This window comes from Kordia sp. E (assembly GCF_056033805.1).
On the sequence record NZ_JBRASR010000002.1, the window covers coordinates 1,960,385 to 2,018,055 of the forward strand.

Genomic DNA, 57,671 nt, shown 5'->3' on the forward strand with positions numbered 1-57,671 from the left:
AGTTGCTTTTAAATATGTTGTCAATATCTTCATCATTGTAGATTTTCCAGCGCCGTTTGGACCTAAAAAACCAACAATCTCACCCTTTTTTACAGTAAATGAAACATTATGTAATGCTTTTTGTTCACCATAAACTTTTGTAATATTTTCTACAACTATAGACATATAAAGGAATTAGAAATTCAAAACTACATAAATTTTTATCAGTATTTCCTATGTTTAAATTAAATAAAAACAAAAAACACTACTCTTTATTGCTAAAAACGTTTTTCTTCAAAAAATATTGGAAAAGGATTTTGATTATAAAAATTAATCTATACTTTAGCTATAACAAAATGAAAAACAACATGTTTAGTGCAAACTATTTTTGGCAAGGTTATTTTTACTTCTTCTTTAGAAAGAAGCAGGAACTCCTTGTTGTATAGTTTATCTAAATAAACACAATATAAAAAAAGAAAGTTCCGAAATTCATCGGAACTTTTTTTTTGCGCAAAAACGAATGAAGAAAACAATCGCCATACAAGGAATTCAAGGTTCCAATCATCATAAAGTAGCACAAGCGTACTTCGGAAACGATGTACAGTTAGATGAATGCTTATCTTTTGATGCATTGGTAGACAGTTTATTACACGGGAAAAGCACATATGCAATTATGGCATTAGAAAATACAATTGCGGGTTCTATTATTCCAAATTACGCATTGATTGATGCCAACAATATTCATATTAATGGTGAATTTTACTTAAACATTCATCATCATTTAATGGCGTTGCCAAATCAAACAATTGAAGATATTACGGAAGTATGTTCGCATCCGATGGCATTATTACAGTGTAAAGAATTCTTCAAACAATATCCACATATCAAATTGGTAGAAGATGTAGATACGGCGGCTGTTGCACAAAAAATACAAGCAGAAACACAAAAAGGAGTTGCTGCAATTGCTACGAAAATGGCGGCTGATTTATTTGATTTGGAAATTCTTTCAGGAGAAATTCAAACCATTAAAACCAATGTAACACGTTTTGTAATTCTTCAAAAAGAAAAACCTGTAAATGGAATTGATCAAATTAACAAAGCATCTATACGTTTTGAACTCGATCACAAAAGAGGAAGTTTGGCAGCTGTGTTAAATGTTATGAGCGATTGCAAACTCAATCTTACAAAAATACAATCATTACCAATTATAGAAACACCTTGGAAATATGCTTTTTTCGTAGATGTAACTTTTGAAGATTATGAAAATTATGTAAAAGCAATTTCTATTTTAGAAATAATGACCACAAGTTTAAAAGTATTAGGAACCTATAAAAATAAACGCGACTAATGATTCCTGCAAAACGCATACATACTGTTGAAGAATATTACTTTTCCAAAAAACTACGTGAAGTACGCGGTTTGGTAGCCGCTGGGAAATCAATTATAAATCTTGGAATTGGAAGTCCAGATTTGCAGCCGCCAACTGTTGTAGTTGAAGCTTTAGAAGCGAGTTTACACGATGAAACTGCGCACAAATATCAAAGCTATCAAGGAATTCCAGCATTGCGAAATGCGATTGCTGATTTCTATCAGAATAATTATGGAGTTTCATTAAGTGCAGATACGGAAGTATTGCCATTAATGGGAAGTAAAGAAGGAATTATGCATATTTCTATGGCGTATTTGGATGAAGGTGATGAAGTTTTAATTGCAAATCCGAGTTATCCAACATATACATCTGTGACAAAATTGTTAGGCGCAATTCCAAAATATTACAATTTAGATGCTTCAAACAATTGGTTGCCAAATTTAGTGGAACTTGAAAAGCAAGATTTAACAAAAGTGAAACTCATGTGGGTAAATTATCCGCATATGCCAACAGGTACAAAAGCAACAAAGAGTTTCTTTGAAAAATTAATTGTCTTTGCAAAAAAGCATCAAATACTGATCATTAATGACAATCCATACAGTTTTATCTTGAATGATGAACCATTGAGTATTTTGTCAATTGATGGCGCAAAAGAAGTCGCTTTAGAACTCAATTCATTGAGTAAATCGTTTAACATGGCAGGTTGGCGTACAGGAATGGTGATGGGAAAAGCAGCACACATTCAACATGTATTAAAAGTAAAAAGCAACATGGATTCAGGAATGTTTTACGGAATTCAAAAAGGAGCAATCAAAGCACTGGAAAGTTCTAAAGAATGGTTTACGGAACTGAATAGTATTTATGAAAAACGACGTAAAGGTATTTGGGAATTAGCAACAAAATTAGGTTGTGCATTTGATACTGAAACTGCAGGAATGTTTGTTTGGGCAAAATTACCAGAAGATAATAAGCTAACGTCAGAACAATTTATAGATAAGTTGCTTTATGAAAAAGACGTATTTATAACACCAGGAAGCATTTTTGGAACACAAGGAGAAGGATACATTCGATTTTCATTATGTAATTCGGAAGAAAAAATAAAAGAAGTAATCAATAGAATCTGAGATGAAACAAAAAATTGAATCCATACAAGCATACATTAATGCATACAATGCGTTTGATATCTCAGGAATGTTGAAAGACTTACATGTGGATATTGTATTTGAAAATTATGCATCAGAAACATTGACGCATACAACACACGGTATTCAAGAATTTGAAATGCAAGCTAAAAAAGCTGTGGCATTATTTACATCTAGAACACAACAAATTACAGACATTATAAAAAATGAAAATGAAATCATTGTTAACATTAAATATCATGGCATACTGGCATTAGATGTATCTATAGATTTAAAAAAAGGAGAAGAAATAATACTAGAAGGCAAAAGTATCTTTCTTTTTCAAGATCAAAAAATAAGTAAAATAGTAGACATTAGTTAATCATGAACGTATACATCATAGGATTAGGACTCATCGGCGGAAGCATTGCGTTGGATATTCAAGAAAAATATCCAGAAGCTGTTTTATATGGAATTGACGCAAATGAAGTACACATTTCAGAAGCGCTGGAAAGAAAGTTAATTCATGAAAAAGCGACTATTGCTGATGTGAAAGATGCTGAAATTGTCATCATCGCAATTCCTGTGCATGTATCAATCAATGTAATTACAAACGTATTAGATCATGTAAATGATAAGGCATTGGTAATTGATGCAGGTTCAACGAAAGAAAAAATTTGCAAAAGTATTGCAGCACATCCAAAGCGAAGAAATTTTTTAGCGTCGCATCCAATTGCAGGAACTGAATTTTCAGGTCCAAAAGCAGCTATAAAAGGATTGTTCAATGGAAAAACGAATATCATTTGTGAAGTAGAAAAAACGGCATTCACATTACAGGAAAAAGCATTGGAGCTATTTAAAAACTTAGGAATGCGTATTCGATATATGGACCCAAAATCGCACGACAAACACATTGCATATGTGTCACATTTATCACATATCAGTTCGTTTATGTTGGGAAAAACGGTTATTGAAAAAGAAAAAAACGAACGTGATATCTTTGACTTAGCTGGTAGTGGATTTGCATCAACAGTACGTTTGGCAAAAAGTTCACCAAGTATGTGGGCGCCAATATTTGAGCAAAATAAAACAAATGTTATCGAAACATTGCAAGAGTATATTGCTAATTTAGAGGAGTTTAAAGAATTGATGATGCAAGATGACTTTGAAGGAATTTACAAAGAGATGGAAAACACAAACCATATAAAAAAGATATTAAACGGAATCATATAATAATAAATAATAATAATAAGGGAATAGTGTGTTCTCACCGAATACACAAAATAAAAACAGTAAAAAAACCATGGAAAACAAAAAAGAACTCAGAAACTGGTTGAATACTTTCGGATTAGAACATCCATTAGTAATCGCAGGACCATGTAGTGCAGAAACAGAAGATCAAGTACTCAAAATAGCACACGAACTCAAAAATACTGATGCAACGGTATTGCGTGCAGGAATATGGAAGCCACGAACGCGCCCAGGAAACTTTGAAGGTGTTGGCGCACTCGGATTGAAATGGTTGCAAAAAGCCAAAGAAGAAACAGGATTGCTTACAGCAACCGAAGTTGCAAATGCGACACACGTACGTTTAGCATTAGAACATGATATTGATATTTTGTGGATTGGCGCACGCTCAACTGTAAGTCCATTTATTGTACAAGAAATAGCAGATGCGTTAAATGGAACAGACAAAATTGTTTTAATAAAAAACCCTGTAAATCCAGATTTACCTTTATGGTTAGGCGCAGTTGAACGATTGTATTCAGCAAATATTAAAAAATTGGGAGTAATCCACAGAGGATTTTCAACCTATGAAAAAACGCGTTACAGAAACAATCCAGAATGGCAAATTCCGATTGAATTACAAAACCGTTTTCCAGATTTACCATTAATCCTTGATCCATCACATATTGCAGGGCGAAGAGATATTATTTTTGATATTTGTCAAACTGGGCTAGATTTAAATTTTGATGGTTTAATGGTAGAAACACATACTGATCCAGACAATGCTTGGAGTGATGCAAAACAGCAAATTACACCAGACAGACTTGTGGAGATTATGGAAGATCTAAAAATTAGAAAAGCCACAGATACAGAAGCAGAATACAGAAATTCCCTGAATACATTACGTACGCAAATTGATGTGGTCGATCATCAATTAATTGAAATGTTAGGAAAGCGTATGAAAGTTGCTGATAAAATTGGAGCATTAAAGAAAGAAAAAAATGTTGCTATTTTACAAACCAGACGTTGGAATGAAATCTTAGGAAAAATGATTCTAGAAGGTGAGCAAAATAAATTGAGCGAAGAATTTGTATTACGAATCTTCAAAGCAATTCACCAAGAATCCATTAATCACCAAGAAAAAATAATAAATAACTAAAATTATAAGCAAAGAAAAGCGAGCAGTTAGCTCGCTTTTTTTATACAACAATAACTGCCAAAAACTATGCGCAACCGCAATCTGTATTTGGAATTACGGATGCTGGAGAACATTTTAAAATGTCCATCGAGTTTGGATTTTGTTCGCTTCCGCCAGAATTATCTTCAGGATTTAATCCTCCTTTTATTGAAAGATTAGAAATTGATTTCTTGTGTAATGTTAAATTTTTCAACTTTTGTTTTTTCATAATTAATAGTATTTAAAAGTTATAGTTAAAATGGTTTATGAATACTTTCACAGTCAAACCCGCATGTCTCGTATATTATCGATTCCTGTCCACAAGTAGGAACTTCCGTAGGACAAGAATTTACACCATCTGACCAACAACCTATAAAATTTGAGTTGGGCACAGTAATACTCGGTCCAGTAAAAGTTGGATTTGTATCGATGCCTTCTCCGCCTCCAGTAAGGTTAGAAATTGATGCTTTGTTTAATGTTAAACTCTTTAAATTTCGTTTTTTCATAATATAAATTTTAATTATTTAATGTTAAAAAAAGTATATAGTAAGACTAACAATCTCCGTCTACTGAAGGACCATGCGGAACGCATCCCAAGGCAAGTGTATTAAGAGTTTCTTCAGAAGCACATTCAGTTCTTTTTTCACCCCAAGTTGGACATTGAATACAAGCACTTGGCCAAGAACCTCCTTTAAGTAATGTAGGATTGAAATTTGAAATCAATTTCTTGTTAAGATTTAAACTCCTTAAATTTCGTTTCTTCATAATATTCTAATTTTTAAATTAATAATGAATCAAAAGAAGGAAAAAGTTTCTGTCAAAAAGAGAAACACTATTGATGGTTTATAAACGCTCAATGAACACCATTGATAGTTTATGAAAACGCAATAAAAAAAGAGCGAATATTGTATATCGCTCTTTTTTTAATATGAAAAATGATGATGTCTATTCAGAATCAGGATCAATTTCTAAAGTTCCAGAAAACTGAAGTGAAAATGTTCGCCCATCGTCCGTAACACCAGAACCAATAATTGCATAAGTAGATTCCATTCTATTAATAACAACTGTTATATCTTGAGTTACTCTATAATAACCTTCTTGTGTGCTGAAATCATAAAAGAAATTACCAAGTGAAGGAGCAAAGTTATAGTCAATGAATAGGTCACAATAATAAATATCAAATAAATCACTTGCAGGGAAAGGCGCACTTGCATATTCACCATTACTTAGAAAATCATTTGTTTGATTAATGAATGAAAAACTAAAGATAGTTCCGTTTCCTCTAAAATATTCGGTAGTTCCAATATCTGTATTTTCTGTTAAGAATGTAATATCAAAAAAATAATCCTGCGTAGAAGGTCGAAGTTCTGTGTAGGAAACTGCTTTTGCGATTGGATATTCTACTCCATCAAAAATTAATTTGTTCGAAGTTTCGCTTGGAGTTATACTATCATTATCATCACTTTCGCAAGATGGAAAAATCAAGATGATTGCTAAAAAGTACATGATTAATCTTAAACTTTTTTTCATAAGTACCGTGTTTTAATGTTTAGCTTCAAAACTACTCAACTAAGAAGTTGTGTGTAAATAATCATATTGAGGATTTATAAAAACGCAACAAAAAGCTGGTTTTCCAGATGGAAATACTTTTACTATTAGTGTTACTGATATTGAAGAAGTTCAAAAAGATTAATGAGTAAGCAGACTTAGAGTTTACTGCCAAAAAGAACCAAATGATTACATTATATATGCATCCAGAAAATCAAAAGATAAACTAGTCAGAATTCAAATTCAAAACTAATTCAAAATCAAAAGGATAAAAAGATTTGCATGTATGTAGAAACCTTTTGTTTTTCTAAGAATAATCTTGATCTTTGCAGCAATGATAGGAATTGTTTATAAATCTACGGGAAGTTGGTATTTGGTGAAAACCGAAGAAGGAAAAGCGTATGAATGTAGGATAAAAGGGAAGTTCAGACTTAAAGGTATCAAAAGTACCAATCCTATTGCGGTTGGTGATAAAGTAAACTTTACATTAGAAACCAAAAACAACACTGAAACTGGAATCATTGATAAAATTTTTGAACGTAAAAACTACATCATTCGAAAATCTGTCAATCTTTCCAAGCAAACACATATTATTGCAGCTAATATTGATCAAGTATTCCTATTAATAACGGTTGACAATCCTCCAACGTTTCCAAGTTTCATAGATCGTTTCTTAGTCACTGCGGAAGCATATTCCATTCCGTGTGTATTAGTATTCAATAAAATTGATACTTATACAGAAATCGAACGTAGGGCAGAAGTGATGTATCTAAGAGATGTTTATGAAAATATTGGATACGAATGCATAGAGATTTCTGCTAAGGAAAATAAAAACATCGAAGCCATAAAAGATAGAATGAAAGGAACGGTAAGTATGTTTGCAGGACATTCAGGCGTTGGAAAATCTACGTTAGTAAATGCAATTGCTCCTGAATTGAATCTGAAAACCAAAGAAATTTCCGATCAACACAAACAAGGACAACATACTACGACGTTTGCCGAAATGTTCGATTTAGAATTTGGTGCAAAAATAATTGATACACCAGGAATCAAAGGTTTTGGAATTGTAGACATGGAGAAAGATGAAATAGACAATTACTTCCCTGAGTTTTTTGCTTTAAAAAGTGAATGTAAATTTAATAACTGTATCCACATTGAAGAACCAAAATGTGCTGTAAAAGATGCCGTTGATGAAGGCGAAATTGCTTGGTCGCGCTACAAAAGTTACTTGCAAATTATAGAAGGCGATGAAAATAATTATCGTGTAGACGAATTTAAAGAGCAATAATAATGAGAGCAGTAATTCAAAGAGTTTCTGAAGCAAGCGTTACAATTGATCAAAAAAAAGTAGCTGATATTGGTCATGGAGTACTCATTCTTCTAGGTATAGAATATGAAGATACACAAGAAGATATCAATTGGCTTTCTGCAAAAATTGCAAAACTCAGAATCTTTAATGATGAAAATGGAGTTATGAATACTTCGTTAATTGATACCAAAGGAGAAGCCATTGTAGTAAGTCAATTTACACTACACGCAAGTACAAAAAAAGGAAATCGTCCAGGATACATCAAAGCTGCAAAACCTGATATTTCAATTCCTTTATACGAAGCATTTGTAACACAATTGGAAAAAGACATACAAATAAAAGTACAAACGGGAGTCTTTGGAGCTGACATGAAAGTACGTTTATTAAACGACGGACCTGTCACAATTATCATTGATACGAAAAATAAAGAATAATAACGCTCATTAATTTTTTTTAACACTTGTTAATTTATTGTAGGTAAATTAATATCTTTTATTATATTCGTGTAGCCATTCCCCACTTTTACCGAAAAAACATAATACTGTATGCGCATAAAACTATTATACGTCTTCTTTTTAGTGTTCACGATTAACCTCGTACAATCACAAGAAAACCTCACAACTTATCTGACACTTTCGCCAGAACTTACAAAAAATGCTAATGCTGTTGTACGACATCATGAAATGAATATTGATGTAAAAGCAATTGACGATGTTGAAATGTCTAAAAAACGGATTGTAACCGTTTTAAACGAAAATGGCTTGAGTAAAATTAGAGCTGCCGTTTGGTATGATGACGACATTAAAGTCAAGAAAGCTGAAGTAAAAATATATGATAAGTTTGGGAAGCAAATCAAAAGAATTCGTGAAAAAGACTTCAAAGATGTAAGTGCTGTGCAAGGCGCAACGCTCTACTCAGATTCTCGCATAAAATATGCCGATTACACACCTATATCATATCCATTTACTGCGGTATTTACAAGTACAGTACAAACAAAAAACACAGCGCACTTTCCTAGTTTTGCTCCTGTAGAATATTATCTTGGAGTAGAAAAAAGTACGTACACTTTAAAGTATCCAGAATCATTTGCACTACACAAAAAAGAACTCAACTTAGAAGAATTTGGTGTTGTAACGAATGATGTTCCAGGGAAATTAACATATACAATTGAAAATATTCCAGGAATAAAATCTGAATCATTAAGTCCTTCTGAAACTGAAATAAAACCGAGAGCTTTTATAGTGCTCAATAAATTTAGTTATGACGGAATCAAAGCTGAAATTAACAATTGGAATGATTTCGGTGTTTGGATGTATAAAAACTTAATAGCAGGTCGAGCAAAAGTTGATGAAGGAACCAAAGCAAAAATTCAAAGCTTAATTGCTGACGTAACTTCTGATGTAGAAAAAGCAAAAATCATTTATGAATTCATGCAAAACAAAACGCGTTACATCAGTGTGCAAGTAGGAATTGGTGGTTTTCAGCCAATTACAGCAGCTGAAGTAGACAGAGTTAGTTATGGCGATTGTAAAGGATTATCAAACTATATGATGGCGTTGTTAAAAATTGCAGGCGTAGAATCATATTATACACATGTGCAAGCAGGAGATGAAATCGTAGGTTTTTATGATGATTTTGCTTCGTTAGCACAAGGAAATCATGTCATCTTAAACATTCCAAATGATGGAGATGATATTTGGTTAGAATGTACAAGTCAAAAAGCACCTTTTGGTTTTATTGGAGATTTTACAGACAACAGAAATGTATTGGTAATTACACCTGAAGGTGGAAAAATAAAACGTACCAAAAAATACGAAACTGAAGAAAATTTTCAAAAAACTATAGGTTCGTATACGCTAGATAATGACGGGAAAATCAATGTAGAAGTAACGGTTACAACTGAAGGAACTCAATATGCAAATCGATATCATGTAGCAGACCGATCAGAACTAGAAAAAGACAAATACTATAAAGGATATTGGCGAAATATCAATAACGTTTCCATTGATGAAATTAATCATGAAAATGATAAAGAGAACATTGTATTTACTGAAAAAGTAAAGTTCAATGCTGATGCATATGGTTTAAAAACTGGCGACAGAATCTTATTTGCGCCAAATGCTTTAAACAAATACCGTAATGTTCCTGATCGTTACAGAAAACGAAAATTTCCGCTTAAAATTGAAAGAGGTTTTTATGATGCAGATTCATATGAAATAAAACTACCAAGCGATTATAAAATAGAAGCAATTCCAGAAGATATTGTATTGGAAGACAAATTTGGAAGCTACTCTTATAGCATCACACAAAAAGATGATGAAACATTGGTATACGAAAGATCGATTAAAATAAAAGACGGACAATATCCAAAAGAAGAATATAAAAACTATCGAAAATTTATCAAAAAAATAGTAAAGTTTGATAATTCAAAAATAGTGCTTGTCAAAAAATAAAAAACGATTCATAATCCTAGTACAAAATCATATGAAATCATACATCTTAATTGCATTCACATTCCTTTCAATAGGTGTACATGCTCAAAATTTTAAATTCGGAAAAGTATCCAAAGAAGAAATTGCAGAAAAACAGCATCCATTGGAAGCAGATGCTAATGCTGCAATCTTATACAATAACAGAAAAACATTCTTTGATTTCAATAGAGATGATGGATGGCGTGTAATTACTGAAATAACACGACGCATAAAAATCTATAACAAAGATGGTGTCAATTGGGCAACACATAACGTTCATTTATATCAAGGAAATCGTGGAGATGATCAAATATCAGGAATTAAAGGATACACATACAATCTTATCGATGGAAAAATAGAGAAAACAAAACTAAAAGGTGACGGAATATTTGATACTGAAATCAATAAGTACTGGAATAAAAAAACGATGACATTTCCGAATATAAAAGATGGAAGTGTTATTGAATTTAAATATAGATTAGTAGATGCTGGTTGGACAATTCATGATGTAGAAATTCAATATGGAATTCCTGTAAATAAGACAGAAAACACTTTGAAAATTCCAAAATATTTCTACTACAAAAGAAATTCCAGAGGATATTTTCCTGCAAAATTTAATGAAAGTAAGAAAAATAAAAACATGAGTGTTCCATACAGGGCAAGAGCTGGTAATGGAATTGTTAGAACGCAGGCAAAAATGTTTACTGTAACATTCTATGAAAATGTATATGAAATCAATGCAGAAAATGTGCCTGCAGTAAAAGCAGAATCATACATCCATAACATAAAAAACTATGCAACAGCTATTGGTTTTGAATTGGCAAGTTTTGAAGCGTTTAACGGAGAAATAAAAAACTACAATACATCTTGGGGAAAAATAGTAGAACGTATCTACAAACTTCCAAGTTTTGGAAATGAACTTAGTAAAACACGTTATTTTAAAGATGATGTAGACGGATTACTTCAAAATGCGAAAAGCGAAGCAGAAAAAGTAGCCATCATATTTAATCACGTGAAAACGAAAGTAAAATGGAATGGTATATATGGTTTCACAACTGAAAAAGGTGTGAAAAAAGCATACAAAGAAGGAGCTGGAAATGTTGCAGATATCAATCTAATGCTGACAGCAATGTTACGATATGCAGGTGTAAATTCAAATCCTGTATTAGTAAGTACGCGTAGAAATGGAATTCCATTATTTCCAACATCAAAAGGATTCAATTATGTAATAAGCGCTGTAGAAATCAACAATGGACTTGTATTATTTGATGCAACAGAACCATATGCAGCACCAAATGTATTGCCTTCAAGAGCCATTAATTGGATTGGTAGAATTGTGCGTGAAGATGGATCTTCAGCAGAAGTAGATTTAGTACCTCAAAAACATTCAGTAAAACTAAGTATGTACAATTTCAAAATTGGAGCAGATGGAGTTGTAGAAGGAAAAGAACGATCTAGCTTTAGCAAAAACAAAGCATTAGCTTTCAGAAAGGAATATAGTAAAACAAATAAAGAGCAATATGTTGAAAAACTTGAGAACGACATAGAAGGTATTGAAATAGAAGAATACACGGTTAAAAACGAAAAAAATCTTGGGAAACCAGTTACGGAATCTTACAGTTTTACATTAGAAGATGGTGTGGAAATTATAGGAGACAAACTCTACTTTTCTCCATTACTATTCTTAGCAACTTCTGAAAACCCACTTAAAGCAGAAACACGTGAGTATCCTATAGATTTCAATCACTTATGGAATAATACGAATCGAATTACAATTGAAATTCCTGAAGGATACGAAATAGAATCAATTCCAGCACCTTTAGCAATGGGAATTGAAGATAACTTAGGAGAATTCAAATACATGATATCTCAAGATGGAAATCGAATCAATCTAAGTACTTCCATAAAAATGAACACACTAATTATTCCTTCTCCTTACTATGGAAACATTAAAGAATTCTATAAAATGGTAGTTGAAAAGGAAAAAGAAAAAATAGTATTGAAGAAAATATAAATTCCTTTACCACAAAAACAACCTCGATGAAACAAAGTATTTTATGCATATTGACATTAATATGTATCACATTCAGTCATGCTCAAGAATTTAAATTTGGTAAAATATCCAAAGCAGAATTAGAAGAAAAACAACATCCATTAGAAGCTGATGCGAACGCAGCAATGCTGTATAATAAAATGCATACAGAAATAAAATACATACAACGACAAGGATTCTTAGTTGAAACAACGGTTTACCGACGTATAAAAATCTATACTAAAGACGGATTTGATTGGGCAAATCATGAAGTGCGTATGTATAGACAAAACAGTACACGAGAAAAAATCAATGGACTCAAAGGGTATACATACAATCTTGTAGATGGAAAAATAAAAAAAACAAAACTTCGTAGTGACGGAATATTCAAAGAACATGTATCTGATAATATTGATGTAGAAAAAATAACGATGCCTAACATAAAAGAAGGATGCGTTATAGAATATGAATACAAATTCGTATCACCATTTTTAGGAAATATCAACGAATACAACTTTCAATATTCAATTCCACTAAACAAAATTGATGTTACTTTTGAAGCGCCGGTTTATCATACTTTCAAAAAACACTACAAAGGATATTATATGATAAAACCAGAAGAATCAGCGACTGGAAAACAAATAACATTGCGTTCTAAAACAAGAGCAGAAGGAGGTTTTAGTACTACAAAAACAGCTTTTTACGAAGATAAAATTGATGTTGAATACAATGTTACGAAATTCAAATTAAAAAATATTCCTGCATTAAAAGAAGAAAAATATGTGAGTAACATTAGCAATTATCGTAGTACGGTAAAATTTGAATTAACTCAGATAGCAATGCCAAATGAACCTGTAAAATACAATGCAAGATCGTGGGATGATATTGTAAGAACAATTTACAGAAGTGAAAACTTTGGAGAACAACTTGGTAAAAGTTCATACTTCAAAGATGATATTGATGCATTAATAGCTGATGAATCAAGCATGATGAAAAGAGCCGCTAAAATCTATAATTATGTTCAGAATAAAGTAAAATGGAATGGTAACTATGGTAAATATTCAGATGTAGGCGTTAAAAAGGCATACAAAGAAAAAACAGGAAATGTAGCAGATATGAATCTCATGTTAACAGCAATGTTACGCTATGCTGGCGTGGAAGCAAATCCTGTATTACTTAGTACAAGAAGACACGGAATTCATATGTTTCCAACACTAAATGGTTTCAACTATGTAATCACGGCAATCGAAATAGATAATGCAGTAATTCTTTTAGATGCAACCAATTACTACGGAGAACCAAACATATTACCAATGCGCGCGCTCAACTGGATTGGAAGGCTCATTCGTAAAGATGGAAGCTGGACAAGAATAAGTCTAATGCCGAAAAAAAGTGCTTTGGAAACGACTACAATGAACATAGCACTTGACGACACAGGAAACATAAAAGGAAAGCAACGAACGCAATTTACATCGCACAATGCACTTTCATTCAGAAATGGATATGCAAGGTCAGACGAAGATAATTACTTAGAGCGATTAGAAAACTCAATTAGTGATATTGAAATAGAAGAATACAACGTAAAAAATGTGCCCAACATTGGAAAGCCAATATTAGAGTCGTATGCGTTTTTAAAAGAAGCACAAGCAGAAATCATTGGAGACAAGCTTTACTTTTCACCATTATTCTATCTTGCAACAACAGAAAATCCGTTCAAAGCAGAAGAAAGAATTTATCCTGTTGATTTTGGATATCCGTGGAAACGAAAAATAATGATGAATATAAGTATACCAGAAGGGTATGAAATAGAATCATTACCAGAAGTAGCTACGGTTCGATTGCCAGATAATTTAGGTTCATACGCATTCAAAATTACCAAAACTCCAACCGGAATAAGTGTGGTAATGCTAAAAGAAATCAATTCAGCAGTAATTCCATCTGATAAATACGGGGCACTACGAGAACTCTACAGAATACTTGTTGAAAAAGAACAAGAAAAAGTAGTATTGAAGAAAATCTAAAAGCAGTAAAAAGTGAAAATGTTTCTGCGAAAAGGCATGAAATAATTCATTGAAAAACTATATTTTTACAAGTGACTTTATAAACATGTTTATAAAGTCACTTTTTTATTAAAACAAAACACAGTCTTATGGGCATCAAAGAAGCACAACTTCAGGTAGATACATGGATTAAAGAACATGGTGTTCGGTATTTTAACGAACTCACAAACATGGCGCAACTTACAGAAGAAGTTGGTGAAGTAGCACGAATCATTGCACGTCGTTATGGAGAACAAAGCGAAAAAGAAAGTGATAAAGACAAAGACTTAGGCGAAGAATTAGCAGATGTAGTTTTTGTAGTCTTATGTTTGGCAAATCAAACAGGAATCAACTTGCAAGAAGCATTTGATAAAAAAATGGACAAAAAAACGAAACGTGATCATGATCGTCATCACAACAACGAAAAATTAAAATAAATTACATTAAGAATAAAATAAGATGAACATAAAGCTTCAAAAATCATCACTTCATAAGCAATCCAACATTGCGATCACAGGTTCCAAAAGTGAATCAAATCGGTTATTACTACTACAAGCTTTATATCCTACGATTTCAATTGCAAACATTTCAAATTCAGATGATGCTACACTAATGCAAAAAGCATTAAAATCTTCTGACTCTATCAAAGATATATACCATGCAGGAACTGCAATGCGTTTCCTAACAGCATACTATGCAACACAAAATGGTCAGGAAATTACATTAACAGGTTCTTCGCGAATGCAAGAACGACCAATAAAAATATTGGTAGATGCTTTGCGACAACTAGGCGCAGACATTCAATACACAAACAACGAAGGATATCCACCTTTACAAATCAAAGGACAAAAACTACAAGGAAATCAAGTGACGTTGGCAGCCAATGTAAGTAGTCAGTATATCTCTGCATTATTACTAATTGCGCCAACATTAGAAAATGGTTTAACGCTTACGCTAGATGGGAAAATCACGTCGGTTCCGTATATCAAAATGACACTTTCTTTACTCGATGAATTAGGTGTGAAAACGAGTTTTGAAGAAAACACGATCAAAGTTGCACGATTTGAGGCAAATCAAGAAGTGAAAAATTTCACGGTAGAATCTGATTGGAGTTCGGCTTCGTATTTCTATAGTTTAATCGCGCTAAGCGAAATCGGAACAACAATTGAATTATCATCCTATAAACAAAACAGTTTGCAAGGAGATTCATGTTTGGCAGAAATCTATCAAGAATTTGGTGTAGAAACAATCTTTTCTGAAAACACAATTACACTTACTAAAAAGGAAGAAGCAACTCAGAAAACCATCAAGCTCGACTTGAAAAATGCACCAGACATTGCGCAAACAATTGCGGTTACAGCTTTTGGATTGCAACTGTCTTGTGAAATGATCGGATTGCACACATTAAAAATCAAAGAAACGGATCGATTAGTTGCACTTAAAACTGAATTGGAAAAACTTGGCGCTTCTGTAGATATTACAGACGAATCTTTACACTTACACAAAGCAACTTCAATCAACGAAGATATCTCTATAGAAACCTACAAAGATCATCGTATGGCAATGGCTTTTGCGCCGTTAGCTTTGCGTGTTCCGTTAGCAATAGAAAAAGCCAATGTAGTTTCAAAATCGTTTCCAGATTTTTGGAAAGATTTGGAAAAGATTGGGATTCTATTAAAAGAAAACTAAAAAAACTCCCTAAATACTTGACAACGCCTATCTTGAGATTGTATATTTGCGGTTCTTAAAAAAATAACTAAAAAGACTTATGGCAAAAAAGCTATCGCATTTCAGTTTTGATCTTCCCGAAGAATTATTATCTGAATACCCTTCTGAAAATAGAGATGAAGCACGTTTGATGGTGTTAGATCGTGAAAAACAAACAATTGAGCACAAACAATTCAAAGACTTGGTTGATTATTTTGACGAAGATGATGTAATGGTGTTGAACAATACGAAAGTATTTCCTGCAAGATTATTTGGAAACAAAGAAAAAACAGGAGCAAGAATCGAAGTCTTTTTATTAAGAGAATTAAACGAGGACCAACGTTTATGGGATGTTTTAGTTGATCCAGCACGTAAAATTAGAATTGGAAACAAATTATACTTTGGAGAAGATGAAAGTTTAGTAGCTGAAGTAATTGACAATACAACTTCAAGAGGTCGTACATTACGTTTCTTATATGACGGATCGTACGAAGAATTCAGAACGAAACTAAGCGAACTTGGACAAACGCCACTTCCAAAATACATCAAAAGAGATGTAGAGCCAGAAGATGAAGAGCGTTACCAAACAATATATGCAAAAGAAGAAGGAGCTGTTGCAGCACCAACTGCAGGTTTACACTTCTCAAAGCACTTATTAAAGCGTTTAGAGATTAAAGGAATTGAGTTCTCTGAAATTACACTTCACGTAGGTTTAGGAACATTCAACCCTGTAGAAGTAGAAGATTTATCAAAGCATAAAATGGATTCGGAAGAACTAAAAATCGAATCGCCAGCTGTAGTAACAGTAAACCATGCTAAGAAAACGAAGCGAAAAGTTTGTGCAGTTGGAACAACTGTAATGCGTGGATTAGAAAGTGCAGTTTCTTCTGACTTAACACTAAATGAATATGAAGGTTGGACAAATAAATTCATCTTTCCTCCATACGAATTCAGTATTGCAAACTGTATGATTACAAACTTCCATACGCCAAAATCTACATTATTAATGATGGTTTCAGCGTTTGCAGGTCATGACTTTATTTTAAGAGCTTATGAAGAAGCAATCAAAGATGGATACCAATTCTACTCATACGGAGATGCAATGTTAATTCTGTAAATAGAAAACACATATCAATACTATATAAAATCCTGTCTTTGGCAGGATTTTGTATTTTTGGTTTGTTCAGAATGATATAATAAAGCTTCCGCTAGATTTTACAATGGAGCTGCCAATTAGTAAACAGAAACCTGAAAACAAAACTTAATACATGCATACTTTTTCATTCAATCACATAGCACTTTCTGTTAAAGACGTAAACGTATCTGTTGAATTTTATCAAAAAGTACTTCAACTTGAAGAAATTGAGAATACTGCTTCAAATTCAAAAACAAGATGGTTGTCTCTCAATGAAGGAAAACAACTTCATTTAATTCCTCGCCCAAATTTTGAAATAAAAGTTAATAAAGCGGTTCATTTTGCTATGGCAACATCTGATATAGATTCATTTATAAAACATCTTAAGGAATTAAAAATTGATTATTCTGATTGGCTTGGTACAACAAACAAAGATTACATTCGAAAAGATGGAATAAAACAGGTGTATTTTCAAGATCCAAACGGATATTGGATTGAAATAAATGATGATATGTAATAAATTCATTTTGTTTTTTTGAATATTACTAGTATTCCATAAATGGTTATTTATACAGAATTCCTAACCAAAAATACATGTAAGCTTTTATTAGGTTTGTTTTTTGCTACATTTAATAACTTGAGTGTGCAACTCGTTATTAAACAAAGCGTTGTGCGTATTCTTGAAAAATCAAACATAATCATTACGTCATGAAAACAAGTATTCTACACGCATTCTTTTGTTTATTAATTACTAGCATTGCTTTCGCGCAAAGTGGAAATAAACAACTTCCAGTACTAAAAGTCAAAGCAAACAGTACAGTGTCGTATCAAGGCAATTTATCTGATGGAGAAAAAATTTCAGATTTATCATGGGCAGAAAATAGTAGTGTTGCATGTTTTCCTTCGATTCAGAACAAAAAATTCACAGGGAATCACATCTTGTATTCAACAACAATTCCGAAACGTTCTGAAATGTTTATCAAAATCATTCCAAAGAATAAAAAACAGAATCTTAGTCTGTATGCATATCAAGTTGGTTTAACGAATGAACAACTACCACCAAACCTAAATAGTTGTGTTACATGTGAAGCGGACTATAAATGGGATCGTAAATGGCGAGGAAAAACACAAGATCATACTAGAAAAGTTAGATTGAATGCTATTAATCGTCCATATAAAATAGTCATTGGTGTAGTAGGTGCAGAAGGTTTGACAGAAGCTGACTTTACTATAGAAATAAAACTAAATGGAGGAGAAGAAGTCATTCAGTCAACATCTAAAGTTGAAATCACTAAAATAGAGACAAAAGGTGCAGTCACAACAGTAAGTGGAAATCTTAAAACGGGTGGTTTTATCAATGATTTATCATGGGCTTCCAATAGTAGTGTTGCGTGTTTTCCTAGTATTCGAAATCAAAAGTTTTCTGGGAAACATGTTTTGTATTCAACAACGATACCGAAGCGTTCTGAAATGTTTATCAAAGTGATTCCAAAAAATAAAAAACAGAATTTTAGTTTGTATGCATACCAGGTTGGTTTAACCAATGAACAACTACCTCCAAACTTGAGTAGTTGTATTACTTGTGAAGCTGACCATAAATGGGATCGTAAATGGCGAGGAAAAACGCAAGATCATACACGGAAAGTTCGATTAAATGCTATTAGTCGTCCTTATAAAATAGTTATCGGTGTTGTGGGAGCAGAAGGTTTAACGGAAGGCGATTTTGAATTAGAAATTGAAATCAAAAAGTAAATAATGTATAGATGTGAGATCGTTTCTTGATAGAATGAATCTTAAATTTTAGATCTCAATGGATGAAAATAAAAATTGAGAATTACAATAAGGAATACATGATTCTTGCCTGAAGATAAAGGAACTAAAGTTTAAAACTACAAACTCACAAATTCTCACTATTTTTGCAGCATGCAAGCAGTGAAAAAAGACATACGCGCGTTAAGTAAAGAACAACTTCGAGATTTTTTCGTATCTGAAGGCGACAAAGCATTCAGAGGAAATCAAGTGTATGAATGGTTATGGCAAAAAGGCGCACATAAATTTGAAGACATGACTAATGTTTCCAAAGAAACACGTCAAATGTTAGAAGATAACTTTGTCATCAATCACATTCGTGTAGATAAAATGCAACGTAGTAATGATGGTACGATTAAAAATGCAGTACGCTTGCATGATGGATTGACTGTAGAATCGGTTTTAATTCCAACAAGTACGCGAACAACAGCTTGTGTGTCAAGTCAGGTCGGATGTAGTTTAGACTGTAAATTTTGCGCTACATCGCGATTAAAACGAATGCGAAATCTAAATCCTGACGAAATTTATGATCAAGTAATTGCTATTGATCAACAAAGTAGATTATATCAAAACAGGCCATTATCAAACATCGTATTCATGGGAATGGGCGAACCGTTAATGAACTATAATAATGTCATCAAAGCAATTGATAAAATTACATCAGATGAAGGTTTAGGAATGTCGCCAAAACGAATCACGGTTTCAACTTCTGGTGTTCCAAAAATGATCAAAAAAATGGCGGATGATGAAGTGAAATTCAAACTAGCTGTTTCCCTGCATTCTGCTATTGATGAAGTTCGAACAGAAATTATGCCGTTTAATGAGCACTTTCCATTGACGGATTTAAAAGAAGCGCTGGCATATTGGTATGACAAAACAAAAAATAAAATTACCTACGAATATGTAGTTTGGGACGGAATCAACGATCAGCAAAAAGATATCAATGCATTGGTGAAATTCTGTAAAGATGTACCAAGTAAAGTCAATTTGATAGAATACAATCCAATTGATGATGGACAATTTCAACAAGCTAGTGACAAAGCTATTGATCGTTATGTAGATTCTTTAGAGCAAAACGGAATTACGGTTACGGTAAGACGTTCTAGAGGAAAAGACATTGATGCTGCTTGTGGACAATTAGCTAATAAAGAATAATTTCCTCTGATGTCATTCTTGTATAGACAGAAATCTATTTAAATCTTTTCAATAAAAAAGCCTCTAAAGTAAAAACTTTAAAGGCTTTAATAAGCGATTTAATAAATCGTGTTTATTCTTTTATAATTTTGTAAGAACTAACGTTGTCACCAATAGTAACAATCATTATATAAGTTCCAGCTCTTAATGAAGAAATATCCATTTGCTTTGAAGCTAAAATATTTTCATTCATACGAATCACTTCTTGACCGAATAAGTTAGTGACTTTTAACGAGCTAATAGGCAACGTGCTTTCAAATTGTACCAATCCTTTTGTTGGATTTGGATAATATTTAAAATTAATTGAATTTACTTCTTCAACAGATAAAGGATCTGACTCGGTTGTAAAACTCCATATAGGAGAATTCATAGCGTCACCACCTACATTCTTAGCAACAATTTGCCAATAATATAATGTCGAATATTCCATTCCAGTAATATCTACTGTTGTATTTCCAAGTGTTCCAAGTAAAGCTAATGTAGCAGGTGAATCACCTAAATATACATCATACGCAGTAGCAGGATCTCCTGTAGTGGCAGCTTGCCAAGCAAAAGTGACAGAATTATCAGGAGTTCCATCTGTATTATCATCAGCAGGATCAACAAATACATTCATAGCCATGTCTGCAGGTGTTGGTGTATCTGCTGGGTTTGGAGCAGTTGCATTAGCAATCATATTTATATTATCTAAAATCCAACGGTCACCATCGTTTTGTTCTAAAACAAAAGCAACATAAATAGGTTGTCCAATATAGGCTGTTAAATCTACAGTATGTTGTGCTAATGGTCCACCAGACCAAACATCTAATTCTGTTTGTGTATCAATGATGGTAAAATCGGCATGTGTCGTTTGACTTGCGCCAGTAGAAACTCTTACTGTATACGTAGAACCATAATCTGTAGCGAAACTATCCGATTGATCGAATGAAAGGATAAAATTTGTAGCATCTACAGTAAATTGTGGAGTTACGAGCCAGTCTTCTGCATTTCCACCGACAACGGCTTCCCAAGTAACAAATGCTAAATTATTGGTAGTTCCATCATTTATTTGCCAGTTTTCAGTAGTTCCGAGGCCATTTGTTCCGACATAACTTGTCCATCCAGCAGGAATCATTGTGCTAGCTTCAAAGTCTTCTGATAATTGTGCATGTCCAAGTTGAAAAAACATGCAAATCAGAAAAAAAGTAATTTTTCTCATAAAAAAGGGTTTAAGTATTAGTATTCATAAAGTTATGAAAAAATATAGAACTCTAGCACATTGCCTTTATTTTTATTGTGAATATGGATATTTTTATAAATTATGTAAAGAAATATGGTGAAAATCTTTAATTCTCTATAAAGAAGTTAATAACAAAAACAATTGTATTCAATGCCAAAAACAGACGTAACTCCCAGAATTTATATTCAGAAAAGTGAAAATAAAACAAGGAGTTACATATAGAACTGCTTGAATCTTGTTAAAAACTATAAAATCATCAAATTAGTTAATATCTTTACAGTCGAATGAAAATAGTTGCGCAGATAAAACAGCCGATTGAAACAGAAATGGAACGCTTTGAAAAAAAGTTTTCCAATTCCATGACTTCCAAAGTTGCGTTATTCAACAGAATTACACACTACATTGTAAATAGAAAAGGAAAACAAATGCGTCCTATGTTTGTTTTTCTAGTATCTAAAATGGTTTCAGAAGGAATTGTAAACGAACGAACCTATCGTGGAGCTTCTGTTATAGAGCTTATTCATACAGCAACCTTAGTGCATGATGATGTTGTAGATGATTCCAATAGAAGAAGAGGTTTCTTCTCAATCAATGCATTGTGGAAAAATAAAATTGCAGTATTAGTTGGTGATTATTTATTGTCAAAAGGATTATTACTTTCCATTGATAACGAGGATTTTGACTTGTTGAAAATCATCTCAGTTGCAGTGCGTGAAATGAGTGAAGGCGAACTATTGCAAATAGAAAAAGCACGTCGACTCGATATTACAGAAGATATTTACTACAAAATCATTCGTCAAAAAACAGCAACTTTAATAGCTGCTTGTTGTGCTATGGGCGCACGTTCTGTAGATGCTTCTGATGAAGAAGTAGAACGCATGCGATTATTTGGTGAATACATTGGTATGGCATTTCAGATAAAAGATGATTTATTTGATTATGGCGATACGCAAATTGGAAAACCAACTGGAATTGATATTAAAGAGCAAAAAATGACACTTCCACTCATTTATGTTTTAAATCATTGTACGAAAGAAGAGAAAAAGTGGGTTATTAACTCTATAAAAAATCACAACAAAGACAAAAAAAGAGTTAAAGAAGTGATTGCTTTTGTGAAAAAAACTGGCGGATTAGAATATGCAACAAAGCAAATGAAATCATACCAGGAAAAAGCGATCAAGCTACTAGATACCTATCCTCAATCAATATATAAAGACTCATTAGAACTCATGGTTAATTATGTAATTGATAGAAAAAAATAATTTTTTTTCACTTGCAGACAACCATTTGTGTAAAAATTGCGTCTATGTCAATAGAAAGCAACCTGTATAGTGAAAGTTATTCAATTACATCTACAAGAAACAAAACTCATAAAGCGAGCCAAGCGGAATGATCGTAAAGCACAACAAGTGCTGTACACGCAATATGCTCCTAAAATGTTGAGTGTATGTAGATATTACATCGCAAATGTTCATGATGCAGAAGGAACTATGCTTTCTGGATTTTTCAAGGTATTTACAAACATCAAAACGTTTAAAAGTGAAGGAAGCTTTGAAGGCTGGATTCGAAGAATAATGATTCGAGAATCAATTTCTTTCCTTCGTAAAAAGAGTCCATTAATAGCTGTAGAAGAAATAGAAAGCTATACGGAAATTACGGAATGTGAAATGGACGTAAATGCTGGTGTTGCAGAAATTCAAAAAGCAATTGACGCATTACCACAAGGATATCGAATTGTATTCAATCTCTATGAAATAGAAGGATACAAGCATCAAGAAATTGCTGAAATGCTAAGTATTTCTGTAAGTACTTCAAAAACACAATTGTTTAAGGCGAAAAAAGCGCTGCAAACAAAATTACGATCAAAAAAAAACAGAACTAATGAAATCGCATAACATAAAAAATATATTAGAAGAACGTAGAATAGAAGTCTCAGAGAATTCTTGGGATCAACTAGCGAGTCAATTAGATGCAAACGATAAAAAAGCAAAACGTCGTAACATCTATCCGTATGCCGCATGTATTGCAGTATTAGTTGGTTTAATAACGTTTATGGTGAGTAAAAGTTTTGGTGAATCACAATCGCAAACAATTGTTGATACAGACGAAATAATTAAAACTCAAGACGAGATAAAAACACCAAAACCAGTGATCTTCAATGAAGAAATCAGTAATGATCAATTTAAGGATGCAATGGTTGTAAATGAAGAAATAACCTATCCAAAGCAGGTAATAACTGAAAAAGAAACATTTAAGAAGGAACAGTTAACACCAAATCAACAAAAAGAAAAGGTAACCGAGTTGCAAAAAGAAATTAAAAGTGCGGTTGTAATTCAGGAAACAAAAAAATTACCTAAAGAAATAGAAACAATCATAACAGAAAAAGAAATAGTTGTAAATAACGCCAATGAAGAATTAAAAGCATCAATTATGGCATTGTCAGCTATTGAGAAAGTTACGATTACAGATGCGGAAATTGATCAAATACTAAAAGAAGCACAACGATCACTTTCAGAATTAGATATAAAAAAAGAACAAGACCTAATGCGATTCGCGACTGCAGACGAATTGTTAAATGAAGTCGAGTACGAATTAGATAAATCATTCAAACAAAAAGTATTTGATCTCGTCAAGAAAAATGTGAAAAAAGGCAAAACCTTACTCGCTGATCGAAATTAATCACAAATAAGAACTTATTAATAAGTGAAGTAATTCACTAAAAAAAACGAACATGAAAACAATTACTATGTATTTATGCCTGACATTCCTATGCGTAAATTTTACGATGCAGGCACAACAAAAAGACTCTATTCAACTCAAAAAAGAACAGAATAAAAAGTATTTAGAAGGACGATTACAGTATATTGAAGCTGACGAAAAAAAACTCTTGAAATACGAAATTGAGCAAATCAATAAAAATTTAGAAAAAGGAAAGATTAGCCAAAAAGAAGCTGAAAAACAAAAAAAGAAAGCTGCACTATTAGCTGCTGCAAATATTGAATATCGCATGGCAAAAACCAAACGAGAAATGCTAACTGATTACTATATTCAAGAAAGCGGAAGTTTTATTCGTTTTGGAGAAGTCTTTGACACACGAAAAATTAGGAAAAGAGCGCCTAGATATGATAGACGAACTTATTTAGATATCGTAGCAGGATTTGGTTTTGGAAATGCAATACAAGATGGAAAAAGTTTGAGTGACTCTGATTATAAATTCAATCTTGTTGGTCATTCAGAAATTGGATTCACATTTCGATCTAGAGTTTTTAAAAATTCAAATATTTTACGTTTTAAATATGGACTTTCTTTTAATGTTCAAAGTTTACAACCTACAGGAAATAGATATTTTGTGCAAAATGGAAATCAAACCACATTAGAAGTGCACAATTTTAAACTCAAAAAATCTCAACTTCGAATTCCTAGCATTACAATCCCACTGTACTTCGAAATTGGACCATATAATAAAACGGTAAATGGAAAATATGTGAGATATAATACACGTAAAAAAGTGAAATTAGGACTTGGTGGATATGTTGGACTTAATTTGAAGCCGACACAAGTATTACGATACAAAGAATTTGGTTCAAATGTACATCAAAGTACACGTAGAAACTTTAATGTTAATACACTAACTTATGGTCTTGGAGCGTATGTAGGTTGGGATGATTTAGCACTATTTTGTAAATATGATCTATCCCCAATATTTAAAGGATCAAATTTAGAACAACGTAATGTGTCATTTGGTTTGCGATTAGACGTATTCTAAAATAAAACAAATAGTTGAAAATAAAAAAGGAGATACTGGTTAGGTATCTCCTTTTATTTTTAGGATTAAATTATCTAATATCAATAGGTATTGGACAATATCTAGATGGACAGAAATTTGATGGACAAAAATCTGATGGACAGCCATTAGATGGACATCCGTTAGATGGACAGAAATCTGACGGACAAAAATCTGATGGACAGAAATCTGAATCAGTCACAATAATAGGACCGTCAATTAAAATTCCTCCTCTAACCTGATTAGAACTTAAATTAGAAATTGCTTTTTTGTTCAAAGCTAGTTTGCGTAAACTCATTTTCTTTTTTTTCATGGTTTTGAATTTTAAAGTTAATGGATAGTGTTAATAAACGCTTTTTTAAATAGCTAAAAATAGCGTAATTGGTTAATAGTTAACTAAATATAAAAAAACATTAAGTAATTTTGGTAAGGTAAAACCGTATTTTTATATGTATTTAACTTATGAAAATGAAAGAAAAAGAATATTTAAAGTGAAGTTAAATAGTATTTAAGTGCATAATTCGTATAACTAAGCTGCAAAATAAACTGTTTGAAAAGACACTTTTCTTTTTTGCTCCAATATTGATGAAAACTTAGTATTTTTGGAGTTCATTCCTAAAAATCCCGAAACAATTGATTTCAAAATCAACCATAGATGCCGTTTTTGATGCTTCTCGTGTAGAAGAAGTTATTGGCGATTTTGTACAACTCAAAAAGTCGGGAAGTAACTTCAAAGGACTAAGCCCATTCTCAGACGAACGTACACCTTCGTTTATGGTGTCGCCTGTAAAACAAATCTGGAAAGATTTTAGTTCCGGTAAAGGTGGAAATGCAGTCGCTTTTTTAATGGAGCATGAGCATTTTACTTATCCTGAAGCAATAAAATATTTGGCTAACAAATATGGAATTGAAATTGAAGAAACTGAGCGTACAGATGAAGAAAAGGAACTAGCCAGCGAAAAAGAAAGTATGTATTTGGTTTCTGAATATGCCAAAAAATACCATCAAGACATTCTTTGGGAAGCGCCAAAAGGCAAAGCAATTGGACTTACTTACTTTAAAGAAAGAGGTTTCACGAAGGAAACTATCAAAAAATTTGGCTTAGGATATGCGTTAGATGAATGGGAAGCTTTTACAAAAAGTGCACTTAAAGAAGGATACAACCTAAACTATCTTGCAAAAACTGGGTTAACCATTGTAAAAGAAGAAAAACGTTTTGATCGTTTTAAAGGAAGAGTCATGTTTCCAATTCACAGTATGAGTGGACGCGTGCTTGGTTTTGGAGGACGAATCTTAACAAGCGATAAAAAAGCTGCCAAATATCTCAACTCACCTGAAAGTGATATCTACCATAAAAGTAAAGTTTTATACGGTTTATATTATGCGAAACAAGCAATCGCAAAAGAAGATAACTGTTACTTGGTTGAAGGATATACAGACGTAATTCAAATGCATCAAGCTGGAATTCATAATGTGGTTTCATCTTCTGGAACAGCTTTGACTTCTGAACAAATTCGATTAATAAGTCGTTTAACGAAAAATATAACGGTTCTATATGATGGAGATGCTGCCGGAATTCGTGCATCGCTTCGTGGAGTTGATTTAATCTTAGAACAAGGAATGAATGTGCGTGTGTGTACATTTCCTGATGGAGAAGATCCAGATAGTTTTGCCAAAAACAATGCATTAGAAGATGTGCTGGAATACTTTGAAAATAATGTAAAAGATTTTATTAGTTACAAGGCTTCCTTATTAATGGAAGTTGCCAAAAACGATCCGATTAAAAAGGCTGAAGTGATTAACGATATGATGTCGAGTATTTCAAAAGTATCAGATCGTATCAAGCAAGAATTATATCTGCGTGAAACGTCTCGTATCATGGATATTTCGGAAGAAGTATTATTTACAACGTTAGCGCAATTGCTAAACAAAGATATAAAAGAAGCGAACAAAAAAAACAAGCAAGAAAAAAAGGCATTTGAAGTTATCAAAACGGAGAAAAAAGCCGAAGCTGTAGATGTTCAATATGTGTTAGAACGAAAGCTAATCGAAATATTGTTGTTGTACGGAAATACTGAAACCACTTTTGAAGATCTAATTCTCAAAGAAAATGATGAAGGAGAATTAAAAATGGTACGCGAATTATATGAAGCTCGTGTTTTTGAAAAACTATATCTCGATTTACAACAAGATGAAATTGATCTTGCAAATGAAAAATTCAAAGCAATCTATTACAAAGCAATAGAAAAACTAAATGAAACTGGCGTATTAGAGATAGACACATTTATTAACGAAATTGAACCAGAAATTGCAAGTGAAGTTACAGACATTCTCATGCGAGAAGAGCGTTACGAATTGCACAAATGGGAAACGCAAAACATCTTTGTGAAATCAAAAGAAGAAACGATTGCACAATTGACGAGTGAAACCATATTGAGTTTGCGTTGCTTCTTAATCAATCTTAAAATTGAAGAGCTTAAACAAAGCCTACAAGAAGATACTGCAATAGAACAATTGCAAAATGTATTAGAGGAAATTAAAGACTACATTTTTCTCAAAAAATCACTTTCTGAACAACTCAAAAGAGTGTTATAATCCTTGGCTATTTATAAAAAAGTAATGTTTTTTTTGACTACTTGCTTTAACTGATTGTACTCAAAAAGTGTTCAGCAAAACGAAAAAAGTTATGGCAGAAAGAAAAACAATAGATGTCAATAAATTAACGGATCAGGACAAACAATTTCTGAATCAATTTCAAAAGAGAAGAACACTCTTCAATCAATACCTTATTGATAATAAAATTCAAAAACATACCTGTCCAGGATGTGGTTATCCAACATTGGAAGAGCGAGGTGAATATGAAATATGTGAAATTTGTAATTGGGAAGATGACGGACAAGATGATAAAGAGGCAAATCAAATATTGGGTGGGCCAAATTATGGATTAACATTAACGGAAAATAGAATTAACATTTGTAGAACACTAAATACTATTGCTGATAGCTTAAACGGGACAATTAATAATAATCCAGATGAAGTAATGAAAGTGTTTCCTGCTCATGATAAACGGATGAATTCACTTGATGAAGAAAAATTAATGAATGCTTTAAGGAGTGATCCAATTTGGGGAAAATGGAATGAATTAAGTAAAGTGATTTTAACTGATTTGATAAAAAAATGATGATAAATATACACTCTAAAAAGAACGTATAAATATCATCATAAAAATCTTTTCACTGTTATAAAGAAATAATTTCTTTATCTGCAATTACAGTAATTCTAATGCTTTTGCCTGTTGTAATAGATCAACTAGGTTGTCTACGTTCAACTTACGCATTAGGCGAGCTTTGTACGTGCTCACAGTTTTTTCGTTTAGGTTTAATTCTTCAGCAACATGTTTGTTACGTTTACCAGAAGCTAAAAGTTTTAACACTTCTACTTCTCTTGTAGACAAACGTCTAAAGAACCTACGGGGTTTGTTTGTGCTTTCGTCAAATGCTAGGCGTTGCGCTAATTCGTTGCTGATATAGATGCCTCCATTTGCAACTTTGATAATCGCGTCCTTAATAACATTTGTAGCGACAGATTTGGATAAGTAACCAGATGCTCCAGCTCTCAGTGTGCTTACTGCGTAAACATCTTCTGAATGTGAGCTAAACATAATTACTTTAACCTCGGCGAAGTCTTTTTTAAGTCTTCTTAAAGCAGTAATACCATTGACTTCAGGGATGTCCATCTCTAATAAAACAACATCTACATGTTCTTGACTAATGAAGTCAAAAAGCTCAGAAGTAGTAGAAGCTTTACCTACTACGTCAATCTCTGTAGAGTTCTTAAATAAAGATTTTACTCCTTTTCGAACAATGGGATGATTGTCTGCAATTAATACTTTAACCATAATTTAGTTTTTAAAGTTATTATTAAATCAGACCATCACATAAAGAAAGGTTCGTCATTTCATGCTAACACAAAATCGAATCAATTTTTATTTCAGGTTTAGGGGGTCTGTAGCAACAAATTTAAACAAATTTTTATAAAAACGACCAAAAAAGAAGATTTTTTATGTCAGATTTTGCGGTATTTCACAGACTGGAATTGGCGTCATTTTATGGCTGTTTGCAGAATTAAATCGCTTGTAAATACTGAAAACTTCTTGTTGCCTTCCTGAGAAATCTTTTACAGTTTTTCCAGCCGCTTGCATATGCATCGCCCATTCAAGTTCATCGTAGTTTGCTCCAATCTGATCTTCATCACTTCGTGTGTCACCAAACAAACCATCGGAAGGTGCGGCTTTCATAATAGATTCAGGGACTTCTAGTTCATTTCCAAGCATATAGACTTCGCTTTTCATTAAGTCAGCAATTGGGCTTAAATCAACACCGCCATCACCATATTTTGTGTAAAAACCTACGCCAAAATCTTCAACTTTGTTCCCAGTTCCTGCAACCAAACGTCCTAATAATCCTGCGTAATAATACAAAGTTGTCATTCGTAAACGTGCCCTTGTATTCGCTAACGCCATGTCAACCGTTGCTTGTTTTCCATCTAAAGAAACTTCTGTTTTAAACTCTTCAAAAACTGGTGTCAAATCTACACGGACATCACTTACATTTTCAAAACGGTTTTTCAGCTGTTTAATATGTTCTTGTGCACGATTTACATGACTCTGAGCTTGATGAATTGGCATCTCTATGCATAAGGTTGGTAAACCTGTTTTGGCACATAAAGTTGAAGTTACTGCAGAATCAATTCCTCCAGAAACTCCTACAACAAATCCTTTTACGTTTGCATTTGTAGCATAATCTTTCAACCAAGTAACAATATGTTCAATAACCTTATCAGTTTTCATGTGTTTCAATTTTTTTACAATATAAAAAAAGTAAATTTGCAAGCAAAAATAGCTGTAGAATAAAATTTATAAAAAACGATTACGTTAGCCTTATTATAATTCTTAATGATAACTATGAAAAAATTACTCGTATTGTGTTTGTTGATTATGGTTGGATGTGCCAAAGAGAATCCATTAGAAAAAGAAATTTTAGCAATTCCGATGGATTTGAATATCAGTCGATTTGATCAAGTGTTTTTAAATGCAACACCTTCCGATTTGCCAAAACTAAAAGAAGCGTATCCAATGTTTTTTCCAGCTTCAATTCCCGATTCTACCTGGGTTTTTACAATGCGCGATCCTTTACAGAAAGAATTAAAACAAGAAATTGATGCTGAATTCACTGATTTTGCACCAGTTCAGCTAGATGTTAAAGCTGTTTTACAACATATAGAATATTATTTTCCTGAATACAATACGCCAAAAGTTTTTACGGTAACGACAGAAGATTATCGTAAAAAAGTGATTCTGTATAAAGGGATGATTCTAATTGCGTTAAATACATATTTAGGAGCTGATCATAAATATTACGAAGGAATTCAACAGTTTATTGTTCAGAATTTTGAAAAAGAAATGATTCCTGTAGACATCGCAAATGAATTCGCGTACGCGCAAATTGCTTCAACACGCCGTGATCGTAGCTTTTTAGGTAAAATAATATTTCATGGAAAGGCACAATACATAAAATCATTATTAGTGCCAAATGCTTCAAAAGCAATGCAATTTGGGTACACAAATGAACAAGTAGAATGGGCAAAAGAAAATGAAGCGCAAATTTGGACCTACTTTATTGAAAAAGAATTATTGTTTAGTACAGATAATAAGTTAGACAGTAGATTCATAAATATGGCGCCTTTTTCTAAATTTTATTTAGAGTTAGATAATGATTCTCCAGGTGGAGTTGGTTGCTATATTGGCTATCAAATTGTAGCAGCATATATGAAAAATAATGATGTATCTTTGCAGGAATTAGTAGAGAAATCAGCAGAAGAAATTTACAATAACTCAAAGTACAAACCAAAAAAATAATGGCGAATAAAACCAAGTCAGAAATCAAAATTGCAGTAAGCGTTGATGAAAATAATGTACCAGAAGAAATCAACTGGACAGCGAAAGATGGCGGTGTTAATAATGAAGCTACAAAAGCAGTAATGTTATCCGTTTGGGATCATAAAGCGCAGGAAAGTTTGCGTATCGATTTATGGACAAAAGATATGCCTGTTGATGAAATGAAAGTATTTTATCATCAAACATTAGTGTCAATGGCGCGTACATTTGAACGTGCTACAAATGATGAAAAAATGAGTGCAACAATGCTAGATTTTTGCGATTATTTCGCAGAAAAATTAGAGATTGTTAAGAAGTAAGCTTTCGCTTAAAAATACTCAGAAACAATACAAATTGAGGTTTTAGTCTTTCTCTAAAATCTCAATTTTTGTTTTAATAGAACCGCGTTCTTCCAGTCGGATAATTTTCAATAAAAACCGAATCAGAAAACCTGGATTAATAATAATCTGCGCTTTTTTGGTGACTTTTTCATCTCTTTCGGCAATCAATTGTGGCCAATTAGTTTCGGGTGAATCTGCTAAGGAAGTTGCGTATTTCCATGCGCCATCTCTGGCAAGTTTCATGCTGAAATCGATTAAAATAGTATCGAATTTTTCCGTCACTTTGATGATCTTTGCTAAAGTTCTCCAAATCAAGGATAATTCTTTTTCTACATCATGCACCAATTCGCTCAAAATCACATTAATCTTATCAAAATCACCTTTTAAGTTCTGAATATTTTTTCCTTTCATCACTTCGGCAGCAGCAATTCCTAAATCTAAATTAATATGAGCATTCATACCCAATAACAAATGTTGCAGTACTATAAACCAATAATTATCAGCTTCATCAAACGCAGCTAACCATGATGCGCTTGGAGCAACATCATTTTTGAAATCTGTATATGCTTGTAAATATCTATTGGCAAAAATGACATCCAAACGTTCCATGCGTGGATTATCATCAAAAAAATCTTTCTCAATACCTTCTTTTACTTTGCAGGTTACTTTTTGGTACAAAGCAGCAAAATATCCCATAGTACTTGGAATTTCTTTATTCTCTTCAATAATCTGATCTAAAAAAGAAATAACTTCGTCAATGGTAGTTGCTTGCATGGTTTTGAGTTTTGGTTAGCTAAAAATATAAAACTTATGTTAAAGTTAAGAAGGAAACTGATATAATTACGACGTAATAGACGGGAAAATAAATCTCAATTTGTCATTCCGCATTTGTTGCGGAATCCAGTTTTAAGCAGAATAGATTCCAGCCTGAGCAGGAATGACAATAATAAGTAACATGATTTTATGTGTTTTTTCTTAACTATTAAGAAAACGAACATCATACATAAAAAAGTTATTCAAAATAAAACGTAATGAAAAAACTTATCTTCATATACAATGCAAAATCAGGCAAAATAAATAGTTTGCTCGATATTGCACATAAGCTAATCAGTCCAAAAACATATCAATGTAAACTATGTTCTATAACGCACAATACATTCTCTGAAAATGAAAAATGGAAACGATTTCGTGAAACAACAATGCTTCCACTAGAATTTTTGCACAGCGATGAATTTGAAGCAAACTACAATCCGATAGAGACAAAATATCCAGTAATTCTGCTAGAAAAAAATCAAAAAATAAGTGAATGGATTCCAAAAAGTGAAATCGAAAAAATAGAAACTACAGAAGAATTAATTGAGTTAATAAAAAAGAAAACTAAGAGTTTTTCAAATCTTGATTAATTTGTTGAATGTAATTTAAAACTTCATCACGTCCAATAGCTTTCGATGAAGACGTCACAAAATGTTGAGGCATTTCTTCCCAAACATCTTCCAGTAACTTTTCGCGATACGCATTTACATGTTTATCAATTTGTGAAGGACGTAATTTGTCTGCTTTGGTGAAAATAATGCAAAAAGGAATCTGGTTTTCACCTAACCACTGCATAAATTCTAAATCTACTTTTTGTGGTTCATGACGAATATCTACCAACACAAAACCACAAACTAATTGCGGTCGTTTGCCAAAATATTCCGTAATAAATTTTTGAAAAACACGTTTTGAACTTTTAGAAACACGTGCGTATCCATAGCCTGGTAAATCGACTAAAAACCATTCGTCATTAATCTTAAAATGATTAATTAGCTGTGTCTTTCCAGGTCTTCCAGATGTTTTAGCTAAACTCTTACGTTGTGTCAACATATTAATTAATGAAGACTTCCCAACATTAGATCGGCCAATAAAAGCATACTCAGGAATTTTATTTTTAGGGCATTTTGCTACGTCAGAATTACTCATGACGAATTCGGCAGACTTTATTTTCATAACGACTAAAAGTTTCGTTTAGCTAACCAATCTTGTAAATGTTCATTGAACTCTTCTGGATGTTCCATCATTGGTGCATGTCCACACTTATCAATCCAGTATAAATCTGAATCTGGAAGTAATTCATGAAACTCTTCCGCTACATTTGGTGGTGTAACAGTATCATCTTTTCCCCAAATAATTCCAGTTGGAATGTTCATTTTAGGTAAATCTTTCCCCATGTTATGGCGAATAGCACTTTTAGCAATAGCTAATGTTTTAATAAGTCTACTTCGGTCATTTACAGTTGCAAAAACTTCATCTACAATCTCTTTTGTAGCTACAGCTGGATCGTAAAAAACATCTTCACTTTTCTTCTTAATAAACTCATAATCACCACGTTTTGGATATCCATCGCCCATGGCGCTTTCATATAGTCCAGAACTTCCAGTAATCACCAAACCTTTAACCAATTCAGGATACAATTTTGTAGCTAGTAATCCAATATGACCACCAAGTGAATTTCCAAGTAAAATAACCTTATCAAGGTTTTTGTGAAGTACAAAATCTCTGACATATTTCGCGAAATTTTTCACGTTTGTCTTCAGAAGCGGCATTGTATAAATAGGCAATTCAGGAATTAAAATCTTATATCCTTTTGCTGAAAAGCTTTCAGTTACAGCTTCAAAATTGCTCAATCCGCCCATTAAGCCATGTAAAATAACGATAGGTGTTCCTTCTCCCAATTCGAGATAATTGAATTTACCTTCCTTTTTAAAGCTTTCTTTCATTAACGGCTATCAGTTTTTAACAAGAGACAAATATAGGCATTTCGTAATTACTAGAGTGCTTTTTTTTAAATGTCTCAAAACATGGCAAAAATAACAGAAAGTAGCGAGCTTTTTAAGTGTTTTTACCACAGATCAAGGAGTTGATTTTCAGTTCAGTTATCTCTTTTTTGAGTATAAAAACGAAAAATTTATTAACAATGTGGTAAAAAGTGGTAAAATGTGGTAAAATTTTCAATATATTTGAATCTTAAAGTGTATAAACCACATTCAGGAGTGATAAATCTAATCGGAACATACGAATGCAAAGTAGATGCCAAAGGGCGAATGCTTGTGCCAGCTGCTATAAAAAAGCAGTTGTCTCCTGTGTTACAACAAGGTTTTGTGGTAAAGCGAAGCTTGTTTGAATCGTGCTTAGAATTATATCCGATGGATGAATGGCACGCGGCAATGAAGGATGTAAATAAGTTAAATCGCTTCAAGAAAAAGAACAATGATTTTATTAGAAAATTCACGGCAGGTGTGAAAATCATTGAAATTGATGCAGCCGGACGTTTGTTAATTCCGAAAGATTTAATCGGAATCGCAGGAATCAAAAGGGAAATTGTAGTATCGTCGGCAATCAATATCATAGAGATTTGGGACAAAGAAAAATATGAAGAAGCGATCAATGATTCAGCAGATAATATCGCAGATTTAGCAGAAGAAGTAATGGGAAATGACGATGCAGATGGAATATCATAATCCAGTTTTACTAAAAGAAACGGTTGACGGACTCAACATCAAAGAAGATGGAGTTTATGTAGATGTAACTTTTGGAGGCGGCGGACACTCAAAAGAAATTTTGAGTCGATTAGGGGAAAATGGAAAATTATATGCTTTTGATCAAGATCAAGATGCGTTAGAAAATGTAATTGATGATCCACGTTTTCAATTGATCAGTCAAAATTTTAGACACCTGAAAAAGTTTTTGCGGTTTTACGGTGTGAAAAAAGTGGATGGAATCTTAGGAGATTTTGGAGTTTCATCACATCAATTTGATGTTGCAGAAAGAGGATTTTCATTACGGTTTGAAGCAGACTTGGATATGCGAATGGATCAAGAAAGTGATATTTCAGCATATCATATCATTAATGAATACGGAGAAAAACAATTGCTTTCAATTCTATCATTATATGGTGAAGTTAGAAACTCAAAAACAATTGCGGCTCGAATTGTAGAAGCGAGAGCGGAAGCACCGATAAAAACAACAGAAGAATTAAGAGTTGCTTTAAAGCGATTTTTACCAAATCATAGAGAGCATAAAATATTAGCGCAAATCTATCAGGCAATTCGCATAGAAGTCAATCAAGAAATAGAAGTCTTAAAAGAATTTCTATTGCAAACACAGGAAATGTTAGATGAAGGTGGGAGAATAAGTTTAATCAGTTATCACTCATTGGAAGATCGCTTAGTAAAACGATTCATACGAAATGGATTATTTGAAGGTGAACCTGAAAAAGATTTTTACGGAAGAGTAGAAGTTCCATTCAAAAAAGTTGGAAAACTCATCATTCCATCAAAAGAAGAAATAAAAATAAATAATAGAGCACGAAGCGCAAAACTAAGGATTGCAGAACGTCTATAGTATATGAAAAAAAATATCTATGACATACTAAAAGGTAGGTTTCTCATCAATGATGATGCGATAAAAAACTGGCGGTTCATTGTGTTTGCTTCGTTCTTAGCTTTAATCATGATTGCAAGTTCGCATTGGGCAGACAAAAAAGTTCATGAAATAGCAAGGCTAAATGATGAAGTAAAAGAATTGAAAAGTGAATTTGTAGATGCACGGACAACATTGCAACAATTAAAACTTGAATCCTACATCACTGAAAAAGTAGCCGTAAAAGGAATAGCGCCTTCTGAAAATCCGCCAAAGAAAATTAGAGTAAAGTCACAACAACAATAACAAATGCCAGTAACCGACAAAAACATATTAAATCGTTTATATTTTATCGCAGGAGGTATGTTTCTCTTTGCGATAGCGGTTGTTGTGCAATTGGTAAACATTCAATTTGTAGACGGTAGTAAATACAAAGAAATGGCGCAAGAGCAAACCATTAGAAATGCAAAGATAGCTCCTAGTCGTGGAAATGTATATGCTGACGATGGAAGTTTGTTGGCAACTTCTGTTCCTAAATATGATATCTTCTTTGATGCGGTTACAGTAAAAGAAAAAGTATTTGTTGAAAATGTAAAACCGTTGGCAGATTCGTTAGCTAAAATGTTTGACAAGTCGTCTTCTCATTATGAAAAAACATTGCGTAAAGCGCGAAAAAACAAAAGTAGATACTTCCGAATTGCTCGAAAACTAAGTTATGCAGAATACATTCGAATCAAGCAATTTCCAATATTTAGGCTTGGCGCGAATAAAGGCGGTTTTATTGATAAAGTAAAAACGGTTCGTGAACATCCAATTGGAAGAATCGCAGAGCGTACAGTTGGGTACGAACGAAAAGATGATAAAGGTCATTACACACGTGTTGGACTTGAAGGTGCTTTCGGTGAATACTTACGCGGAAAAGAGGGAAGACGTTTAGAGCAAAAAATAGGAAAAGGACAATGGAAACCAGTTTCAGGAGATAATGAATTAGAACCAAAAGATGGTTTTGATATCATTTCTACTGTAAATGTGAATATCCAAGATATTGCGCATCATGCTTTATTAGAGCAACTAGAAAAATACAAAGCTGATCATGGTTGTGTTGTTGTAATGGAAGTAGCAACAGGAGAAATAAAAGCAATTTCAAACTTAGGAAGAAACCAAGCGGGTAAATACTACGAACGTCTCAATTATGCAGTTGGAGAATCGCATGAGCCAGGTTCTACATTCAAATTAATGGCAATGGTTGCTGCATTGGAAGACAAGGTGATTGATAGTAACTATGTTGTTGATACAGGAAACGGGAAGTTGAAATTCTATGATAAAACGGTTCGTGATTCTAATAATAGAGGTTATGGGAAAATCTCAGCTTCTGAAGCGTTTGAAGTTTCATCAAACACTGGAGTAGTAAAAATAATAACTGATTTCTACGGGAAAAATCCAGAAAAATTTGTGGACAGACTCTATAATATGGGGTTAAACGATAAGCTCGATTTGCCAATTACAGGAGAAGGCGCACCAATCATTCCACATCCAAATGATAAAAATTGGAGTGGTATTTCATTGCCTTGGATGGCTTTTGGTTATGGAGTTTCATTAACGCCATTGCAAACACTAACATTTTATAACGCCATTGCAAATAATGGAGAAATGGTACGTCCACGATTTGTAAAAGCAGTTCGTGAAAACTGGTATGCAAGCGAAACAACATTTGAAAAAGAAATCATCAATCCTTCAATTTGTTCCAAAACAACGGTTGAAAAAGTGAAAAGGATGATGCAAAATGTAGTAGAGAAAAAACACGGAACAGGAAATGGGTTGTATTCTCCTGATTTTTCTATGGCAGGAAAAACAGGAACATGTCAGAAGAACTATATTATAAAAGATAACAAAGAATACATTTCTACATTCTCAGGGTTTTTTCCTGTAGAAAATCCTAAATACTCATGTATCGTAGTAATTCATGAGCCAGACAGGAAAATAGGATATTATGGCGCAGATGTTTCAGGTCCAGTTTTCAAAAAAATCGCACACAAAATTTACACAGATACACCAATATTTGATCAAGTTGAAAATATTGATGAAGTGCATGGTGTAGTAGAAAAAAACTTTGAAGATTATCTTGAGAAATCAAGAAAATACGAAACAATCATACCTAATGTAGTAGGAATGCCAGCAATGGATGCAATTCCATTACTAGAAAACTTAGGATTGCGTGTTCAAATTAACGGAAAAGGAAAAGTAACCAAGCAATCATTAGAAGCTGGGAAAAAAATAGGATCACAAAAACGAATTGTACTAGAGTTATCGTGAATATACTAAAAGACATATTATACAAAGTGCAGATCGAAGCCGTTACTGGCGATACGACAATATCTGTGCGTGAATTAGTTTTTGATTCTCGTAAAGTGCAAGCAAAAGATGTGTTTGTAGCGATAAGAGGATATGAAGTTGACGGACATAGTTATATCAATTCGGCTATAAAATCAGGTGCGATAGCAGTGATTTGTGAAGAAATTCCAGAAGATATTGTGGACGGAATTACCTATGTGCAAGTTGATAATGGAAATAGCGCATTAGCGATAATGGCATCAAATTATTACGGAAATCCTTCTGAAAATTTACAGTTGATTGGTGTTACGGGAACAAACGGAAAAACAACGATTGCAACCTTGTTATATCAACTATTCAAAAAAGCAGGTTACAAAGTTGGATTGTTGTCTACGGTGAAAATTTTAGTAGATGATAAAGAATACAAAGCAACACATACAACGCCCGATTCTTTAACGATCAATTCCTATTTGCAGGAAATGAATCATGAAGGAGTAGAATACTGTTTTATGGAAGTTTCGTCACACGGAATTCATCAAAAAAGAACTGCAGGACTTACGTTTCAAGGTGGAATATTTACAAACCTATCACACGATCATTTAGACTATCATGATACGTTTGCAGAATATAGAGATGTCAAAAAGAAATTCTTTGATGAATTGCCAAAAGAAGCATTTGCATTAGTCAATATTGATGATAAAAATGGTTTGGTGATGATGCAAAATACCAAAGCCAAGAAATATACATACGCGTTAAAAACGTATGCAGACTATCGTGCGCAAATCTTAGAAAACAGATTGGCAGGATTGCTTTTGAAAATTAATGATAATGAAGTTTGGGCAAAACTAATTGGAAGTTTTAATGCATACAATATATTGTCAATTTACGCTACAGCGGAATTATTAGGGTTAGAAGAAATAGAAATATTACGCTTAATAAGTGAACTTGAAAGTGTAAGTGGGCGATTTGAATACTTCATCACAAAAAATAAAATCACAGCAATAGTTGATTATGCGCATACGCCAGATGCTTTAAAAAATGTGTTAGAAACGATCAATAACATTCGCACAGGAAACGAACAACTAATTACGGTTGTTGGTTGTGGCGGTGATCGTGATGTGACAAAGCGTCCAAAAATGGGGAATATCGCGTCAACGCTAAGTACGAAAGCAATATTTACATCAGACAATCCACGAAGTGAAGATCCAATAGAAATCATTGAAGCGATTGAAAAAGGCGTAGAACCGCAAAACTATAAAAAAACACTTTCGATTACAGATCGTAAACAAGCGATAAAAACGGCATGTCAAATGTCTAACGAAAATGACATCATTCTCATTGCAGGAAAAGGACATGAAACGTATCAAGAAGTAAACGGAAAACGAGCTGATTTTGACGATTACAAAATAGCAAAAGAAATATTAGACAATCTAAACGAATAAAGAGCCACAATAAAAGAATATGTTATACTACTTATTTGAATATCTCGAAAAGCAATACCAGTTTCCTGGAGCATCCTTATTTGGGTACTTAAGTTTCAGGGCGGCGATGGCTGTAATTCTTTCGTTGTTAATCTCTACGATTTACGGAAAAAGAATTATAGCATATTTACGCACAAAACAAATTGGAGAAACTGTTCGAGACTTAGGTTTAGCAGGTCAAAAAGAAAAAGCAGGAACACCAACAATGGGTGGAGTGATCATCATTTTGGCAACATTACTTCCAGTGTTATTATTTGCGAAACTTGAAAACATATACATCATATTATTAATTGTAACGACAATTTGGATGGGAATCATCGGGTTTATAGATGATTACATCAAAAAGTTTAGAAATGATAAAGATGGACTCAAAGGGAAATTCAAAGTTTTAGGACAAGTTGGATTGGGAATCATTGTAGGAGCAACGTTATTTTTTAATAATGATGTAACCATTCGTGAAGAGTTACCCGTAAGTGAACAACAAGAAATAGTTGTAAATGGCAAAGTGCAGACGAAGAAATTTGGAGAAGAAAAACGTTCGACAAAAACGACAATTCCATTCGTAAAAGACAATGAGATTGATTACGCAAAATTAATCACTTGGATGAATCCAGATTATGCAAAATATGCGTGGCTGATTTTCATTCCAATCGTAATAATTATCATTACGGGAGTTTCCAATGGTGCAAATCTCACCGACGGAATTGACGGACTTGCCGCAGGAACTTCGGTCATCATTGTACTTACGCTAGGAATATTTGCGTGGATTTCAGGAAATCTGATTTTCTCCGAATATCTCAATGTGATGTACATTCCAAGAGCTGGAGAAATCACGATATACATTGCTGCATTTGTCGGAGCATTAATTGGATTTCTTTGGTATAATACATATCCAGCACAAGTATTTATGGGTGATACAGGAAGTTTAACGATTGGAGGAATCATTGCGGTTATTGCAATTGCAATTCGTAAAGAATGGTTAATCCCAATCCTTTGTGGAATTTTCGTAGCAGAAAATCTATCAGTGATCATGCAAGTAGGTTACTTTAAATATACACGAAAGAAATTTGGAGAAGGAAAAAGAATATTTCTAATGTCACCATTACATCATCACTATCAAAAACTAGGATATCACGAAAGTAAAATTGTAACCCGATTCTGGATTGTCGGAATCCTATTAGCAATTCTAACGATTGTAACACTAAAGTTGAGATAAAATTAGTTGTGGGTTTTGAGTGAGAAAAACAAATTCACAAAAAACAAGCAAACGAATAAACATAAATAAGTAGTGTCAAAACAACGATTAGTCATATTAGGAGGAGGAGAAAGTGGTGTAGGAACTGCAATCTTGGGAAAGCGAAAAGGCTATGAAGTATTTGTTTCTGATAAAGGAAGAATCAAAGCGCATTACAAAAACGTTCTGAATCAGATTGAAATTGAATGGGAAGAGCAACAGCATACGGAAGCTAAAATTCTAAATGCAGATGTTGTAATGAAAAGTCCTGGAATTCCAGATACGGTTCCATTGGTAAAAGAATTGGTTGCTAACGGAGTTGCTGTGATTTCTGAAATAGAATTTGCTGCTAAATACACGGAAGCAACTATTATCGGAATTACCGGAAGTAATGGAAAAACAACCACAACAATGTTGACGAATCATGTATTAAAGCAAGGTGAACTCAATGTCGGAATGGCTGGAAACATTGGAGACAGTTTTGCAAAACAAGTTGCAGAAAAAGATTTTGATTCTTATGTGTTAGAATTAAGCAGTTTTCAGCTCGATGGAATTGTGGAATTCAAACCACATATTGCCATCATTACAAACATTACACCTGATCATTTAGATCGATATGAATACAAGTTTGAAAACTATATCGCTTCCAAATTCAGAATTGCAATGAATCAAACATCGGATGATTATCTAATTTATGATGCAGACGATGAAGTCATTGTAAACTGGTTAAAAAAACATCCTGTTCAATCAATATTAATACCATTTTCATTAGAGAAAAAATTTGAAAATGGCGCATACATAGAAGATAAAAATATAATACTAACGATACAAAATAAGACAATAACTATGCCGACGGACTCGCTAGCACTAGAAGGTAAACACAACGTAAAAAATGCAATGGCTGCATCAGCAGTTGCGCAACTATTAAACATCAGAAAACAAACCATACGTGAAAGTATGTCAGGATTTCAAGGTGTTGAACATCGTTTGGAGAAAGTATTAAAAATTCAAAACGTTCAATACATCAATGATTCCAAAGCTACAAACATCAATGCAACATATTATGCATTGGAAAGCATGACAACACAAACGGTTTGGATTGTTGGAGGCGTGGATAAAGGAAACGATTATTCAGATTTGTTGCCGTTAGTACATGAAAAAGTAAAAGCAATTATCTGTTTAGGAGTTGACAACTCAAAAATTATTGAATCATTTGGAAGAGTTGCAGACTTAATGGTTGAAACAACTTCAATGAATGAAGCGGTAAAAATGGCGCATAAAATTGCTGATAAAGGAGATAATGTGTTGCTGTCTCCAGCGTGTGCAAGTTTTGATTTATTCGAAAACTATGAAGACAGAGGGAGACAATTTAAAGCAGCTATAAGAAGTTTGTAAAAAGGAATAATATATGTTGAATACCATCTTTAAAAATATAAAAGGAGATAAAGCGCTTTGGGCAGTAGTTGCCTTGCTGGCGCTATTCTCGTTTTTACCTGTATACAGCGCAAGTAGTAACTTGGCGTATCTATACGGAGATGGTAACACATTGAAGTTTCTCATCAAGCATGCGTCACATTTATTCTTAGGTTTTGCAATCATCTATGGTGTGCATAAAATGCCATATCATTATTTTAAAGGATTGTCGATTATAATGATTCCAATTGTGCTAATCTTTCTAGTATATACACTAGCACAAGGAAATACAATTGGAGGTGCAAATGCAAGTCGTTGGATGCGAATTCCTTTTGTTGGAATACGATTTCAAACATCAACATTAGCGAGTGTTGTATTGATGATTTATGTAGCCAGATATTTATCAAGAATCAAAGACAAGGTAGTTACATTTAAAGAAACAATTTTACCATTATGGGTACCCGTTTTTTTAGTAGTTGGTTTAATATTGCCAGCTAACTTTTCTACATCAGGAATCATCTTTTCAATGGTAGTGATGCTATGTTTTTTAGGAGGTTATCCTTGGAAATACTTACTAGGAATTATTGGAGTTGGTTTATTGAGCTTGACGATGTTTATTCTAGCAGCAAAAGCATTTCCAAACGCTTTTCCAAATAGGGTTGATACATGGGTAAAAAGAATTGAAAATTTTAGTAGTGGCGAAAAATCAGAAGCAAACTATCAAATAGAACGTGCAAAAATTGCAATTGCAAGTGGTGGCGTTGTTGGAGTTGGAGCAGGGAAAAGTGTTATGAAAAACTTACTGCCACAAAGTTCTTCAGATTTTATATATGCAATCATTGTGGAAGAATATGGTCTAATTGGAGCTTTATCGTTGCTCTTTTTATACATGTTATTACTTTTTCGGATTGTGATTGTGGCGCACAAGGCAGATACCATATTTGGTAAATTACTAGCCATTGGTGTCGGATTGCCAATTGTATTTCAAGCATTAATAAACATGGCAGTTGCGGTAGAACTATTTCCGGTAACGGGACAAACGTTGCCTTTAATAAGTAGTGGAGGAACATCAATTTGGATGACGTGTTTGGCAATAGGAGTTGTGTTAAGTGTAAGTGCGAAACGCGAAGAAATACTAGAGCAAAAAGAAAAAGAAGAAAACCCATTAGCAATTCTAAGTGAAGCGCTCTAGGTAGAAATAGTCATGAGTATTGAGGTATTAGTATTGAGAAGAAAGTTGATAAGTTTAAAAGTTTATGTTTCTATATAACTTTTAAATCAACAAATAATAAAAGAGTGATCAAAACAACAAACATTGAGTAAGCAAAAACAATCATATAAAATCATACTATCCGGAGGTGGAACAGGAGGACATATTTATCCTGCGATTGCAATTGCGAACGAATTAAAAAAGCGTTACCCAGCATCTGAATTTCTATTTGTAGGTGCAGAAGACCGAATGGAAATGGAAAAAGTACCACAAGCAGGTTACAAAATAGAAGGTTTGTGGATTTCAGGATTGCAACGAAAATTAACGCTTAAAAATATGATGTTTCCTTTCAAACTAATAAGTAGTTTGTGGAAATCACGAAAAATAGTAAAAAAATTCAAACCAGATGTCGTAATCGGAACTGGTGGATTTGCAAGTGGTCCATTGCTAAAAGTTGCTTCGTGTAAAAAAGTACCTGCGGTAATTCAGGAACAAAATTCCTATGCCGGAATCACAAACAAGTTACTTGGAAAGCAAGTGCAAAAAATATGTGTTGCATATGATCATATGGAGCGATTCTTCCCGAAAGGGAAACTCATCAAAACAGGAAATCCTGTGCGACAAGATTTATTAGAAATAAAAAGTAAAAGAACAGAAGGGAAAACATTCTTTCAATTACAAGAAGGTGTAAAAACAATCTTAATTATTGGTGGAAGTTTAGGTGCAAGAAGAATCAATCAACTCATAGAAAAAGAACTTGATTTTTTCGCAGCACAAAATGTACAATTGATATGGCAATGCGGAAAGTTCTATTACGATGAATATAAAAAACACAATGAGTTGGCGCATGTACAAGTGCATCAATTTGTAAACAAAATGGACATGGCATATGCTGCGGCAGATGTGATCATTTCACGTGCAGGCGCAAGTTCAGTTTCGGAATTATGTATTGTGGGGAAACCAGTAATATTCATTCCATCGCCAAATGTTGCAGAAGATCATCAAACTAAAAATGCGTTGGCAATAACTGAAAAAAATGCAGGAATCTTAATTCGAGAAAAAGACTTAGATACGCAATTTGAAACAACATTTGAAGCATTAATACAATCAGAAAAAAAGCAAACTGATTTAGGAGAGAAAATAAAAGAATTGGCATTGCCAGACGCGACTGAGAGAATCGTAGACGAAGTAGAAAAATTATTGAATAAATAAAAAGTGAATTTAAAAAATATACATAACGTTTATTTTGTAGGCATTGGCGGAATCGGCATGTCTGCCTTGGCACGCTATTTTAAATTCAATAATAAAAATGTAGCGGGTTACGACAAAACCAAAACTGAAATTACGAACGGTTTGGAAGCGCTTGGAATTAAAGTTTCTACAAAAGATGCTGTAGCTGAAATTCCAGAAACGTATCTCAATAAAGAAAATACGATTATCATTTATACGCCAGCTGTTCCAAATTTGCATACGGAATTAACTTATTTCCGTGAAAACGATTTCAGCATATACAAAAGAGCGGAAGTACTTGGTTTAATTACAAAAGATACTTTCTGTCTTGGTGTAGCGGGAACACATGGGAAAACCACAACTTCTAGCATATTAGGGCATTTATTAGCAGAGTCAGAAGTTGATGTGACGGCTTTTTTAGGCGGAATTGCAGAAAACTATAATTCTAACCTAATTCTAAAAGGAAACGAAATTACGGTGGTAGAAGCAGATGAGTTTGATCGTTCGTTTTTACAGCTTTCGCCAGATATTGCTTGTATTACATCAACTGATGCAGATCATTTGGATATCTATGGTGAAAAAGAAGCATTGCTCGATTCGTTTATTGAATTTACAAAACGAATAAAACCTAACGGAAAACTATTTGTACAAGAAGATATTCAATTAGCTGGAATCAAATACGGATTCAAAGAAACATCAGACTATCATATAAAAAACATACGGATTAAAGATGGTGCGTATGTTTTTGACATTGTAACGCCTACAACAATTGTAGAAGATATACAATTTCATTTGCCCGGACGACACAACTTGTTAAACGGTCTAGTAGCTTTCGCGATGGCGGATACAATAGGAACCCCAACCGACCGCCTCGCTAAAGCTTTGAAAAGTTTCAAAGGTGTACAACGAAGATTTTCATATCAAATCAAAACGGATAATTTTGCATTCATAGATGACTATGCGCATCATCCAACGGAAATAAATGCATTGCATCAGGCAGTTCGCGAAATGTATCCGGCTAAAAAAGTTACGGCAATATTTCAACCGCATCTATTTAGTAGAACGAAAGACTTTGCAGATGAATTTGCAGAAAGCTTAGCACAGTTTGATGAAATTATTCTCTTAGACATTTATCCTGCAAGGGAAAAGCCAATGGAAGGAATTACATCAAGTTGGTTACTGAGTAAAATAAATAACGATCAAAAACAATTAATCAAAAAAGAAAACTTGATTGATCATATTGCTAACATTAATACCGAAGTTTTACTAACGGTTGGTGCTGGTGATATAGGAGCAGAAGTAGAAAAAATAAAAAATATATTAACAGTTGAAACGAACATTAAGAAATTTAAAAATTAATTCATGATGAAAATATTTAAAATTCTTAATGAGAGAACGAAGTGGTTACACACGTTCTCAATTTTATAATTAATATTTAGTTTAAAATAATAAAATTTAAACGTGTGAAAATTAATTGGAACCTCATAAAAGGAATTGCAATCGTTGCAGTATTGATATTTTTGTATGCTTTTTCGGCGAACAGAAACGCAACGCGTGTGGTTGGAAATCCAGTCATAAAATTCTTGGATGGAGAGCAATATTTCATCACACGTTCGATGGTTAATAAATTGTTAATACAAAATAGCGATAGTGTTACGAACATAAGAAAAGATCAGTTAGATTTGGATGTTCTAGAAGAACGTTTACGAACGAACGAAATGATTCAAGATGCAGAAGTGTATCTATCTGTAAATGGGACTCTTGGTGCAAAAATAAAACAGCGAACACCAATTGCGCGTATCGCAAACAAAGACTCTTTTTATATAGATTCTGAAGGGAAGGCGATGCCTTTGTCTACAGTTTCTGCTGCTCGTGTTCCATTTGTGGAAGGAAAAGTGGATAAAAAAGCGTTAAAAAATGTATATACGTTAGCAAAATATATTGCTGAAGATGATTTTTTGAAAAAGAATATCATCACCATTGTGCAAAATGAAAATTTTACATTCAATCTAAAATTAAGAGCGAATGATTTCGTTGTGTTATTTGGGAAAATTGAAAACATAGAAAAGAAGGTGAGTAATTTGAAAGCGTTTTATAAAAAAGCTGTAAAGGATAAAACGTTGAATGATTATACGAAAGTTGATTTAAAATTTACCAATCAAGTAGTGTGCACCAAAAAATAAGTCATGGAAAACAATAACATCGCAGTAGGATTAGACATAGGAACCACGAAAATCGTGGCAATGATTGGGCGAAAAAATGAATACGGGAAGCTCGAAATTCTTGGATTAGGAAAATCTAAGAGTCTTGGGGTGCATCGTGGTGTCGTAAACAATATTACACAAACAATTCAATCCATACAGCAAGCAGTACAGGAAGCAGAAAGTGTGTCTGATTTGAAAATAACGGAAGTTGTTGTTGGAATTGCAGGACAGCATATTCGTAGCTTACAACATAGTGATTATATCACGCGTACCAATGCTGATGAAGTAATAGATGAAGAAGATATTGATTTACTAATCAATCAAGTATATAAGTTAGTAATGCTTCCTGGTGAAGAAATCATTCATGTGCTTCCGCAAGAATATAAAGTAGACGGTCAGGCCGAAATAAAAGAGCCAATCGGAATGTATGGTGGACGACTAGAAGCAAATTTTCATGTGGTTGTTGGACAAGTATCATCGATCAGAAATATAGGAAGATGTGTGAAAAGTTCAGGATTAGGCTTAGCCGGAATCACTTTAGAACCTTTAGCATCAGCGAATGCAGTACTAAGTCAAGAAGAAAAAGAAGCAGGAGTTGCTTTAATTGATATTGGAGGTGGAACAACAGATTTAGCCATTTTCAAAGATGGAATCATTCGCCATACGGCAGTAATTCCATTTGGAGGAAATGTCATCACAGAAGATATCAAAGAAGGTTGCTCTATCATAGAAAAGCAAGCAGAATTACTTAAAATGAAATTTGGATCTGCTTGGCCAGGAGAAAATAAAGACAATGAAATTGTGTCAATTCCTGGATTACGAGGAAGAGAACCAAAAGAGATTACATTAAAAAATCTCTCAAAAATCATTCATGCACGTGTTGTTGAAATCATAGAACAAGCGTACTTAGAAATTAAAAACTACGGACATGAAGAACAAAAGAAAAAACTAATTGCTGGAATAGTGCTTACAGGTGGTGGAAGTCAGTTGAATCACTTAAAACAATTAGTAGAATACATTACAGGAATGGATACCCGAATCGGTTATCCAAACGAACATTTGGCAGGAGATTCAGATGCAGAAATGGCAAGTCCATTATACGCAACAGCTGTCGGATTAGTAATGAATGCAGTAGAAAACCAATCAAAAGTCGTTGTTGAAGAGGAAGTTGTGGAACAACCTACAGAAACAATTTCAGGCGAAGAATCGTCTATCGAAAATAACGCAGAACATACCAATAACAGTGCTCCAATACAATCGGAACCAAAAAAAGAACGAAAATCGATCTTTGAAAAATGGGCCGATAAGTTGAAAGATTTTTTAGATAACGCAGAATAATAAAAAACAAGTTAAAGAATTATGAGTAGCAACACAGAATTCGGAAACATTTCATTTGATTTGCCAAAAAACCAATCAAATGTAATTAAAGTGATCGGTGTAGGCGGTGGCGGAAGTAATGCCATCAACCACATGTTCCAACAAGGAATAAAAGGAGTAGATTTTGTCATCTGTAATACAGATTCACAAGCTTTACAAAACAGTACAGTGCCTAATAAAATTCAATTAGGAGTTTCACTGACGGAAGGATTGGGCGCAGGCGCAAATCCAGAAGTTGGAGAAAAAGCGGCATTGGAAAGTATAGAAGACATTAGTACTATGCTAGATACCAATACAAAAATGGTATTCATCACGGCTGGAATGGGCGGAGGAACAGGAACTGGAGCAGCGCCAGTAATTGCAAAACTTGCCAAAGACAAAGACATATTAACAGTTGGTATTGTAACGATTCCTTTTAAGTTTGAAGGGAAAATGCGAAATACACAAGCGCGTATTGGAGTTGAAAAACTACGTTCGCATGTAGATTCGTTAATCGTGATCAATAATGACAAACTAAGAGAAGTATACGGAAACTTAGGTTTCAAAGCAGGATTCTCTAAAGCAGATGAAGTACTTTCTACTGCTTCTAGAGGAATTGCAGAAGTAATAACACATCACTATACTCAAAATATTGATTTACGTGATGCGAAAACAGTATTGTCTAACAGTGGAACAGCAATTATGGGATCTGCAAATGCTTCTGGTGCAAACCGAGCAAATGAAGCAATCATGAAAGCGCTAGATTCTCCATTGTTAAATGACAACAAAATTGAAGGAGCTAAAAACGTACTGTTGCTTATCGTTTCTGGTTCAGAAGAAATCACGATTGATGAAATCGGAGAAATCAACGATCATATTCAAACAGAAGCAGGCGGTGTAGCAAACATTATTATGGGTGTTGGAGAAGATGAAACCTTAGAAGATGCAATTTCGGTAACGATCATTGCAACAGGTTTTGATGTTGATCAACAAGATGAAATTGTAAATACGGAATCTAAAAAGGTGATTCACACGTTAGAAGATGACCAACCTGCGGTACAGAATTTAACAACAAAATCAACTTCTATAGTTACACCAAATATTCCTGCACAAAAGCCAGCTGAAGAAGTTGTACCTAAAAAAGTGGAAGTAGTTCGTCATACATTAGTAGATGATACAGCAATAGTAAACTTAATTCCTACTTCGGAAATTATTAAGAATATAAATGTTGTGTATGAAGAAGTAAAAGCGCCTCAAGCACAAATTGAACAAGAATTCATCATCACATCAATGACAGATGAAATCAGAGATATAGAAGTAAAAGATCCTGAGTTTGTAGTTGCAGAAACTATCGAAGAAGAGGAAGAAAATCAGATTGCTTTTACTTTTGATATGCCTTTGGCAAATCCGGTAGCGGAAACACCTGAAAAAGAAGAAAACATTGTTAAGTTTGAATTGACTTCTGAAGAGGTAAATGCTATTGAAGTGACAGATCACGTAGAAGTTATTCCTGTGACAGAAGTTCATGACAAAGGTGTCACTCGTTACAGTTTAGATGATTATATGGAGGAAGAAGCTGTTGCTGAAAAAAATATTCCTCAAGTTGCTGAAGATGGCATTGTTTTTGAGAAAAAAGTAGTAGCTTCGAATGAAGAAACATCAGAAGTAATTGATGAAGATCCATTCAATGCTACGATTGAAGAAAGCTTGAAAAATAGAGCTGACGAACGTAGAAAAAAATTAAAAGAATTTAACTATAAATTCAATAATAGTGTCTCACGTATTGAAGAAATTGAGAAACAACCAGCTTACAAAAGAGCAGGAGTTGAACTCAATGAAAACAAAGCTTCAGACACGGCTTCCCGAACCAGTTTAGGTACGGATAGTAATGATGATATGCAGCTAAGAAGTAATAATTCTTTTTTGCATGATAACGTTGACTAATTAGATTTAGTACTATTATATATGTTTTTTAGACCCGGGAATTGCTGTTCTATTTCCGGGTTTAATTTTTTATCTTCACAGCATTAAAACAAAGATATCATGGGATTACAACAAGATATAATGACGGCACTGAAAACGGCAATGAAAGCCAAAGATCAGACAGCTTTAACTGCATTACGCGCCGTAAAATCTGAAATATTATTAGCACAGACGCAAAGTGGTGCTAAAGAAGAATTATCGGAAGAAGAAGAAATTAAATTACTTCAAAAATTAGTAAAGCAACGTAAAGATAGCGCTGCAATATTTTTAGAACAAGATCGTAAAGATTTAGCTTTACCAGAAATAGACGAAGCAGAAGTGATTAGTCAGTTTTTACCAGAGCCATTATCTGAAGAAGAAATAGAAAAAGTTGTTGTCATGACAATTGATAATATTGGAGCTACAGGAATGAAAGACATGGGGAAAGTAATGGGAATCGTTTCTAAAGAATTAGCTGGACAAGCAGATGGAAAGACAATTTCTTCTATTGTAAAAGCAAAGCTTTTAAGCTAGTTATACATTCAAATAAAATCAAAATTTAAATAATACTGTTCCCACTTTCGTGGGAATTGAGGCTGCGTAGTTCAACTGGATAGAATATCAGATTTCGGCTCTGAGGGTTGGGGGTTCGAATCCCTTCGCGGTCACAAGAGCGGACGAATTAACATTATTGTTTTTTTGTCCGCTTTTTGTTTTCTTAAACTTTTGAAAATAGATGTATTAATTCAGATATTGAATTTGTTATAGTGGTTCGAACTACGTCTTTTTTTCGATCATACGTGATTCTGTCGGGGAACATGAGTTTTTGGAACTTTTGCTTTTCATTGTAACTTCCTAATCTCCATGTATTGTGTAAGTTATAAAGTAAATCAATCGAATTATCAATATAAGTTTCAAGGTTCGAACTATCTAAACTATTTTTTTGGATTTCTTTCTGAATTCCTTCTTTTTCTTCATTATACTTTTTCGCATATTTTTGATATAATTCACCATCATTTTTACCGATTACAAAGCGTTCTTCAATTTTATTGATATCTTCATCAATAGTTTTTAGATTGTACTTTAAACGTGCTGTATTATCCTCATTGGAGGTATTAAAGTATTCAAAAGTGTTCTTTAATTGTATCTTTAGTGGTGCAATGAGTTTTTTATCTATTTGATAAGTGCCTTTTTCTCTAATTCTTATTGTTCTTCGTGTGTCATGATTGTCTGAATAAGATTAATAATATTTTAAAATTCAGACAGAGTTTAATTTATAGTCTCTACACAACAAAAAAGCCATCTCAATTGAGATGACTTTTATAGTAATTAGTTGCCAAGGTTATCTAATCATCTACATATAAAGTAAACGAACTATTTATTCTTTGATTATTTTGATTGCCTTATGAGCTGTTTCAGTATATACTTTCACAAAGTAAACTCCACTTTGTAAATGACTCATTTTTATAGTTGTTAAATCATGATCTTTTGTTAAGATTAATTGTCCGTCTATATTAAAAACCTCTACTTTTATTAAGCCATTTATTTCATTAATATATAATTTATCTGTTGTAGGATTTGGGTAAACTGAAAAATCTACAAATTCTTCAGTTGGCGTACTTAACGTGGGAAATACATATGAAGTTGTTCCCGATAATCCTGAAGCATTAGCGTCTACTGTATTTGTGAATATCGCAGAGCCATCATCAATCATATCAGCTGACATAAAACTTTTTAAAGGAGTAACTGTCGTTGCTAAGGCAGAATCATTTGCTAAAATCATAATAGAATCTCCAGCATTCACATTACTGTCCTCGACAAGAATAGATACTATTGGAAAAGTAGTTCCGTTTGCAGGAGCAGGTAATGATACAGGACTTCCCAAGGTTTCGGTAATTAGATATCCATCAATGGATGATTGTCCAACGGCACTTCCGTCAAAAAAGGTTGCTCCAGCCCCGTTTCCTAAAGAAGATGTTATTGTAGCAGTGACTCCGTCGGGTAAAATGATAGTGAAGCCATAACTTTGTACAGAAGTAGCAAAGTTAGAAGTACTCGCATTTGGAACCGCGGCTATAGTATAATTGAAAAGACCATCGTCAATGAGTGTATATGTATATCCGTCTTGTGCTTTTAGGTGGCTAGAAAATAGACACAACATGACAATATATACTAGTTTTAAGTTTAAATGTTTCATGATACTTTTATTTTGTATTGTTTTTTATTTGATAACGATTTTTGCATTTATAAACTTCGATAGTGTTTCTTCCACTAATTGTTTGCAAGATATGATCGACATTGTTGTTTTAAAATAAGTGACAGCACGTAAATACTACGTACTGGCACGTATTAGTTGTTGGTGTTAGGTAATTGTTCTATAATTTGATACGTACTAAAGTTTAGGAAGTTTCCAGGATGCGTTAGTACGTTTTGTAAGATAAAAGGAGTATCTGGAGTTGGAACTCCAGTATACTGTATGCTTCCATCCATATTGATATCATGATTATCATAACCATTTACTATATGTGTAGAGAAGTCTAAGGTGTTTCCTGGGTCATTTAATACTTCTGATAGAATGTCTGATGAATCAGGGTTTGTACCTGAGTATTGTATAATGGCATCACCGTTTACATTTCCTGCCCACATTCCCAAAACTCCAGCTGGCATACCAAATGATGTTTGCGCATTTGTACCATAAGTAGGTACAGTGCCATTTGTGAAATCTATTTGAGTTACTGAAGTTTCGTTTATTGTAATGCTTGCAGCACTCATAATACTAAGATGATTACGATGTTTAACAACTATATGATACGGTCCTTTTTGAACTGTAGCTGTTAGTATAGTTAAGTCTGTAGATACAATAAAGCCATCTCTTTGTATCAAACAAGACTGACTGTGAATAATATTGGTAGCATCAGAGGGATCACGCAATTCAACAAGTACCCAATCAACAATAGCTTCTTCATCATCAGAAGAAAACACACTTGGATCACAGGTTGTAATTCCGTCATACGGACTTGTGATAGGAATTAAATTATTTGCTCTTAAATCATCACGCATTAAATGTAAAGTTCCTCCATTCGCATTTAAAGAAGCTCCTTGTAAGTATACTCTAGGTTGAAATTCCGGGCATGCTTTTCCGCCATCTGTAATACTCCATCCATAAGTATCAATTAACTCAAAACGTTCAAGTTCAGACTCACAATACTGATTACTACCCGCTCTAAAGGGAACACCATTAGGTATTTGGATCTCTCCTGCATTAGTGTCTAATGTTGCCCAGCCAATTAATGTATTGTCATAATTTTCTATAGATAAGAAATTACCACCAAACATATTAAATGCATTTGATAAACTAGAAACATCCCAGTTTCCTAAACTTTGATTAAATGCATATGCACGGGAAAACATTTCAGCCATATTTGAAACACTAGACACATCCCAATTTTCTAAATTTTGATTAAATGATGTCGCTTCATCAAACATTCGCCCCATTTCTATAACAGCAGATACATTCCAATTTCCAATATTTTGATTAAATGCTTTTGCTAAAGAAAACATACGTGTCATATCTGTAACACTAGATACTTCCCAATTACTAACATCTTGATTAAACAAAAATGCTGCATAAAAGGTTTCTTCCATATTAGTAACATTAGATACATCCCAGTTATTAAATGCTGGTGTACCTTGAAGCTCTAAACAGGCATAGAATATACCTTTCATTGAGGTTACATTAGATAAATTTGGTGTATCTATTGCTGTAACATCTAAATTTAGACAGCCATAAAAAGCATTTTCCATACTTGTCCAAGGGTTTGATCCCCATTGGGTCACTTCTTTAATTTTAAGGTGATTAGGGTCGTTAAAAACAGAGTCGAATTCTATTCTAGGGAAAGTACCCGAAATTTTAACCTCGTATTCACCTGCTGTTGTATAGGTATGTGTAGCATCTCCTGTAAAACCACTTTCTACGGTGCCATCACCCCAATCTACTGCATAATCGTATGTTTCTCCATTGTGCGTTGGAATTATAACACTTTCATTGTTTGTGGTTGTTTCCCATTTTGTTATAAAAGGGTTGCATATATTGAGTACATCATCTACAGTAATAGTAGCAACACAACTAGCTACTTCTCCAGAATAACTAACTGCATATAATGTTTCTAAAATTGATGAATCAATGGCGCAAGGGTCTGAAATATATTTTGAAAGGCTACCATTTATAGTGTTATTAATCTGTAATGTACCAGAAAAGAAATATCCAGGATGAAAGCCTAAAAGCGACATGTAATACACCTGTCCTGCATTTAATGTGTGAGTGTCAGTTCCGTGTGTTAGCGTACCATTTGCTAAATAAACGCCACCACCAACTCTACCTGGTCTTTCCCAAAGTCCTCCAGAGTTAGGAACAATTGGACGATCCCATACTACTATGTTTGAACCTGAGTCTCCAGATAAAGTAAATGTATATGATCCTGTGGAAGGTACCATAAATGCAAACTCTTGATAATGCCAAGGAGTATTTGTTGTTAATACATCTGTTGGATTATCGGCAGTAATATCTACGATAAATTCGTCACTTTCAATAAGTAATACATTAGCGGTACTTCCTCCATCTAGTTCACTAGGCGCTATTGTCATTTGTGTAGGTAAACTTAAATCAGTAATTTGTTTTGTAGGATTTAGGCAAACTGCTACTGGAGTTATATTTTCAAGTACATTTACAGTAAACGAGCATTCACCTACATTACCACTAGCATCTATACTTTGAAATGTATTTGTAGTTATACCTACCGGAAATACATTTCCAGAAGGCAATCCTGCGGTTTGTATTATAGCGTTTTGAGAAAGTTCAATCACAAAACGGCGTGCTCCACCAGTGTTTCTAACATCATTCCATTGTCCATCAGCGCCAATAACTGTGTAATCTTCATTGTTTGAATTATTAGGTTCGCCAGGCGCCCAATTTGTATAGGTAGATGATTCGCCACTGTGCCACAGAAAACTTCCTTCCTGACTAAGGTCATTATAGCCTATTAGGATTGGAAATGAAGTAGGTACAGCCGATCGAAGAAAATCGTTATGATTTTGATCTAACACCGTTGCCAAATGCCCGCCTAATGCTTCTGCAGCAGCAAATGCAAATTCTGGTATTTCTTGATAATTAGACAGAAAATACGTCTTTCCTTCCCAAGTTCCTATTAATGAAAATCCTGATGGTATTCCCATGGCACATTCTTCTGAAGCTACGGGATTGTCGTAATTTATAATAGCAGGAACACCTTCATCTGTATATACAGTAATATCTTCTGGGCAGGTTACTATGGGAGCTACGGTATCTTTTATCGTAACAATGGCTTCGCAAGTAGCTGTATTTCCAGCTTCATCTTCAACAGTTAAAATTACTGTATTTTCTCCTACATTAGAACAGTTAAATGAGTTCTGAGAAATTGTATAATTTGTAATTGTTGAATCCGCATCAAACGAACCATTATCAATGTCACTGGGTTGTATAGTTACCGTATTGTTTGTTCCTAAGTAACGGGTTATATTTTGACACAAAGTTACTGGAGGCGTTTCATCTAGATAATTAACGTCAAATTTTAGATCCCAATCGGCAATACTAACGCCTGATTGATCACTAGTTAAAAAATCGTTGTCTAAATTACCCCAAATGTAGCGTCCATCTGGGTATGGGTTATGCTCATTAACAGACCATATTAAATTTCTTTCATCTTCGGGTGGAAGCATGCCACGAACTTGAGTCATATACACGCCATATTCTACACCAGCTATTAGTTCTACTTGACCTGGCAAATCCATAGTATGCGTATTATTTTGACCTAAAACTGGAATTGTTTGACTCGCAGAAGCTAATAATGTTCTACCACCATGGTTATTTAAAGGATCTCTATATAATTTTACAGTTAGATATGCTGTACCTTCTATAGGAGCGTGAAGAAAATAAAAAGTTACACTTTCTACTTCACCTGTACATGTAGGAGTAAATGTACTTCCTACAGACGGATACACAGGTATTGTTGCATATCTTCTACCACCACCAGGCTGAGAAAAATCATCACATTGAGCGTTCAGGTTTATTGTACCAAAAAAGGAAACGAATACTACTATTAGAGTAACTAAAGGAGCTTTTGCTTTCATGACTATAAATGGAATTAGTTTTGAGGTAATTGCTCTTGTATTTGATATGTACTAAAGTTTAGGAAGTTTCCTGGGTGCGCCAATACATTTTGTAAGATGAAAGGCGTATCAGGATTGGTACCTGAGTATTGCGTAATTCCATCCATATTGATGTCATAATTTCTATATCCACCAACAGCAAATGGTAGTGTATATTCGAGATGTGTTAGCTTTTTGTAGTTGGGTTTTAAGGAGGTAGAAAATGAATATATGGTTAATATTGACTAGATCCATATTAACTAATGGAGAGTGATTGTAATTGTGTTGTGAAACTTATAAGAAAGAGCAATATGGTTACAACTAAACCTGAAAGCTGAAACTCTGTTGACTATTGATTATAGTTTTAGAGACTATTGAAGATGAAAATTTTGATTACAATTCTGTGAACATCAGAGTTAGTTAGATAATGCGTTTCAATTGATTTTTAATAAAGGAGTAGTTACTATTTTAATAAGAAGATATCTTGTATGTAACTTAGCTAATAACATTTTATATCTTTAAGTATATAAAATATAAAACCTCTTGAGTTATGACAATCAAGAGGTTTTGTGAAACAAAAAATAGAAGCTTATTATTCTACAATAAGCTTTTTAGTAGTTTTTATATCGTTTGAAATTATTGAGACTAAATATAATCCAGATGCAATATTACTTACATCAATTGTATTGTCTGGAGATAATTCCATATTTATTTTTTTTCCAGCATTATCAAACATTTCAATTTTAATATCTTCTAATCCTGCTGGAATTTCAAATTTTACAATGTCTTTAGCGGGATTTGGATATAATGATAAGCCAGCTAACTCATTTACATCTTCAACAGATAAAGTAGCTAAGTTGAATGTAGATGGTGCTGTTACAGCTGCAGCATTAGGATCTACTGTATTTACAAATTCGGCCATTCCGTTATCAATCATATCTGCTTGCATAAATGATTTTAAAGGTGTCACGCTAGTTGCTAATGCAGAATTGTTTTCTAATATATATATATTCCCAGTTGTTGGACTTCCATTTACCGTAAAGGTGTACATATTAGAGTTTGTTCCTGCTGAAGGTGCAGTCAATGTTGCAGGACTTCCTAAAGTTTCTGTAACTAAGTACCCATCAATTGTAGGTTGTGCAACATTATTTCCATCAAAGAATGTTGCACCCGCAGCACTTCCTATTGAAGTTGCTGATCCTGTATCAATAGTTACTCCATCTGGAACAATAATTGTAAATCCATAACTCTGTACTGAGGTTGCAAAGTTGTT

At 33.5% G+C, this 57,671-nt stretch carries 55 protein-coding genes and 1 tRNA gene (2 of these 56 running past the window's edge); 40 read left to right on the forward strand and 16 right to left on the reverse strand.

The window, feature by feature from the left end; genetic code table 11:
- Positions 1–165, reverse strand: the start of a protein-coding gene (gene gldA / locus ACUUYC_RS11840) for a gliding motility-associated ABC transporter ATP-binding subunit GldA (protein ID WP_474266056.1). Its footprint begins 732 nt before the window's first position; 165 of the gene's 897 nt are visible here — the first part of the coding sequence; its start codon is at positions 163–165; its stop codon lies beyond the left edge, outside the window.
- Positions 166–499: 334 nt separating this feature from the next.
- Between gldA and ACUUYC_RS11845 the strand changes: the two genes are divergently transcribed.
- The 5 genes from ACUUYC_RS11845 (at position 500) to ACUUYC_RS11865 (ending at position 4,855) form a co-directional block, all read left to right on the forward strand.
- Positions 500–1,327 (forward strand): prephenate dehydratase, encoded by an 828-nt coding sequence (locus ACUUYC_RS11845; RefSeq protein ID WP_474266057.1) that lies wholly within the window; start codon positions 500–502, stop codon positions 1,325–1,327.
- The gene (locus ACUUYC_RS11850) at positions 1,327–2,472 is read left to right on the forward strand and encodes a pyridoxal phosphate-dependent aminotransferase (protein ID WP_474266058.1); all 1,146 of its coding nucleotides are present in this window, start codon (positions 1,327–1,329) and stop codon (positions 2,470–2,472) included. The genes ACUUYC_RS11845 and ACUUYC_RS11850 overlap by 1 nt, the downstream gene beginning before the upstream one ends.
- A gap of 1 nt (position 2,473) precedes the next feature.
- A complete protein-coding gene (locus ACUUYC_RS11855; RefSeq protein ID WP_474266059.1) occupies positions 2,474–2,851 on the forward strand; it encodes a nuclear transport factor 2 family protein in 378 nt (125 codons plus the stop codon).
- Between the two features lie 2 nt (positions 2,852–2,853).
- A complete protein-coding gene (locus ACUUYC_RS11860) occupies positions 2,854–3,702 on the forward strand; it encodes a prephenate dehydrogenase (RefSeq protein ID WP_474266060.1) in 849 nt (282 codons plus the stop codon).
- A gap of 70 nt (positions 3,703–3,772) precedes the next feature.
- Positions 3,773–4,855 carry a chorismate mutase gene (locus ACUUYC_RS11865; protein WP_474266061.1) on the forward strand — a complete coding sequence of 361 codons (1,083 nt, stop codon included), beginning with the start codon at positions 3,773–3,775 and terminating at the stop codon, positions 4,853–4,855.
- A gap of 64 nt (positions 4,856–4,919) precedes the next feature.
- Here the strand turns inward: ACUUYC_RS11865 and ACUUYC_RS11870 are convergent, their stop codons facing one another.
- The 4 genes from ACUUYC_RS11870 to ACUUYC_RS11885 form a co-directional block, all read right to left on the reverse strand.
- Positions 4,920–5,102 (reverse strand): hypothetical protein, encoded by a 183-nt coding sequence (locus ACUUYC_RS11870; RefSeq protein ID WP_474266062.1) that lies wholly within the window; start codon positions 5,100–5,102, stop codon positions 4,920–4,922.
- A gap of 25 nt (positions 5,103–5,127) precedes the next feature.
- Positions 5,128–5,379: a hypothetical protein gene (locus ACUUYC_RS11875; protein ID WP_474266063.1), complete on the reverse strand. Its 252-nt coding sequence runs from the start codon at positions 5,377–5,379 to the stop codon at positions 5,128–5,130.
- Positions 5,380–5,425: 46 nt separating this feature from the next.
- Complete coding sequence (locus ACUUYC_RS11880; RefSeq protein ID WP_474266064.1) at positions 5,426–5,638, reverse strand: hypothetical protein; 213 nt, start codon at positions 5,636–5,638, stop codon at positions 5,426–5,428.
- A 180-nt stretch (positions 5,639–5,818) separates the two neighbouring features.
- A complete protein-coding gene (locus ACUUYC_RS11885) occupies positions 5,819–6,403 on the reverse strand; it encodes a hypothetical protein (protein ID WP_474266065.1) in 585 nt (194 codons plus the stop codon).
- 352 nt (positions 6,404–6,755) lie between these two features.
- Here ACUUYC_RS11885 and rsgA point away from each other — a divergent pair, with 352 nt between their 5' ends.
- The 11 genes from rsgA (at position 6,756) to rlmN (ending at position 20,078) form a co-directional block, all read left to right on the forward strand.
- The gene (gene rsgA / locus ACUUYC_RS11890) at positions 6,756–7,709 is read left to right on the forward strand and encodes a ribosome small subunit-dependent GTPase A (protein WP_474266066.1); all 954 of its coding nucleotides are present in this window, start codon (positions 6,756–6,758) and stop codon (positions 7,707–7,709) included.
- A 2-nt stretch (positions 7,710–7,711) separates the two neighbouring features.
- Positions 7,712–8,164 (forward strand): D-aminoacyl-tRNA deacylase, encoded by a 453-nt coding sequence (dtd, locus tag ACUUYC_RS11895; protein ID WP_474266067.1) that lies wholly within the window; start codon positions 7,712–7,714, stop codon positions 8,162–8,164.
- A gap of 111 nt (positions 8,165–8,275) precedes the next feature.
- Complete coding sequence (locus ACUUYC_RS11900) at positions 8,276–10,183, forward strand: DUF3857 domain-containing protein (RefSeq protein WP_474266068.1); 1,908 nt, start codon at positions 8,276–8,278, stop codon at positions 10,181–10,183.
- A 31-nt stretch (positions 10,184–10,214) separates the two neighbouring features.
- A complete protein-coding gene (locus tag ACUUYC_RS11905; protein ID WP_474266070.1) occupies positions 10,215–12,215 on the forward strand; it encodes a transglutaminase family protein in 2,001 nt (666 codons plus the stop codon).
- 26 nt (positions 12,216–12,241) lie between these two features.
- Positions 12,242–14,254 carry a transglutaminase domain-containing protein gene (locus ACUUYC_RS11910; RefSeq protein WP_474266071.1) on the forward strand — a complete coding sequence of 671 codons (2,013 nt, stop codon included), beginning with the start codon at positions 12,242–12,244 and terminating at the stop codon, positions 14,252–14,254.
- Between the two features lie 128 nt (positions 14,255–14,382).
- On the forward strand, positions 14,383–14,709 hold the full coding sequence (locus ACUUYC_RS11915; RefSeq protein ID WP_474266072.1) for a nucleotide pyrophosphohydrolase: 327 nt from the start codon (positions 14,383–14,385) through the stop codon (positions 14,707–14,709).
- 22 nt (positions 14,710–14,731) lie between these two features.
- Entirely contained in the window at positions 14,732–15,961 is a 1,230-nt protein-coding gene (locus ACUUYC_RS11920) for a 3-phosphoshikimate 1-carboxyvinyltransferase (protein WP_474266073.1), read from the forward strand.
- A 79-nt stretch (positions 15,962–16,040) separates the two neighbouring features.
- Positions 16,041–17,096: a tRNA preQ1(34) S-adenosylmethionine ribosyltransferase-isomerase QueA gene (gene queA, locus ACUUYC_RS11925; RefSeq protein WP_474266074.1), complete on the forward strand. Its 1,056-nt coding sequence runs from the start codon at positions 16,041–16,043 to the stop codon at positions 17,094–17,096.
- Between the two features lie 151 nt (positions 17,097–17,247).
- Positions 17,248–17,631 (forward strand): VOC family protein, encoded by a 384-nt coding sequence (locus tag ACUUYC_RS11930; protein WP_474266075.1) that lies wholly within the window; start codon positions 17,248–17,250, stop codon positions 17,629–17,631.
- A gap of 191 nt (positions 17,632–17,822) precedes the next feature.
- A complete protein-coding gene (locus ACUUYC_RS11935; protein WP_474266076.1) occupies positions 17,823–18,866 on the forward strand; it encodes a hypothetical protein in 1,044 nt (347 codons plus the stop codon).
- A 171-nt stretch (positions 18,867–19,037) separates the two neighbouring features.
- Positions 19,038–20,078, forward strand: coding sequence for a dual-specificity RNA methyltransferase RlmN (gene rlmN, locus ACUUYC_RS11940; protein ID WP_474266077.1), 1,041 nt, complete (start codon positions 19,038–19,040; stop codon positions 20,076–20,078).
- A 112-nt stretch (positions 20,079–20,190) separates the two neighbouring features.
- Here rlmN and ACUUYC_RS11945 read toward each other — a convergent pair whose 3' ends face one another.
- On the reverse strand, positions 20,191–21,315 hold the full coding sequence (locus ACUUYC_RS11945; RefSeq protein WP_474266078.1) for a choice-of-anchor J domain-containing protein: 1,125 nt from the start codon (positions 21,313–21,315) through the stop codon (positions 20,191–20,193).
- A 305-nt stretch (positions 21,316–21,620) separates the two neighbouring features.
- Between ACUUYC_RS11945 and ACUUYC_RS11950 the strand changes: the two genes are divergently transcribed.
- The 4 genes from ACUUYC_RS11950 to ACUUYC_RS11965 all read left to right on the forward strand — a co-directional run bounded on the left by ACUUYC_RS11950 (position 21,621) and on the right by ACUUYC_RS11965 (position 25,102).
- Positions 21,621–22,598: a polyprenyl synthetase family protein gene (locus ACUUYC_RS11950; protein WP_474266079.1), complete on the forward strand. Its 978-nt coding sequence runs from the start codon at positions 21,621–21,623 to the stop codon at positions 22,596–22,598.
- 69 nt (positions 22,599–22,667) lie between these two features.
- Positions 22,668–23,231, forward strand: a complete 564-nt coding sequence (locus tag ACUUYC_RS11955; RefSeq protein ID WP_474266081.1) for an RNA polymerase sigma factor — start codon at positions 22,668–22,670, stop codon at positions 23,229–23,231.
- Positions 23,218–24,015 carry a hypothetical protein gene (locus ACUUYC_RS11960; RefSeq protein WP_474266083.1) on the forward strand — a complete coding sequence of 266 codons (798 nt, stop codon included), beginning with the start codon at positions 23,218–23,220 and terminating at the stop codon, positions 24,013–24,015. The genes ACUUYC_RS11955 and ACUUYC_RS11960 overlap by 14 nt, the downstream gene beginning before the upstream one ends.
- Positions 24,016–24,067: 52 nt before the next feature.
- Positions 24,068–25,102, forward strand: coding sequence for a hypothetical protein (locus tag ACUUYC_RS11965; RefSeq protein WP_474266084.1), 1,035 nt, complete (start codon positions 24,068–24,070; stop codon positions 25,100–25,102).
- 70 nt (positions 25,103–25,172) lie between these two features.
- On the opposite strand, the gene ACUUYC_RS11970 is transcribed toward ACUUYC_RS11965, so the two are convergent.
- Entirely contained in the window at positions 25,173–25,433 is a 261-nt protein-coding gene (locus ACUUYC_RS11970) for a Cys-every-fifth RiPP peptide CefA (protein WP_474266086.1), read from the reverse strand.
- Between the two features lie 320 nt (positions 25,434–25,753).
- Here ACUUYC_RS11970 and dnaG point away from each other — a divergent pair, with 320 nt between their 5' ends.
- Together dnaG and ACUUYC_RS11980 are read left to right on the forward strand one after the other, a co-directional pair.
- A complete protein-coding gene (dnaG, locus tag ACUUYC_RS11975; RefSeq protein ID WP_474266088.1) occupies positions 25,754–27,715 on the forward strand; it encodes a DNA primase in 1,962 nt (653 codons plus the stop codon).
- A 91-nt stretch (positions 27,716–27,806) separates the two neighbouring features.
- The gene (locus tag ACUUYC_RS11980; RefSeq protein ID WP_474266090.1) at positions 27,807–28,301 is read left to right on the forward strand and encodes a CPCC family cysteine-rich protein; all 495 of its coding nucleotides are present in this window, start codon (positions 27,807–27,809) and stop codon (positions 28,299–28,301) included.
- A gap of 87 nt (positions 28,302–28,388) precedes the next feature.
- Here ACUUYC_RS11980 and ACUUYC_RS11985 read toward each other — a convergent pair whose 3' ends face one another.
- Positions 28,389–29,018: a response regulator gene (locus tag ACUUYC_RS11985; RefSeq protein ID WP_474266091.1), complete on the reverse strand. Its 630-nt coding sequence runs from the start codon at positions 29,016–29,018 to the stop codon at positions 28,389–28,391.
- A 162-nt stretch (positions 29,019–29,180) separates the two neighbouring features.
- Positions 29,181–29,969: an NAD(+) synthase gene (gene nadE / locus ACUUYC_RS11990; RefSeq protein WP_474266093.1), complete on the reverse strand. Its 789-nt coding sequence runs from the start codon at positions 29,967–29,969 to the stop codon at positions 29,181–29,183.
- A gap of 114 nt (positions 29,970–30,083) precedes the next feature.
- Here nadE and gldB point away from each other — a divergent pair, with 114 nt between their 5' ends.
- Both gldB and gldC read left to right on the forward strand, forming a co-directional pair.
- Complete coding sequence (gene gldB / locus ACUUYC_RS11995; RefSeq protein WP_474266095.1) at positions 30,084–31,037, forward strand: gliding motility lipoprotein GldB; 954 nt, start codon at positions 30,084–30,086, stop codon at positions 31,035–31,037.
- The gene (gene gldC / locus ACUUYC_RS12000; RefSeq protein WP_474266097.1) at positions 31,037–31,375 is read left to right on the forward strand and encodes a gliding motility protein GldC; all 339 of its coding nucleotides are present in this window, start codon (positions 31,037–31,039) and stop codon (positions 31,373–31,375) included. Before gldB ends, gldC begins: the two co-directional genes overlap by 1 nt.
- Positions 31,376–31,417: 42 nt before the next feature.
- On the opposite strand, the gene ACUUYC_RS12005 is transcribed toward gldC, so the two are convergent.
- Complete coding sequence (locus tag ACUUYC_RS12005) at positions 31,418–32,170, reverse strand: DUF5995 family protein (protein WP_474266099.1); 753 nt, start codon at positions 32,168–32,170, stop codon at positions 31,418–31,420.
- 257 nt (positions 32,171–32,427) lie between these two features.
- Here ACUUYC_RS12005 and ACUUYC_RS12010 point away from each other — a divergent pair, with 257 nt between their 5' ends.
- Positions 32,428–32,799, forward strand: a complete 372-nt coding sequence (locus ACUUYC_RS12010) for a GTPase (RefSeq protein ID WP_474266101.1) — start codon at positions 32,428–32,430, stop codon at positions 32,797–32,799.
- On the opposite strand, the gene yihA is transcribed toward ACUUYC_RS12010, so the two are convergent.
- Together yihA and ACUUYC_RS12020 are read right to left on the reverse strand one after the other, a co-directional pair.
- Positions 32,774–33,382 carry a ribosome biogenesis GTP-binding protein YihA/YsxC gene (gene yihA / locus ACUUYC_RS12015; protein WP_474266103.1) on the reverse strand — a complete coding sequence of 203 codons (609 nt, stop codon included), beginning with the start codon at positions 33,380–33,382 and terminating at the stop codon, positions 32,774–32,776. The two genes, ACUUYC_RS12010 and yihA, sit on opposite strands and share 26 nt — an antisense overlap.
- A 5-nt stretch (positions 33,383–33,387) precedes the next feature.
- Entirely contained in the window at positions 33,388–34,152 is a 765-nt protein-coding gene (locus ACUUYC_RS12020; protein WP_474266105.1) for an alpha/beta fold hydrolase, read from the reverse strand.
- Positions 34,153–34,425: 273 nt separating this feature from the next.
- Between ACUUYC_RS12020 and mraZ the strand changes: the two genes are divergently transcribed.
- The 15 genes from mraZ (at position 34,426) to ACUUYC_RS12095 (ending at position 50,883) form a co-directional block, all read left to right on the forward strand.
- On the forward strand, positions 34,426–34,893 hold the full coding sequence (gene mraZ, locus ACUUYC_RS12025; protein WP_474266106.1) for a division/cell wall cluster transcriptional repressor MraZ: 468 nt from the start codon (positions 34,426–34,428) through the stop codon (positions 34,891–34,893).
- Entirely contained in the window at positions 34,880–35,776 is an 897-nt protein-coding gene (gene rsmH, locus ACUUYC_RS12030; protein ID WP_474266107.1) for a 16S rRNA (cytosine(1402)-N(4))-methyltransferase RsmH, read from the forward strand. Before mraZ ends, rsmH begins: the two co-directional genes overlap by 14 nt.
- A 3-nt stretch (positions 35,777–35,779) precedes the next feature.
- Positions 35,780–36,100 (forward strand): FtsL-like putative cell division protein, encoded by a 321-nt coding sequence (locus ACUUYC_RS12035; RefSeq protein WP_474266109.1) that lies wholly within the window; start codon positions 35,780–35,782, stop codon positions 36,098–36,100.
- A gap of 3 nt (positions 36,101–36,103) precedes the next feature.
- Positions 36,104–38,107, forward strand: a complete 2,004-nt coding sequence (locus tag ACUUYC_RS12040; protein ID WP_474266111.1) for a penicillin-binding protein — start codon at positions 36,104–36,106, stop codon at positions 38,105–38,107.
- Positions 38,104–39,567, forward strand: coding sequence for a UDP-N-acetylmuramoyl-L-alanyl-D-glutamate--2,6-diaminopimelate ligase (locus tag ACUUYC_RS12045; RefSeq protein WP_474266113.1), 1,464 nt, complete (start codon positions 38,104–38,106; stop codon positions 39,565–39,567). The genes ACUUYC_RS12040 and ACUUYC_RS12045 overlap by 4 nt, the downstream gene beginning before the upstream one ends.
- A gap of 19 nt (positions 39,568–39,586) precedes the next feature.
- A complete protein-coding gene (gene mraY / locus ACUUYC_RS12050; protein ID WP_474266115.1) occupies positions 39,587–40,822 on the forward strand; it encodes a phospho-N-acetylmuramoyl-pentapeptide-transferase in 1,236 nt (411 codons plus the stop codon).
- 72 nt (positions 40,823–40,894) lie between these two features.
- Positions 40,895–42,235: a UDP-N-acetylmuramoyl-L-alanine--D-glutamate ligase gene (gene murD, locus ACUUYC_RS12055; RefSeq protein ID WP_474266117.1), complete on the forward strand. Its 1,341-nt coding sequence runs from the start codon at positions 40,895–40,897 to the stop codon at positions 42,233–42,235.
- Positions 42,236–42,251: 16 nt separating this feature from the next.
- The gene (locus ACUUYC_RS12060; protein ID WP_474266378.1) at positions 42,252–43,445 is read left to right on the forward strand and encodes an FtsW/RodA/SpoVE family cell cycle protein; all 1,194 of its coding nucleotides are present in this window, start codon (positions 42,252–42,254) and stop codon (positions 43,443–43,445) included.
- Between the two features lie 123 nt (positions 43,446–43,568).
- On the forward strand, positions 43,569–44,675 hold the full coding sequence (gene murG, locus ACUUYC_RS12065; protein WP_474266118.1) for an undecaprenyldiphospho-muramoylpentapeptide beta-N-acetylglucosaminyltransferase: 1,107 nt from the start codon (positions 43,569–43,571) through the stop codon (positions 44,673–44,675).
- Positions 44,676–44,678: 3 nt separating this feature from the next.
- The gene (gene murC / locus ACUUYC_RS12070; protein WP_474266120.1) at positions 44,679–46,052 is read left to right on the forward strand and encodes a UDP-N-acetylmuramate--L-alanine ligase; all 1,374 of its coding nucleotides are present in this window, start codon (positions 44,679–44,681) and stop codon (positions 46,050–46,052) included.
- Between the two features lie 104 nt (positions 46,053–46,156).
- A complete protein-coding gene (locus tag ACUUYC_RS12075) occupies positions 46,157–46,876 on the forward strand; it encodes a cell division protein FtsQ/DivIB (protein ID WP_474266121.1) in 720 nt (239 codons plus the stop codon).
- Positions 46,877–46,879: 3 nt separating this feature from the next.
- A complete protein-coding gene (gene ftsA, locus ACUUYC_RS12080; RefSeq protein ID WP_474266122.1) occupies positions 46,880–48,235 on the forward strand; it encodes a cell division protein FtsA in 1,356 nt (451 codons plus the stop codon).
- 21 nt (positions 48,236–48,256) lie between these two features.
- Entirely contained in the window at positions 48,257–50,197 is a 1,941-nt protein-coding gene (ftsZ, locus tag ACUUYC_RS12085; protein ID WP_474266123.1) for a cell division protein FtsZ, read from the forward strand.
- A 99-nt stretch (positions 50,198–50,296) separates the two neighbouring features.
- Positions 50,297–50,749 (forward strand): GatB/YqeY domain-containing protein, encoded by a 453-nt coding sequence (locus tag ACUUYC_RS12090; protein WP_474266125.1) that lies wholly within the window; start codon positions 50,297–50,299, stop codon positions 50,747–50,749.
- Positions 50,750–50,809: 60 nt separating this feature from the next.
- A tRNA-Arg gene (locus ACUUYC_RS12095) sits at positions 50,810–50,883 on the forward strand.
- Positions 50,884–51,593: 710 nt separating this feature from the next.
- On the opposite strand, the gene ACUUYC_RS12100 is transcribed toward ACUUYC_RS12095, so the two are convergent.
- The 4 genes from ACUUYC_RS12100 to ACUUYC_RS12115 all read right to left on the reverse strand — a co-directional run.
- Positions 51,594–52,412 carry a T9SS type A sorting domain-containing protein gene (locus ACUUYC_RS12100; protein ID WP_474266126.1) on the reverse strand — a complete coding sequence of 273 codons (819 nt, stop codon included), beginning with the start codon at positions 52,410–52,412 and terminating at the stop codon, positions 51,594–51,596.
- Positions 52,413–52,564: 152 nt separating this feature from the next.
- Positions 52,565–56,380, reverse strand: a complete 3,816-nt coding sequence (locus ACUUYC_RS12105; protein ID WP_474266128.1) for a BspA family leucine-rich repeat surface protein — start codon at positions 56,378–56,380, stop codon at positions 52,565–52,567.
- Between the two features lie 14 nt (positions 56,381–56,394).
- Positions 56,395–56,526, reverse strand: a complete 132-nt coding sequence (locus tag ACUUYC_RS12110; protein ID WP_474266130.1) for a hypothetical protein — start codon at positions 56,524–56,526, stop codon at positions 56,395–56,397.
- Between the two features lie 464 nt (positions 56,527–56,990).
- Positions 56,991–57,671, reverse strand: the 3' portion of a protein-coding gene (locus ACUUYC_RS12115) for a T9SS type A sorting domain-containing protein (protein ID WP_474266131.1). 144 nt of this gene lie beyond the right edge of the window; the window shows 681 of its 825 coding nt (coding positions 145–825); its start codon lies off the right edge, out of view; its stop codon occupies positions 56,991–56,993.

Excerpts from the sequence above, each read along its gene's own strand:
- ACUUYC_RS11905 (WP_474266070.1), top strand. The coding sequence starts at position 10,215 with ATGAAATCATACATCTTAATTGCATTCACATTCCTTTCAATAGGTGTA.
- ACUUYC_RS12005 (WP_474266099.1), bottom strand. The coding sequence starts at position 32,170 with ATGCAAGCAACTACCATTGACGAAGTTATTTCTTTTTTAGATCAGATT.
- ACUUYC_RS11965 (WP_474266084.1), top strand. The coding sequence starts at position 24,068 with ATGAAAACAATTACTATGTATTTATGCCTGACATTCCTATGCGTAAAT.
- nadE (WP_474266093.1), bottom strand. The coding sequence starts at position 29,969 with ATGAAAACTGATAAGGTTATTGAACATATTGTTACTTGGTTGAAAGAT.
- rsgA (WP_474266066.1), top strand. The coding sequence starts at position 6,756 with ATGATAGGAATTGTTTATAAATCTACGGGAAGTTGGTATTTGGTGAAA.
- ACUUYC_RS11875 (WP_474266063.1), bottom strand. The coding sequence starts at position 5,379 with ATGAAAAAACGAAATTTAAAGAGTTTAACATTAAACAAAGCATCAATT.
- ACUUYC_RS11985 (WP_474266091.1), bottom strand. The coding sequence starts at position 29,018 with ATGGTTAAAGTATTAATTGCAGACAATCATCCCATTGTTCGAAAAGGA.
- ACUUYC_RS11850 (WP_474266058.1), top strand. The coding sequence starts at position 1,327 with ATGATTCCTGCAAAACGCATACATACTGTTGAAGAATATTACTTTTCC.
- ACUUYC_RS11960 (WP_474266083.1), top strand. The coding sequence starts at position 23,218 with ATGAAATCGCATAACATAAAAAATATATTAGAAGAACGTAGAATAGAA.
- ACUUYC_RS11945 (WP_474266078.1), bottom strand. The coding sequence starts at position 21,315 with ATGAGAAAAATTACTTTTTTTCTGATTTGCATGTTTTTTCAACTTGGA.
- ACUUYC_RS11900 (WP_474266068.1), top strand. The coding sequence starts at position 8,276 with ATGCGCATAAAACTATTATACGTCTTCTTTTTAGTGTTCACGATTAAC.
- ftsA (WP_474266122.1), top strand. The coding sequence starts at position 46,880 with ATGGAAAACAATAACATCGCAGTAGGATTAGACATAGGAACCACGAAA.
- ACUUYC_RS12090 (WP_474266125.1), top strand. The coding sequence starts at position 50,297 with ATGGGATTACAACAAGATATAATGACGGCACTGAAAACGGCAATGAAA.
- ACUUYC_RS11935 (WP_474266076.1), top strand. The coding sequence starts at position 17,823 with ATGAAAACAAGTATTCTACACGCATTCTTTTGTTTATTAATTACTAGC.
- ACUUYC_RS11855 (WP_474266059.1), top strand. The coding sequence starts at position 2,474 with ATGAAACAAAAAATTGAATCCATACAAGCATACATTAATGCATACAAT.
- ACUUYC_RS11880 (WP_474266064.1), bottom strand. The coding sequence starts at position 5,638 with ATGAAGAAACGAAATTTAAGGAGTTTAAATCTTAACAAGAAATTGATT.
- yihA (WP_474266103.1), bottom strand. The coding sequence starts at position 33,382 with ATGAAAATAAAGTCTGCCGAATTCGTCATGAGTAATTCTGACGTAGCA.
- queA (WP_474266074.1), top strand. The coding sequence starts at position 16,041 with ATGGCAAAAAAGCTATCGCATTTCAGTTTTGATCTTCCCGAAGAATTA.
- ACUUYC_RS11910 (WP_474266071.1), top strand. The coding sequence starts at position 12,242 with ATGAAACAAAGTATTTTATGCATATTGACATTAATATGTATCACATTC.
- ACUUYC_RS12110 (WP_474266130.1), bottom strand. The coding sequence starts at position 56,526 with ATGGATGGAATTACGCAATACTCAGGTACCAATCCTGATACGCCTTTC.
- mraY (WP_474266115.1), top strand. The coding sequence starts at position 39,587 with ATGTTATACTACTTATTTGAATATCTCGAAAAGCAATACCAGTTTCCT.
- ACUUYC_RS12040 (WP_474266111.1), top strand. The coding sequence starts at position 36,104 with ATGCCAGTAACCGACAAAAACATATTAAATCGTTTATATTTTATCGCA.
- ACUUYC_RS11915 (WP_474266072.1), top strand. The coding sequence starts at position 14,383 with ATGGGCATCAAAGAAGCACAACTTCAGGTAGATACATGGATTAAAGAA.
- ACUUYC_RS11920 (WP_474266073.1), top strand. The coding sequence starts at position 14,732 with ATGAACATAAAGCTTCAAAAATCATCACTTCATAAGCAATCCAACATT.
- ACUUYC_RS12020 (WP_474266105.1), bottom strand. The coding sequence starts at position 34,152 with ATGAAAGAAAGCTTTAAAAAGGAAGGTAAATTCAATTATCTCGAATTG.
- dtd (WP_474266067.1), top strand. The coding sequence starts at position 7,712 with ATGAGAGCAGTAATTCAAAGAGTTTCTGAAGCAAGCGTTACAATTGAT.
- ACUUYC_RS11865 (WP_474266061.1), top strand. The coding sequence starts at position 3,773 with ATGGAAAACAAAAAAGAACTCAGAAACTGGTTGAATACTTTCGGATTA.
- ACUUYC_RS11930 (WP_474266075.1), top strand. The coding sequence starts at position 17,248 with ATGCATACTTTTTCATTCAATCACATAGCACTTTCTGTTAAAGACGTA.
- gldB (WP_474266095.1), top strand. The coding sequence starts at position 30,084 with ATGAAAAAATTACTCGTATTGTGTTTGTTGATTATGGTTGGATGTGCC.
- rsmH (WP_474266107.1), top strand. The coding sequence starts at position 34,880 with ATGGAATATCATAATCCAGTTTTACTAAAAGAAACGGTTGACGGACTC.
- ACUUYC_RS11845 (WP_474266057.1), top strand. The coding sequence starts at position 500 with ATGAAGAAAACAATCGCCATACAAGGAATTCAAGGTTCCAATCATCAT.
- ACUUYC_RS11980 (WP_474266090.1), top strand. The coding sequence starts at position 27,807 with ATGGCAGAAAGAAAAACAATAGATGTCAATAAATTAACGGATCAGGAC.
- gldC (WP_474266097.1), top strand. The coding sequence starts at position 31,037 with ATGGCGAATAAAACCAAGTCAGAAATCAAAATTGCAGTAAGCGTTGAT.
- ACUUYC_RS11970 (WP_474266086.1), bottom strand. The coding sequence starts at position 25,433 with ATGAAAAAAAAGAAAATGAGTTTACGCAAACTAGCTTTGAACAAAAAA.
- ACUUYC_RS11860 (WP_474266060.1), top strand. The coding sequence starts at position 2,854 with ATGAACGTATACATCATAGGATTAGGACTCATCGGCGGAAGCATTGCG.
- ACUUYC_RS12100 (WP_474266126.1), bottom strand. The coding sequence starts at position 52,412 with ATGAAACATTTAAACTTAAAACTAGTATATATTGTCATGTTGTGTCTA.
- ACUUYC_RS11885 (WP_474266065.1), bottom strand. The coding sequence starts at position 6,403 with ATGAAAAAAAGTTTAAGATTAATCATGTACTTTTTAGCAATCATCTTG.
- ACUUYC_RS12035 (WP_474266109.1), top strand. The coding sequence starts at position 35,780 with ATGAAAAAAAATATCTATGACATACTAAAAGGTAGGTTTCTCATCAAT.
- ACUUYC_RS12010 (WP_474266101.1), top strand. The coding sequence starts at position 32,428 with ATGAAAAAACTTATCTTCATATACAATGCAAAATCAGGCAAAATAAAT.
- ACUUYC_RS11950 (WP_474266079.1), top strand. The coding sequence starts at position 21,621 with ATGAAAATAGTTGCGCAGATAAAACAGCCGATTGAAACAGAAATGGAA.
- rlmN (WP_474266077.1), top strand. The coding sequence starts at position 19,038 with ATGCAAGCAGTGAAAAAAGACATACGCGCGTTAAGTAAAGAACAACTT.
- ACUUYC_RS11870 (WP_474266062.1), bottom strand. The coding sequence starts at position 5,102 with ATGAAAAAACAAAAGTTGAAAAATTTAACATTACACAAGAAATCAATT.
- ftsZ (WP_474266123.1), top strand. The coding sequence starts at position 48,257 with ATGAGTAGCAACACAGAATTCGGAAACATTTCATTTGATTTGCCAAAA.
- ACUUYC_RS12105 (WP_474266128.1), bottom strand. The coding sequence starts at position 56,380 with ATGAAAGCAAAAGCTCCTTTAGTTACTCTAATAGTAGTATTCGTTTCC.